Here is a 57,671-nt window from a genome sequence, read left to right as displayed (position 1 = left end):
CGGGGATGAAAGACCCCGACAACCCGCCCACCATCGAGCAAGCCATCAGCCCGCCCTTCTTCACGGCGTCATTGAGCAGGAATAGGGCGGCGGTGGTGCCCGGCGCGCCTACCGCACAGACGCCCATTTCTTCCAGAATCGCCGCCACGGAATCGCCGACTTCCGCCGTAGGAGCCAGCGACAAATCCACGATTCCAAAAGGCACGGACAGGCGTTGCGCCACGGTTTGCCCCACCAGCTGACCCATTCGGGTGATCTTAAATGCAGATTTCTTGATGGCTTCGGCACATTCTTCAAAAGGGCGCCCCCGCACCGTCTGCAGGGCGCGCTGCACCACTCCCGGCCCGGAAATCCCTACTGAAATGACCGCATCTGGCTGGCTGACCCCGTGGAACGCCCCGGCCATGAACGGATTGTCGCCCACCGCATTGGCGAACACGACCAACTTTGCCGCCCCAATCCCGTCAGCCGCGGCGGTCGCTTGTGCCGTATCCACGACCACCTGACCCATGCGTCGCGCGGCCGACATATTAATCCCCGTGCGGGTAGAACCGATATTGACCGACGAACACACGATATCCGTGCTGGCCAGGGCCTCGGGGATGGAATCAATCAAGGCCAGGTCGCTGTGGGTGGCCCCCGCCTCGACCAACGCGGAATATCCGCCCACAAAGTCGACCCCGACGGCTTTGCCGGCACGATCCAACGCTTGGGCAAAAGGCAGCGGGTTCGAAGTGCGGCAAGCGGCCGCTACCAGGGAAATCGGCGTGACCGAAATCCGCTTGTTGATAATCGGCACCCCGAACTCTCGCGACACCTCACCGGCGGTCGCCACCAGGCGCGACGCGGCCTTGACGATGCGATCCTCGATGCGAGCGCAGGCGCGCGGCACGTCAGAATCGGCACAATCCAGCAGCGACAGTCCCATCGTGACGGTGCGCACGTCCAGTTTGTCCTCGGAAATCATCTGGATGGTTTCCATGATTTGTCGCTCGGTGTCTAAGCTCATTGTTTTGCTCCAATAGGGGATTCAGAAGGGTTCCCGGTCATCTTCCGGGGCGGATACGGGGTTCGTGGTGGGGATAGTGGGCGATTACAGGGTGTGCATGACGTTGAAAATGGCTTCGGATTGCACCCGGATTTCCAGGTTCTGGGATTGTTCCACCTCAGTCATGGCCTCCTGCAAGTTCGTCAGGGAGGTGGGGGTGTCGTCCAGTTCCAGCTGCATAATCATCGTGAAGTACGAACCCATCAGGGTCTGGGAAACGTTGGTGATATTGGCTTTCTGGGTGGCGCAGGCATTGGCTACCGCCGCAATAATCCCGGTGTGGTCAATCCCGGTTACAGTCATGATTGCTTTCATGACTCAATTATGCCCTCCCCGCGCCGCTTGGGGCAGCGAGTGAGCCTGAACCCGATGCGAGGGGGGGGGACACCCTTGCGAAAATATCGAGTTTTTGACCGTTTTGCGGGGATGCTCAATGTTAAAATTATTGCAAAAAGGTGTTCAAATCACTCTCACGAACCTTAATCTTCCGGTAGGGTGAACATATCCGATACCCTTCGGTGGACGATTCTCAAAGGAGAGGACGATAAATGCGTTCATTAAAACTGTGGGCTAAAGCATCTGCGGTAGCAGCTGCCGCAGCTCTGGCTCTTAGTGCATGTGGCGGCTCTGGTGCAGACTCCGGCAGTAAAGGTGGTGCTACGGGGGACGGCCCTAGCGGCACCCTCAACGTCGCGGCTGCCTACGCAACCACTGACTTCAACCCTGCAAACAACAGCTCCGGCTTCGGTGTTGGTTCCAACTGGCAGGTCGTGGAGGGTCTGTGGCAGTTCGATATGACTAACTTCAAGATTTACCCGGCCCTGGCTGCTGGTGATCCGGAAAAGGTCTCTGATACCGAATACAATGTGAAACTGCGCGATGGAGCCAAATTCAGCGATGGCACGGACGTGAAGGCTGCTGACGTAGTGAAGGCTTACGAGCGTGCTGTGGCTATTGACCCCGATTATGAAGGCAACCTTTACAAGGACTTCCTGGCTTTCGTTGACTCGGTCAGCGCTGCCGACGATACGACGGTGAACATCAAGCTTAAGTACCCCTTCCCGAAGTGGAAGGAACGCTTCATCAACGTTAAGGTCGTTCCGGCTAGTGCTACCAAGGACGATTTGACCAACTGCCCGATTGGCACCGGTCCGTACATGTACGATTGTGCATCCAAGACCGACACCTCCATCTCGGCTGTGGTCAACCCCAACTACAACGGCCCCAAGCCCGCCAAGGTTGAAAAGATTAACTGGACTGAGCAAACCGATGCCGCTCCGCGTCTGACTGCGGCTCTCTCTGGCGAAATCTCCATCATGGAGGACGTGCAGCCGGATGCTGTGGGACAGCTCGAGGGTAAGGGCTGGAAGGTTGAACCCGCCAAGGGCTTCGCCACCGGCTTCATCCTGTTCAACACCCAAAAGGCTCCTTTCGATAAGAAGGAAGTTCGTCAGGCTTTCTTGAACGCCATCGATTACGCTTCTTTGGTTAAGAATGAACTGGCTGGTAACGCTACCGTGGCGACCTCGTTCCTGCCCGAGACCAACCCGGATTACAGCAAGGCTGCGACCCAGTACTCTTTCAATCCTGAAAAGGCCAAGACCATGCTGGCTGATGCCGGTGCTTCCAATCTGAAGGTGCACCTGGTCGTGGTTGACAACTGGATTAAGAACCTGGCTCCGGCTATTGCCGAAAACCTGAAGGCCGCTGGTATTACCGCCAACGTGGACATCCAGGCTAGCAAGGCGGTGTACTCCAAGGACTTCGTGGATGGCGGCAACTTTGATGTGTTGCTGGCTCCCGGCGATCCCTCCGTGTTTGGTAACGACCCGGCTCTGTTGATGAACTGGTGGTATGCCGACAATGTGTGGACCCAAGCCCGCAATGGCTGGGCTGTCTCATCTCCGGATCAGTTCCAGAAGTTGCAGCAAATCATCACTGAGGGTTCGCAGCTGGATGGTGACGAAGCTAAAGCAAAGTGGAAGGAAGCTCAGGACTTCATCGCTGATGAGGTTCCGATGTACCTGATGTTCCACCGTACCGTGCTCACCGGCTACAATCCCGCAGAAGTTGACGGCGTTACCCCGGTGTCCATGACTGGTCTGCAGCTCGTTGACGTGTCCGTAAAGTGACGCTGAACCGCTAAGACCGCTTGAATCATCGCTGGTTGGTGGCCCCTGGGGCCGAACAAATCTACCTCAGGGGCCACCCAACTGGCGTTTCTAGTGGCTGAGGAGCTATGCATTGAATAACTTATTAAGGCTGATAGGACGGCGTTTAGTCGCATTCCCCGTTATGGTGCTAGGCGTCACGTTCCTGGTGTTCTTCCTCATGTCGCTGTCTCCGATTAGCCCCGAAGCGGGTCTGGTATCGGTTGATGCCACTCCGGAGATGCGCGAAAAAGTCCGGCAAGAATACGGGTTCGATGATCCCTTTTTCGTCCAGTTTGGACGTTATCTGTGGAATCTTTGTCATGGCGACTTGGGGGTTTACGCTCCCGACAAGCGCCCCGTCATCGATGCTATTGGGGCGGCCCTGCCCATCACGTTGCAACTGACGTTCTTGGGCTTGCTTATCGCTTTGGTCGTCTCATTCCCCCTAGGTGTGCTGGCTGCAATCTACCGTGACCGCTGGCCTGACCAGGTTATTCGTGTGATTTCCGTCATCTGCATCGGCACCCCGTCCTTCTGGCTGGCCGTGCTTTTGGTGATGGGATTCATGGACAGCTCCTTCTTCAAAGTGTCCATAGGTAAACAACTACCTGGGATGTTTGAGAACTTTCAGCTGTGGTTCGCCTGTATGTTCCTACCGGCAGTTACCTTGGCCATCCCCGTTATCGGTCAGATGACCCGTGTGGTGCGAACCTCGGTGGTCGAGGAACTCGATCGTGATTACGTGCGTACCGCGCTCGGTGCGGGCATTCCGAAACCAATAGTTATCGGCCGTAACGTGTTGCGTAACGCTCTGATTACTCCGGTAACGGTTTTGGGTCTGCGCGTGGGTTACCTGATGGGTGGTGCAGTCGTTATCGAGATTATTTTCAACATCAACGCCATGGGCAAGCTTTTGATTTCCGGTGTGAACAACTCTTACACGGCTTTGGTGCAAGGCTGTGCCTTGGTCGTAGCCCTAGCCTTCATCATCGTGAACATTGTGGTGGACATCCTCTACTTGCTCATCAATCCCAGGATTAGGTCGGTGTGATATGGGTGCAATGAAGAAAACTATTGAAGCGGTTGAATCCGGAAAAAAGGTTCGTTTTAACCGCTGGAAGCACATGAGTGTGGGTGCTCGCATCTCGGTCATTGTCATTGCCATCGTGGTGCTGATTGCCATCGTGGCACCGCTGATTGCCCCCTACACCGAAAAGGATCTTTTCACTAAGTTCACCGCGCCAGAAAACGCGCATCCCTTCGGTACCGACCACCTCGGCCGTGATGTCCTCTCACGCTTGCTGTATGGCTCGCGTTTCTCGCTGTTCATCGGTTTGAGCGCAACCCTGATTGCCCTGATTGTCGGGGCCATCATAGGTTCGGTCGCAGCCGTGGTTCGCAAGTGGATTTCCGAAGTTATCATGCGCATTATGGACGTGATTATGGCTATCCCGGGCATTGTTATGGCTGCCATTACGGTTCTTTCCTTCAGCCGCGCCCTTGATCCCGGTAACAAGGTTGGCGTCACCTTCGTGGTGGTGCTTTCCATCGCCTTCGTTTATTCCCCGCAGTTGGCTCGTATCGTCCGGGCCAATGTGATGGCGGCTTATGGTGAGGATTATGTCCGTGCGGTCATTGTTTCCGGTGCTCGCGCCCCCTGGATTTTGTTCAAGCACGTGGTGCGCAACACCGCTGCTCCGGTCTTGGTGTTCGCCACCGTTTTGGTCGCTGACGCCATCATCCTGGAAGCTTCGCTGAGCTTCATCGGGGCTGGCCTGCAATCGGCCACGGTGGCGACCTGGGGCAACGTCCTGGCTGACGCATCCGCTAACGGCTCCCTGATTTTTGGGGCCTGGTGGACCGCGTTCTTCCCCGGCGTCCTGATTATGATCACCGTGCTGTGCCTGAACATCCTGTCCGAAGGTATCACCGACGCAATGGTGGCCGCTCCGGCTTCGGCCCCGGTCAAGGTGGAACAAAATACTGCTGACCGTGAAGCCGATGCCCTGCTGCTCGATCCGCGTCGCGCCTACAAGGAACAGGCTGAATCCCTTCAAGCCCGCTTGACGGCCTTGAAGGAAGTTGAATCCAAGCGTAGTGACCGCATGAGTGACGACTTCGAAGGTGAACCGCTGCTGGAAGTGAAAGACTTGTGCATCAAGTTCCCGCGTCACGGGGACGTAAACGTGGTTGACCACGTGAGCTTCTCGGTGCGACGGGGTGAAACCATGGGCCTGGTCGGGGAATCCGGTTGTGGTAAATCCATTACCGCGCTGACCATCATGGGCTTGATTGATCCCAAGGCTGAAATCACCGGCGAAGTCTTTTATCAGGGCCGAGATCTCTTGACGATGAACATAAAGGAACGTCACGCCCTGCTGGGTCACGAAATGGCCATGATTTACCAAGATGCCTTGTCCTCCTTGAACCCGGCCATGTTGATTCGTTCCCAGATGAAGCAGCTGACCAAGCGCGGCGGTACCCGCACCGCCGAGGAATTGTTGGAGCTGGTAGGCCTTGATCCCAAGCGCACGCTGGAATCGTACCCGCACGAACTCTCCGGTGGTCAGCGTCAGCGCGTCCTTATAGCTATGGCTTTGACGCGCGACCCCCAGTTGGTCATCGCGGACGAACCGACCACCGCTTTGGACGTGACCGTCCAAAAGCAGGTCATCGACCTGTTGAACGAACTGCGCAACAAGCTCGGTTTCGCCATGGTTTTTGTGTCCCACGACCTGGCCTTGGTCGCCGAAGTCGCACACAAGATCACCGTCATGTACGCCGGTCAGGTGGTGGAACAGGCCCCGACCGTCGAGCTGCTGGAGAATCCGACCCACGAATACACCCGCGGCCTGCTGGGCGCGGTGCTGTCCATCGAAGCCGGTTCCGGACGTTTGCACCAGGTACCTGGCACGGTGCCTTCGCCCAAGGACTTCCCGGTGGGCGACCGTTTCGCGCCGCGTTCCTCGCACCCCGACTATGGCATGGACATTCCGTTGGAATTCCTGCTGGTCGGTCCCGAGCACGTTTACGCCGCCTTGCCCGACAAGGAAGGGGTCTATAAGCGTGCACCCGAATACGCTGCGAGTGGAAAGGAGGGCCAAGCATGAGCGAGACAACCGCAAACGCAAGCGTTATCGAAAACGAAACGCCAAGTACTATTGACCCCGAAACCCCCATCATCGAATTGCAGGAAGTGGAGGTCACATTCAAAGCGCGTACCGGTTCGATTTTCAAGCCGAACCACGTGCGGGCCGTGCGGGGTGTCGACATGAAAATCATGCCCGGCAAAGTCCTTGGTATCGTGGGCGAATCCGGCTGTGGCAAGTCCACAACCGCGAACGTCATGTGCGGGCTCCAAGTCGCTACGAAGGGCAAAGTGTTCTTCATGGGCAAGGACGTCACGAAGCGCAACGCGGCGGACCGACGCCACATCGGCTCGGTTGTGTCCGTGGTTTTCCAAGACCCGGCCACCGCGCTGAACCCGCGCATGAGCGTCCATGACCAGCTGGCTGACCCGTTGCGGGTCCACAAGATTGGTAACGAGGCGTCGCGCGATAAGCGGGTCCGTGAGCTGTTGAGCCTGGTGGGCCTGCCGCTGTCGGCGTTGAACGCGCTGCCGGGGCAACTGTCCGGTGGGCAACGTCAACGTGTCGCCATTGCGCGGGCCTTGTCGCTGAACCCGAAGGCCATCATCGCTGACGAGCCGACTTCGGCACTGGACGTGTCCGTGCGTGCCCAAATCCTGAACCTGCTTTCAGACCTGAAAAAGGAACTGGGGTTGGCGATGGTGTTCATTTCCCACGACATTCAAACTGTGCGCTACATTTCCGACCGTATTGCGGTGATGAACGCTGGTGTGGTTATCGAAGAAGGCCCGGCTGACGAATTGTTGGCCAACCCGAAGGATCCCTATACCCGTAAGCTTCTTGGTGCGGCTCCGTCGTTGTTGCACCCGAACTTGGGGCAACCTGAGGATGCCAACGTAGATGAAGGAGAATAAAACATGGCAGCAAAAATTAGCGGCATCGTCCCGCCCCTGACTATCCCGCTAAAGAACGGCGAACTCGATGTGCCTTCGCTGGAGAAGCACATTAATCGCTTGATTACGGCCGGTATCGATGGCTTGTTTGTGTTGGGTTCCTCGGGAGAGGTGGCGTTTTCTACCGATGAACGCCGCGGGCAAATCCTTGCCGAATCCAAGCGTATCGTGGCTGGTAGAGTCCCTATTATGGCGGGGGTTATCAGCACGGAGACGGACCGGGTTGTGGAACACATTCGCCAGGCCGAAGACATCGAAGTCGATGCTGTGGTGGCGACCGCCCCGTTCTATGCCCTGCAAGGGGTGCGGGAGATTCGGCGGCACTTCGAAATCTTGCGAGAATGCACGGACCTGCCCATTTGGGCTTATGACATTCCCGCATGCGTACACTGGAAGCTGCCTAATGACCTGGTGATGGACCTCGGGAAAGCCGGGGTCCTCAATGGGGTAAAGGATTCTTCCGGTGACGATGTCGGTTTCCGTTTCCTGTCTCGGTTGAACGCCGAGGCGGGACACCCGCTGCAGTTGTTTACCGGTCACGAGGTCGTGGTGGACGGGGCGTATCTGTCCGGTGCGGACGGCTGCGTGCCCGGCTTGGGCAACGTCGATCCCGACGGCTACGTGCGTCAGTGGAAAGCCGCCCTCGCCAAGGACTGGGAGACTGTCCGCAAGGAACAGGACCGGCTGGCAGATTTGATGACGATTGTCCAGGTCAAAGACATACAGGGATTCGGTGCCGGCATCGGTGCGTTTAAGACGGCGCTGCAGCTGCTGGGGGTGTTCGAGTCTAACGAAATGCCTCGTCCCGTGGCGGCTTTGAGTGGAGAAAACGTAGAGCACGTGCGCAGCGTCTTGCAAAAAGTCGGATTGTTGTAGGAATCCGGCTATGACCTCAGATTACGTCATCGCTATAGACCTCGGTGGCACGAAAATTGCTGCCGCCCTGGCGGATCGGGACGGCAATCTGAGTCTGCCTTGTCGGACGGATACGCCCGCTCACGAGGGCGGTGCGGCCGTGGTCGGGGCGATTAACGCCCTGGTGGGTCAGGTTCGCGCGCAGGCTCACAAGGACGGTATAGACCGGATTGTGGGTGTGGGGATTGGATCAGCCGGGGTAGTAGACCTGGCGGGCCAGCGGATTATTGCCTCCACCGATGCTATTCGGGGCTGGGCCGGTACCGAGGTCGTATCGCTGGTGGAATCAGCGGTGAATCTGCCTGTGACTTTGGAAAACGATGTTAACGCGCATTTGCGTGGAGAAGCCTGGAAAGGCGCGGGAGCCGGGAGAAACTACGTCGCCATGATGGCGTTGGGAACCGGTATCGGTGGAGCTCTCATGATTAACGGGGAGATCCTGGTGGGTCCGCACGGAACCGCCGGTGATTTCGGGCACCTGCCAACCTTGCTTCCTACCAAACGGGCCTGTACGTGCGGACGCGACGTGCCGCATCTGGAAACCGTGGCGTCGGGACCGGGGTTATACGCCTGGTACTTGGAAAACGGCGGGGACCCGTCCGTCGGCGGCACTCGCGAATTGGAAAAACGGGCTCTGTCGGGAGATGAGCTGGCTGCGCGCATCTATACGGAAGTGGCCGCGGAAACCGGGCGCGCTCTGGGATCTATCGTCAATACGGTTGACCCGGAAGTCATGATTGTCGGGGGAGGCTTGGCTAACAGCACGGACATTTGGTGGAAACCCCTCCGGGTGGCTTATCAGGAACAGTTGGTGAATATCCTTCATGATGTGCCGCTGGTGAAAGCGACTTTGGGTAATGCGGCTGCCCTGGTGGGGGCCGCGAAAAAGATTTGGAACCGGGTGGAGGGTTGAACGAACCTGGCGCGAGACTGCGCGCTAACTAAGGAAGGGGAAATGAATGAATGTGCAACGTCAAGCGGTGATTGACGCCATTAAGGGACGGCTTATCGTCAGCTGTCAAGCATATCCGGGAGAGCCGATGCGGCGGTCTGACATCACTGCCGCGGTGGCGCAGTCGGTCGTGGCAGGGGGAGCTGCCGCGGTGCGCGTCCAGGGGATTGCGGACATTGTGGCGTGCCGTCAGGCAGTGGAAGTGCCCCTAATTGGACTCATTAAGTTTGGTCACGAGGGAGTTTACATTACGCCCTCGATTGCTCACGCGCGTGCCTGTGCCTTGAGCGGCGCGGACGTTATCGCTATCGATGCCACTTTGCGCGAACGGGGGGAGGGTGAGACGTTCGCGGATGCGGTAAGCGCGATGCACAAGGAATTTCCTGGGGTGGCTATCATGGCTGACTGCGCGTCCCTTGAAGATGCGAAAGCCGCTGAACAGGCCGGAGCGGACTTCATCGGCACCACTTTGTCCGGTTATACCCCCGGGTATCAGTATGCTCGCACCGCGACTACAGGACCCGATTTCGATTTCATTGCCGCGGTGTGCCAGGCAGTTCACGCCCCAATCGTGGTGGAAGGCCGGATTCACAGCCCCCAAGACCTCGCTGAGGTTTACCAATATCCGATTCACGCGGCTTGTGTAGGCACCGCCATCACTCACCCGTGGCGCCTCACCGAATGGTATGTAGACAAACTGCCGAAAGCCTAGCTGCCTAGGGCGCTGCCTGTCTCCATTCACGGGTAAGGCAGCTGGTGAGGGAGCACACGGCTCACAATACTTGCAGAGAAACTGAGAGGAAACCGGAACAACATGACGATTTATCGCGCAGACACGTTATTTGACGGCAACCAGGTGTTGGGACCCGGCGCGGTGCGGGTAGAAAACGACCGTATCGCCGAGGTTCTCAGCGGAACGGCGGCCGCACAAGTCCGGGCGGACGTGGATTTCGGGACGACTATCCTCGCTCCCGGATTCGTGGATATACATTCTCACGGCGGTGGGGGAGAGGCTTTCACCAACGGGGTTGAATCAGCCCGCACCGTCATCGCCACCCACCGTCACGAGGGGACAACTTCTATCATGGCTAGCCTGGTCACGGATACGTTGGACCACTTGGAATCCCAGATTCGAGATTTGACGCCACTCTATGAGGCCGGCGAAATTTTGGGCGTCCACTTGGAGGGTCCGTGGATGGCAGAGGAATTCAAGGGGGCGCATGACCCCGAGCTGCTGCGCGACCCGGCTCTGGACGAGGTGCAACGCTTGTGCCAAGCTGGTCCGGTTAAAATGGTGACCCTCGCCATAGAGCGTCGTGGAGGACTGGAGGCTGTGCGCTGGCTGGTGTCACGGGGAATCATCGCCGCTCCGGGACATATGAACGCCGACTACGATACGATGAAAGCCGCACTGGCCAATGGGGCGCAAAATGTCACTCACCTGTTCAACGCGATGAAACCGATTCATCACCGCCAACCCGGCCCGATTGTGGCCGCCTTGGAAACGCCGGGATTACCGGTAGAACTCATTGCTGACGGCGTGCATTCACACCCGGCCACGGTAAAGTTCGTGTTTGACGCCAAAGGCCGCGACACGGTTTTAGTTACCGATGCGATGGCGGCCGCGGGCTCGCCAGACGGGGATTATCTGTTAGGGCCCCTCGAGGTCGAAGTTCGCGACGCGGTGGCTCGGCTGAAATCTAACGGAGCCATCGCCGGCTCCACCCTGACCCTGTCCCGGGCGATACGCTTTGCAACTTATACCGCAGGAGTGGATATTTGGTTAGCACTTCATGCCGCTACCGCTAGACCCGCGGCTTTGCTGGGCAGAACAGACATTGGAGTGTTGGTACCGGGGGCCTACGCTGACTTGGTAGTCGAGTCGAGCGCCCTGCAGGTTCAACACGTGTTTCGTCGTGGTCAGCAGGTGCGTTGAAGTGAAAACCTGAGCTTAGCCGGAAAATTGAAAACAACGGAAGGTAATCATTATGGAAATCATTATTAAACCAACGGAACAAGATTTAGCAGTCGTTGCTGCGGAGGCCATCTGCGAGGTTTACGCGGACAAACCCAATGCCGTGCTGGGGGTGGCGACAGGTTCCAGTCCGCTGCCAATTTATCAAGAACTTTCACGTCGGGTTAAGGAGGGGAGCCTGTCTCTGCGCCGCGCCCAGGCTTTCCAGCTCGATGAATACGTGGGGCTGCCCCAGGATCACCCCGAGGCGTACCATAACTTTATTCGCCGGGAGTTTGCCGATATCACGGATATAGACCATAACTCGGTATATGGAGAAGACGGCCTAGCCACGGACCTATTAGCGGAATGTCAACGTTATGAACAGGCTATTGTTGGTGTAGGCGGAATTGATATACAGATTTTAGGTATCGGAGCGGATGGGCATATTGCGTTCAATGAGCCCGGCACGTCCTTAAAGTCCTTGACGCACCCCGCGGTGTTGACCGCCCAAACTCGCCGCGACAACGCCCGATTCTTTGACGGAGACATTGATAAGGTGCCTAGGCACGCGCTCACGCAAGGGGTGGGCACCATTTTACGGGCGCGAAAAATCCTGCTCATCGCCACCGGCTCTAACAAAGCTGACGCGGTTCGTGACATGGTGGAGGGTCCGGTTTCTATCTCTTGCACCGGTTCGGCTTTGCAGCTGCACAACACTGTTAAGGTGCTGCTGGACGAGGCAGCCGCCGCGAAGTTGGAGCGCCAGGATTTCTATCGCGAGATTTATGCCAACCGCCCCCAAGGGGCCTGGCTGGGGTTATAGCCCAAGTATTTGCTGATGCGGTCTCCCCGTGGAGCTGGTCAGGAATTCCAATTAGACTAAAATGCGTGGAATTTTCTGAACTGTTGCAGGCTCGCTACAGTGTGCGGGCCTATCTGGATAAGCCCGTTGAACCAGAGGTTTTACAAGCTGTCTTGGACGACGCGCGCCACTGTGCCTCGTGGTCCAATACGCGCGGATACGTGCTGGCAGTAGCCACGGGGGAACGCCTGGAACGAATCCGAGCGGACTATGCCAGCCATGCCGAAACTGCGTCCGGTATGCTGCGCGGGCGGCCCGGCGCTTTCCTGCGGGCGCTGCGAGAGGGAAAACTGCCCAAAGCCGACTTTAAAACCTGGGGCAAATACCCTCCTGAACTGCGCAAACGTCAGGTTGAAAACGGAAAACGCTACTATGCGCACCTGGGGATTGAGCGCGGGGACGAATCCGGGCGAGCCCAGCAGGTGCGTCAAAATCTCGAAATGTTTCAGGCCCCGGTAGGGATTTTCGTGTTCGTCCATCGTGCGCTGCTGCCCTTTTCCGCCCAGGATAGTGGGCTAATGCTCGCCACCCTCATGCTGGCGGCCGCTAATCGGGGGCTGGGAACTGTGGCCATCGGAACGCTAGCGACCTGGCGGACTCCTGTGGAAACGGAGTTTCGTATTCCCAAAGACTACGGGCTGATTACCGGGTTGGCACTGGGCTACCCCGACCCGGATGCCCAGATAAACGAGTATCGGGCCGAACACCCGCCGCTTACCCTCGCCGAGCCGCGCGACGGATGATGAAGTCAAGCTGCCACACGATTCCACTATCAGTTGGCGCCATCGATTCGTTTGCCCTTTTTCAATTTTTATGGCATCGTCCAGCGGCAGAAACATTTGCTTCCGCATCTCTGCGGATAAAAGAGGTGCTGGTAGTGGTTTGCGCTGGGGACACAAAGCTGGCCGGATAAACGTGCGCCGCCTAGAGCCATCCGGCGAGGATGAGCACCCCGAGCAGGATAAGCACACTCGGAAAGAGCACCGCCTCGAATCGTTCCAGAACCTCCGCGAGCCCTAGACGTCCGGTAATGAACCACGCCAGAGCCAACAGTGCACCCGCCAGCACCAGAAACACCGCGCAGAATATAGCGACTTGCCACCAGGCCGACAAGGCAAAAACCGGCAGATAAACACCGATTTCGTCGCCTCCGTTCGCGATGGTGACCAGGGCGACCGCGCCAACACTAACGGGTTTGCCTTCCAGCTTTGATTCGACTGACTGTGCGTCCCTGGAATCGTTCGACTCCCGGCGTTCCAAAATTTCCCCAATGCCAGCTTTCACTCCCAGAATCAGCGGTATCAGACCCAACAGATGCAACTGAGCTTCGGGAATGACGAAACCGGAAATCAGATTCAGGATCACGGTGGCTGCCAAAATAGCGCTGAAACCGAGGTATTGACCTGCGCAGATACGCAACGTTGTGCCGGGGCGCTGGTGACCGTGGACAAACCATAAGGTCAGCAGCATCAAGTGGTCGATGTTAGTGACCGCAAAGAGCACCAACGCTTGGGCGAGAGTGGAAAGAATCAGGGAAACGTTCACGTGTCAATTATCACCGAAAGGTGTTCAACCGATAAAGTCAACATCACCCCGCAGTAACCTACCGGCGACCGGCCGCACCGAACTTGTGCATCGGCCGAAGACGCCGAACCGCTCAATCGAGCCTGAGAGAGACGCTAACGGTAGCGGAACTTCGAATTTTACTAACTTTTTTGCACCTTTCGCCCCAGAGCCCTAGACTGGAGAGCAATATAAGCATGACGGAGGCGCAGCCGACATCACTAGCTTCCATGAGGGCGGGGAAATCCTTTAGGGGATGCCCGGAAGCGAAAGGGGAGGCTGCCGAGGACGCGAACCATTCCCAAGGGGAAACGTCCGGGCGGGCGGACAATATCCGTTCGACTGTCGCTATTGCGGAGAGCTGTCATGACGCATACGCGCAAGGTATGGGGTCATGGAGCATGACCCCTTTTTGGTGCCATGTTCGAGCTTTCGAAAGTTGTTTGCAACGATTGAAAGGACTAATGATGAACAAGATACTGAGTGGTGCGGCTCTGCTGGCTGCTGCTTTTTCCCTCGCCGCGTGCGGCGCAGGTCCCGCGGCTGATAACGCAGCTGGTAAAGGCGGGGCCATTCCCGGCCTGGAGGACGGTGTTTTCACCGTCGGTATGGAAGCTGCCTACGCTCCCTACAACTGGGCGCAGCCCGATAAATCTAACGACGCGGTGCCCATCAAAGATTCCGCCTTGTACGCCAATGGCTACGATGTGATGACGGCGAAGGAAATCGCGAAGGCGAACGGCTGGAAACTCGAAATCAAGCAGCTGGAGTGGGATTCCCTGATTCCGGCGGTGCAATCCGGGGAAATCGATGCCGCCATTGCGGGCCAGTCCATGACCAAGGAACGCGAGGAAACCGTGGACTTTGCCGGGCCGTACCTGTACGCTCGTATCATCGTGCTGACCAAGGCTGATTCTAAGTTCGCCAATGCGAAAGGCTTGGCTGACCTGGCGGGAGGCCGGACCACGAGCCAAACCGGTACCGTTTGGTATGACACCTTGATTCCACAAATTAAGGGTGCCCAACGGCAGGCTCCCGCCGAATCCGCTCCGGCGATGCTGGTGGCTTTGGAAACCGGCAAGGTTGATTACGTGGTTACCGATATGCCCACCGGTCAAGGGGCTATGGTTGCTTACCCGGACATGAAGATTTTGGACTTCCCCGATGACGGCGACGACTTCCAAGTTTCGGACGAGGACATTAACATCGGCGTGTCCGTTAAGAAAGGCAACACCGCTCTGAAGAACGCCATCAACAAGGCCCTGTCCGGCAAGACCGCCAAAGACTTCGATGCCATGATGGCGGATGCGGTAAAGATTCAGCCCCAAGAGGATTAATCCGCCCATCACACTGGAACACGTCAGGAGAGAAAAATGCTGTGGACACTGTGGCAGGACATCGTAACGCTGCTGAATAAGTACGGTGGTGTGTATTTGACAGGTATCGTCAACACGGTGGTCCTCGCCACGGTTGCCACCTTGCTGGGCTGCGTGATCGGTTTTGCCTGCGGAATCTTGAACACAATTCCCCATCCTCCAACCGATCCCCTGCCCAAGCGGATCATTCTGGCGATTATCCGAGCCATCATCCGGATCTATGTGGAAGTTTTCCGCGGCACTCCGATGATTTTGCAGGCCGTATTCATTTATTACGGTCTGCCCTACTTCACGAATAATGCGTTGCAGTTCCAGTCCATGTGGGGAGTGTCGATTTTCGTTGTCTCCATCAACACCGGTGCCTACATCGCGGAATCCGTGCGCGGGGGCATCATTAGTGTGGATCCGGGGCAAACCGAAGGGGCCAGGGCGATTGGCATGACTCACTTCCAGACCATGCTCTATGTCATCTTGCCTCAGGCTTTGCGCAACCTGCTGCCGCAAATCGGTAACAACTTCATCATCAACATCAAAGACACTTCGGTCATGTTCATCATCGGTTTTTCGGAGTTCTTCTCAGTTCACAAGATGGTGTCGGGTGCTGTTTTCAAGTACTTCCCCTCCGCTACCATCGAGATGGTGGGCTATTTGACTCTGACTCTGCTGTCCTCTTTCCTGTTGCGGAAACTGGAAAAGAAGATTGACGGAGACGATGCCTACGAACTGTTGCCCGGTGCGGCGGGCGAGGAACAGAGCGATTACGAGTTGATGAATGAAGATCAACTTGTGATGGCCGCCGGAAACTACACTTTCCGTAAACCCGCCAAACGTTCGGTGCGAAAGGGAAAGCCCGCCGGGAAACCGGCTCTAGAAAAACCGGCACGCACCGAGGGAGGACAAAACTCATGAGCGAACCGAACACTACGGCGAGCACCAGCGACGAAATCATCACGGTACGTCACCTCTCGAAGTCTTTCGGCACTCACGAGGTGCTGAAAGACATCGATTTTTCGGTGCGGCCGGGGGACGTGGCGTCCATTATCGGGGCGTCTGGCTCCGGGAAATCGACCTTGCTGCGTTGCATCAATTTGCTGGAAACCCCTACCTCGGGTGAAATCCTCTACCACGGGACAAATATCCTGGACCATTCCATGAAAAAGGCGAAATATCGGTCCAAAGTGGGGATGGTGTTTCAATCGTTCAACCTGTTCAACAATATGACCGTGCTGAAGAACTGCATGATTGGCCAGATGAAAGTCCTGGGTCGGTCTCGCGAGGAATCTCGGGAAAAGGCCTTGGAGTATCTGGATAAAGTCGGGATGAGTCCCTTCCTGAACGCGAAACCGCGACAGTTGTCCGGTGGGCAAAAGCAGCGGGTGGCGATTTCGCGTGCTCTGGCGATGGACCCGGAAGTCCTGTTGTTCGATGAACCGACCTCGGCGTTGGATCCGGAAATGGTCGGGGAAGTCATCGAAGTCATTAAGAAACTGGCTCAGGAAGGCATGACGATGCTGGTGGTGACCCACGAGATGGCTTTCGCCCGCACAGTCAGTAAGAACATGGTGTTTATGGCAGATGGGGTCATTGCGGAGCAAGGGCCGCCCGAGCAGCTGTTCGGGAACCCGCAGCGGGAACGGACCCGCGATTTCCTGGCGCGTTATCTCTGACTGCCGCACCACGTCACGGGTAATTGTCCAGCAAAACTATTCCCTTATATACACTTCTGGCATATAATTTTGTCATGGAACAGAAATTTATGGCGTTACGTGATTTGCGGCCCGGTGCATTTTTGCGTCTGCGGCGCGGCGTGCTGGGGTTGACCCAGGCGGAACTGGCAGCGATGACTGGAGTTCCTCAGTCCCACATCAGTGCTTTTGAAAACCACAAGCGGCGCATTTCTGTAGCCGAAGAAACCGCCTTGGCGAAAGCGCTGAGCGTACCGGCACACACTCTGATGAGTATGAAGCGCCACGTGGTGCGCGGGATTTTTTCGCGGCACGGCTACGATGAGATTTTTTTGTTCGGGCCCGCTTCTACCGGTCAAGATGATGCGTTTACCCCGATAGATTTCCTGGTCAGTACCACAAATCCGCTGGGAATGTTGGATTTGATTGACTTGCAAAATGAACTCGAAAATGCGCTGAGCACCACGGTCTACGTGTCCGTGGACACGGGGTGGGGCAACGCCAAAGTCGATCGTTTCCCCCGCGAAGTCACCAAGTCTGACAAAAAGTCGCCGTTCCAGCCCTTGCTGGTGGATTTATACCGATTCGGGAATGTTTTTTCACCGCGTGAGATTGAAGAGTATCCCTATTTCCAAAAGTGGGGATTCCCTAAGTCCTTTTACCCCTACGATGTTTCCGCCTCCCGGTGGCGGGTGGAAGATATGGCCCGGGTTTTGGACGTGGGCAGTGGCATCGCCTCCGGTGATCCACAGGCATTCTTGGAAAAGACCCCGGCGGGGATTCAGTCCCGTTTCGCCGCTTACCACGCCATAGCAGTGCTGGTTGAATCAGCGGCGAAAGTCCATTCCGACGTCAAGGAAGCCAACCCGGCAATTCCTTGGGCGGCCTTGTGGGGGCTGCATTGCCGGCTCCAACAGACCGCCGATGAGATAGACGCAATCGTGGCTTGGTCCTCTTTGCGTGAGGATTTCCCCAAAATCCTCGATGCTCTGAGCTCGATTACTTTCCCTGGCAGCGGCACCGAGGCGACTGCGTAAGTGGAAGATAATGCCCGCGCGCGTGTTTTTCTACAGCGTCGCGCTGCCGAAGAACACGTCGCGCTGCCGCCCCTGCTGAGGACCCCGCGCACTTGGCGCTGGCCGCTGCGTAGCCCCCAGGGCGAGCCTGACGTTTACCCCGCTGACCCCCACCACTATGCCCGAAAACTTGTTGGTTCTATGTTTGGCGTGCTTGCGCTTGGTTCCCTGGTGACGGGGCTGAACTATGCGGTGTCGGTCAGCGTGCCCTGGGCGCTGGGAATGGTGCTGGACGCGGGGTTAGAACACGGTTTGACCAGGGAAATCTGGATTCGGTTGGCGGTTCTGACCCTGGTTATCCTGGGTGTGGCGCTGACCCAAATGGCGGGACAACTCACTGAGATTGCGGTCCAGATGAACGCGGTGGCGACCCCCGCGCGGGTGGCCGGTAGAAAGTTAGCTTTCGATGGGCGCGCGGTGAATCGGGAACTGGAATCCGGGGACGTCGTTACTTCGATGCTGACAGATGTGGATCGGATTGGCCGAGCGGCGCTGTGGATTCCCGAAATGGTGGGCGCTATTCTCTCTACCGTGATGATTCTGGTCATCATGTTTCGCACCTCGCCACCTTTGGCCTGGACGGTACTCATCGGGTTGCCCATCGTCACGCTGCTGATAGGTCTGTTGGGTAAACCGCTGCAGCGGCGCCAAACCGAGAACCGCGATGAACAGGGCAAACTGACGGAAATCTCGGCTGATGCGGTGGCGGGGCTGCGAGTCTTGCGTGGCATCGGTGGCGAGGACGTGTTCGGGCTTCACTATCAGCAGCAGTCGGCTTGCGTGCGTGATGCCGGGATTCGAGTCGCCCTACCCGCGGCGTTGCTGGGCGTGCTGCGTTCGGTCATACCCATGCTGTTCACCGCCCTGGTGGTGGGCATCGGGGCGATTTTGTATTTTCACAATGAACTGTCAGTAGGCAGTTTGGTTGCCTTCTTTGGGTTTTCACAATTTTTGCGCAACCCCATCGTGGTCGCCACCCGGTCGTTGGAAGAATTCACCAGAGCTTGGGTCGGGATTCGTAAACTCGCGCGGATTCAAGGCGTGACTTCCCTGGTGAGCGAGGATATGGCAGAAGTCTCCGGGGACGCGCCGCGTCAAAATGCCTCATCGCAAGCGCGGTGGCAGGAAAGGGATTTTGGTCTGGCCCAGCTCACCGACACGGTCAGTGAGGTGACAGTGAAACCGGGCTTGATTACCGGCCTGGTCTGCGCCAATCCTGACGTCAGCGCCGCGGTGGTCCGGCGGCTGGCCCGTCAAGAGGACAGCGCGCAACCGACCCTTCTGATTGATGGAACCGACGCGAGAACCTTGCCCCTCGACCTGGTGCGTCGCGCCATCATACTGTCAGACACGGACCCGCAGCTTTTTGCCGGCACCTTGCGAGACCAGGTGCGCGGGGCCAATTCGCCGGTGCCTCGCGAACGGGGGGTGCGCGAACTCGTGTGGCGCGACGTCATCGAGAACGCGACCCGGCAGGAGGACTCGCTCATCGTTCCCGAAGTCGATGAGCGCGATTCGCAATGGTTAGCCGCGCTGCACGTGGCAGATGCCGATGACGTGGTGGAATCCGTCAATGGCGGCCTAGACGGGGCGGTGGCAGAAAAAGGGCGCACTCTCTCGGGCGGGCAGCGCCAGCGTGTCGCCCTAGCTCGCGCGGTAGCTGCCGATCCGGCGGCGCTGGTCACTATTGAGCCGACTTCCGCGGTCGATTCACACACGGAATCGCGGGTCGCCCAGCGTTTGACACAAGCGCGACACGGGAAAACCACCGTCATCGTTTCGGCGTCAGTGCTGGTGTTGGAGCATTGTGATGAAGTCATAGTGCTCGACGATGCGGGGCGGGAAATCATCCGCGGCTCGCACCGGGAGCTTCGGGAAAAAGCCCAGTCGGGGGAACCCGCAGCCACGCCGTACCTGGCTATTATCAACCGCTCGGTGCAAGGCGGGGGTGGACCGGCATGAAACTGCCTCTGGCCAGCGGAAAACTGGTGGTGCGAGGGGTCAAAGACCTGATTCACGACTATCGCGGTGTTATTGGTGCCGTGGTGGGGCTGCAGCTGGTGTCATCCCTGGCAGGAGTGACCCTCCCGTGGCTGCTGGGTCGCGTTATCGACCGGATTCAAGTCGGTGCCGCCAGCCGCGACTGGGTCGGTCAACAGATAGTAATTGCCCTGGTAGTGGTCGCGGTGGCGGCGGTATTTTCGTTCCTGGCGGAATATCGCGCTCGGGTGATGGGCGAGCGGATTTTTGCCCACCTGCGTGACGGCTTGGTCGACTCTGTCATCCACCTGCCTCTGTCGACTGTGGAAAGTGCCGGCACCGGCGACCTGGTGGGACGCACCACGCGTGACATTGAACGCCTGCAATTCATGATTCGCCAGGGAATTGCCGCGATACTGATGATTACCACGACGTTGGTGGTGACGTTCGTGGCGGCGTTTCTGACTTCCCCACTGTTGGCATTCGTACTGCTCATCGGGCCGTTGGGGGTGTGGCCGCTGATGGCGTGGTATTTGCCGCGGACGGTTCCCGCCTATCGGTCTTCAGCTCGGTCTTGGGCAGATCTGTCCGGTTCGGTAGCGGAAACTTTGGATCAGGCGGACACGGTTGACGCTCTGGGGCTGGCAGGAAAACGGATTGCCCAGCTCGATGTCATTATTCGCGAAATCTGGCGTCAGGAGCGCTACAGTGCCTGGATGCGTTCCTGGTTGTTCCTGGGAATTGTGTGCGCCACCCTGTCTCCCCTGATAGTTATCGTGTTGCTGGGTGCTTGGCTGGTACCCAGCGGAGCCTTGACTATCGGGGCTGTTTCCACGATTGCGCTCTATGCCTATCAAGTGCGTGGGCCGGTCTGGGAAGCGACTTTCTGGGTAGATGTTTCGATGGAGGCCTACACTTCACTGGCCCGGATTTTTGGGGTCGCACAAGTCGAGCCGGACCGGGAAGCCCGCGCCCACGCGCCCGCCGGTGCGCCCGCGATAGTGGCTCGGGACGTTTGCTACGCCTACCACGCGGGACAAAATGTGCTGCACGAGGTGTCTCTGGAACTTCGCGGGGGCGAAACGTTGGCCATTGTCGGACCATCGGGTGCCGGTAAGTCCACTTTTGGGCGAATGCTGGCGGGCATTCACCCGCCCACCAGCGGGTCCGTGACGGTCGGGGGAGTGCGGCTGGTGGACTTGCCCGAAAGTGAACTGCACCAGCAAGTCGCTTTGGTCACACAAGAACAGCACGTGTTTACCGGAACGATTGCCTCCAACCTGCGTCTGGCGCGGCCCGACGCGAGTGATGAGGAACTGTGGGCGGTACTCGACGCGGTGGGAGTGGACTGGGTTCGCGGCTTGGGACGAACCGAAACCCAGGCCGCTACCGCTCAATCTGCCCCAGAGGGGAAACCGCGGTCAGCAACGGAAAACACCGGGCTGTATGCGTGGGTCGGCGGCGCGGGAATGAAGCTGAACCCGGCGCAGGTCCAGCAGCTCGCCCTGGCGCGAATCGTGTTGTTGAACCCCCACACTTTGGTGCTGGATGAGGCAACTTCGCTGATGGATCCCTCTGCGGCTCGGTCGCTGGAACAGTCGCTGTCGCGAGTGTTGGCGGGACGCAGCGTCGTCGCCATCGCCCACCGGCTCTATACCGCCCACGATGCTGACCGGGTGGCAGTCATGATGGACGGGAGAATCGTGGAATTGGGGACGCACGATGAACTTGTCGCGGCCGGTGGCGAATATGCCTCACTGTGGGCGTCTTGGCAGCAAGACTAAAGCCGAAACTATCCCAGGAAACGGGTTTCGAGGCGTTCCTCTACAACTTCGCCTTGGTCTTTGGTCACAATCCAAGCCGACTTGCCCGGCACTTCGCTGACCGCTTCGGCCAGTTCGGTGCCGCGGTAAACCAAACCCACGTTGTTATCCGTGCAATAGGTTGTGCCCAAAGTTCCCGCGGCGACCAGGCGATGCACCGTGGGGCGGCGGCGTTTTTCGACATCGTAGTGTACGCCGTTATCGTAGGGAATCAGCCCCAGACCGTTGGTGACGGCGCGAAGTTCGGGCCCGAAAGAATCCGTGGTGCCACCTCGGTGCCAACAGATAGAACCGGCAGAAACACCGGCCAGGACGACGCCGGCTTCCCAGACTCGGCGAAAAATTTCGTCAAGACCGTGGACCCGCCACACTGCCAGCAGGTTTGCCACCGAACCCCCGTCAACCCAGACCGCGTCTTGTTCCATGAGGTAGCCTTCGATGTCGTCCACGTTGGGCATGACGAACAGTTGCAGCGGGTTCAGTTCCACCCCCGCCAGGCGGGCCGCTTCGTAGCGTTGAGCTAGCCGGTAATGCTGGTCGCCGGCCGCGGTATCCAGATAGCCCAGTTTCGGTTTGGAACGGGTGGTGCCGGACAGTTCGAGGGAATATTTCACCAGGTGGTTGAACTCTGTAAAGATGCGTTCTCCGTTTTTGTATCCGCCGGAGGTCGCCAAAATGGTTGGGGTTTTACTCATGATGACCATCCTAGCCGGGACAGCGGTGTGAATCATCCGGGGTTGGCGCTCGGTGTTTGGTCGGCATTACGGTCCGGTCTGGCATAGGATTAAGCCGGAAAGCGGTGGTAAAAGTGGTGCTGAAAAGCGGAATCTCCGGTTTGCGGTGCCATGATTACCGAATATAACTTATACCGAAAACTGGAATAAAAAATGAGTGATGCGAAAACCTTGAATATAGCGGTCAACGTGGCGGGCAGCGAGGTTGGCGGGGGTCTGGGGCGAGCCCGGACTATGGCGGTGGCAACCCTCAACGCCGCCGATGAAATCGTGGAGTGGCAAGAGTTCCCAGTCGGTTGGGACGTCTTGCACGAGCAAGGGCCGCACGGCAGCTTGCACGCTGTGATTGTGGGTTTTATGCGCGACCACGGCATTACGGCCGTGGTCAGCGGACACATGGGACCCCCGATGGTGAACACCTTGATGAAACTCGGCGTTTTGCCCCTCTCTGCGGCTGGTGAGGCGCGTAGCGCTGCCAGAGACGCCGCCAAACGCGTGCGATCAGTAGGTGACCTTGCTATCAACGCCTCGGACGAAGCTGGCTCCGGCGCGAACAAATGGATCCTTCCCGTGATTCCGTCCTAGTGTTGATTGCTTTGAAAATTACGACGACGAGGAAAAAGGCAAGTGGAAACTGTAAATAAAGACGTGGTGGACCTCATATTAGAGTTGCAGGCTATTGGTCAGGCCGGCGAGTTCTATGGTCATGATGACTATGACCGGGATCGAGCGACCCAGACTCGTGAACTGGCGGCGGAACTCTTGGCACGCCTCACGGGCAACAATCCCGAACAGGTACGCGACGTGCTGCTGGAGGACTATGGGTACCGCACACCGAAAGTTGATTCGCGTGCCGTTATTTTTGGCGACGGCTCGGGGCGTCCGGGAGTAGACGGAGACAAGATTCTGCTGGTGCATGAAGGCTCGGATGGGCGTTGGTCCATGCCGGGAGGCTGGATTGACGAGGGGCTGAGTGTGGGGGAAAACACCATTAAAGAGGCTTACGAGGAATCCGGAATGCAGGTGAAAACCGACAGGCTGCTCGCGTTAATCGATAAGCGCAAACATAATCCCAGCAGAGGTATATTTCATGTTTACGCGTTTTTTGTGGAATGCACCTTGCTGGGCGGGGACTTTACGGAGAACCTCGAAACGACCGAGATTGGCTGGTTTGGGCTCGATGAGCTGCCAGAAATGTCGCTCGGCAAAACCACGCCCGAACAGGTCGCGATGTGCCTGAAAGCGCATCGCGACCCCAACTGGCAAGTCATTTTCGACTGAACCGCAGCCCAGAGTCCACCAGGTCACCCCGGCGCCGGGCCGGATTCGTGATTGAAACGCAGCTCAAACCGGGTGCCGGCGCAGACCAGCGCAAAAACGCGGTTAGAAAAAATCCGAGACGCCACCGCGCCCCGGATTTTGGCCCCCTCAACTGCTAGGCAGAGTCGGCTTGGCAATGAAGTTAAGTTGTAGCCTCATCCTAAGCGGCATTTGTAACGAAATAGGCAGGGGCGTGTTAAATCTGTGCAAGATTTATTGCGCGTGAAAAACTGTGGAAGTTCCGGCAGTTTCTCAAGAGTGTGCGAGCGGTTCCCGCAGGCATTGGGTGTTTTCCCGCCAAAGACGGCGCACAGGGATTAATCCCCCAGGCCGACTTCCACGCCCCGCGCGGCTTTCACCCACTCGTGGTCGGTAGGCACATATTTCACTTTGCCAGCGATGTCTTCCAGAGGCGCCAGTTCGGTTTCGCTGGCTCGCGTCGCCACCATGACTCCAGAAGCTCCGTCAGCGACCGCCGCAGCCCCCACGGCTCCCAGCCGGGTCGCCAGTACGCGGTCTGCCGCCACCGGGGTGCCGCCGCGTTGGACGTAGCCCAGAATGGTCACGCGCGTCTCTAAACCGGTAGCGGCTTCGAGTTGGCGAGCCAAAGTGAACGTGTGCTCGCGGTGAGAATCAACCAAGTGCATTTTGGAATTGCGGGCCATTTCCTTAGTCTCGGGGGAATCGGCGTCTTTAATGAGCTGATCCGCTACCCGCAGACGTGCGGCATATTCGGTGTCCATTGCACCCTCGGCTACCGCCACCACCGAGAAATGTTTACCGGCTTTCTTGCGGTGCTCAATAGTCTTGGTGATGCTCTCAATCGTGTAGGGGATTTCTGGAATCAAAATCACGTCGGCACCCCCGGCGATACCCGACCCCAAAGTCAGCCACCCGGCCTTGTGACCCATAATTTCCACCAAGATAATGCGGTGGTGGCTGTGCGCGGTGGAGTGCAATCGGTCAATCGCCTCAGTGGCGATTTCCAAAGCGGTAGCAAAGCCGAAAGAATCATCGGTGCCCCAGATATCGTTGTCAATAGTCTTGGGTAGGTGTACCACGTTCAGCCCCGCCTTTTGCAGGCGTAGGGCATTCTTGGCGGTCCCCCCACCGCCCAAAGTCACCAGGGCGTCCAATTTGTTTCGATCGTAAACCTTGGCGATTTCCCCGGTCATATCGCGTTCCCTACCGTCCAGATTCAGACGATGCACCTTGTCCCGAGAGGTGCCCAAAATGGTGCCTCCCACGGTCAAAATGCCGGAAAGCGAGTCAGAATTCAACTCGATGTGCTTGTCCAGGGCTAAACCCCGAAACCCGTTTTGAAACCCGATGAGTTTCATTCCATATTCGCCGATGGCGGTGCGTCCAAAACCCCGGATTGCCGCGTTTAAGCCGGGTGCGTCCCCGCCAGCGGTCAAAATCCCCACACGCTTATTACCCATCACTTAATCCTTTCTATGCCTTTGCAGGCTTCGTTCGTTTGGTATTTTCTCACGTTTCCAGCCCCGCAAAAACCCTGTTCTGCCCGCGGAACCGTCCGCGCCACCGGTGCGAAAGCGGAGACTAAACCGGGAGGGCTGTTGAATTTTAAAAATCGTGAGAAATCGGGCATAATGGAACGTTGTACTGGGCTTTGGTCGCCGCCCTCTCGTGGCCACGGCCCCGGATTTTGAGCAAAGCAAGGCTTTAGTGTTTCCCTACCTGGGGTTTTGTGCGCTCGCGACATGAATTACAAGGAGAGTCACAACAGTGGCAGTACGTATTCGTTTGAAGCGAATTGGCAAGATTCACCACCCCATTTACCGGGTGGTCGTGGTCGACAGCCGCAAGAAGCGCGACGGTCGTGTCATCGAGGAGGTCGGCAAGTACGACCCCAACCAGCAGCCGTCTTTGATTGAACTGAACTCGGAGCGCATCCAGTACTGGTTGAGCGTGGGAGCCCAGCCGTCCGACGCGGTACACCGTTTCTTGGTGTTGTCCGGCGATTGGGCGACGTTCAAGGGCGCCAAGGTCGTTGAGAACCGTATCCAGGTTAAGGACGCCGGAGCCGATGTGGAGGCCGCGGTGAAGGCTGCGGACGACGCCGCGGAAAAGGCGAAGGCAAAGAAGGCCGAAGCCGAAGCCAAGGCCAAGAAGGAAGCCGAAGAGGCCGCGAAGGCTGAGGAAGCTGAGGCCGCGAAGGCCGAGGAAGCCCCCGCTGAGGAGGCTCCCGCCGAAGAAAAGGCTGAGGAAGCCCCTGCTGAGGAAAAGACTGAGGAAACGGCGCAATAATGTCGATGCTTGCAGATTCTTTGGAACACTTGGTCAGCGGTATCGTCGACGAGCCAGAAGCCGTACGCGTGAGCGAAAAGTCTTTGCGCCGCGGCAAGCTCCTGGAAGTACACGTTGCCCCCTCGGATTTGGGTCGAGTTATTGGCCGTAATGGCCGCACCGCGAAAGCGCTGCGTTCGGTGGCTTCGGCACTGTCTACTCAGGGTAGCGTCCGCGTCGATGTCATCGACCAAGATCGGCACTAAATAGTCATTTGGTTTGATCCCCGCCGATAGCGGGGGTCAAACTTTTTAACGCACTTATCGTTTCGGGAAGGGGTCAGCGGTGAAACTCACGGTTGGGGTCATCGGGCGCGCCAGCGGGGTTCGCGGCGAAGTCCGGGTCGCCCTGCACACGGACGACCCGGGTTCTCGATTTGCCCCCGGTACAGTCCTGTTAACCAGCCGGAAAACCCCGGCTACGCTGACGGTAAACCGAGCGCGGATGAGCGGTAAACACTTCGTGGTGTCTTTCCAGGAAATCCCCGACCGCAACGGCGCCGAAACCCTCAGCGGGACGAAACTCTATATCGAAACCGATGCACCGGCCTTGTGCCCCGAGGCCATAGACTCACCCGAACCCGGCACCGCCGATACGCAAACCGCCGACTGCCACGAACAAAGTGAGAGTGACGAAGGATTTTACCGCCACGAACTGGTGGGGCTGCGAGCGGTGGACCTGGCGGGGGAAACGCTTGGCACCGTCAGCGACCTGTTGTTGGCGCCAGCCCAAGACCTGTTGGAAGTCACGACTGCGGGCGGGGAGACAATCCTGGTGCCTTTTGTTTATGAAATCGTCCCTGATGTCGATTTAGATAGTCAAGTGGTCACGATGGATCCGCCCGGAGGATTGTTTCCGCCGCACTAGGACGGTTCGACGTTTTCCGGTCAGGTTGTCGATAGACTTTCTGAATAAAGGTGAGGATGATGCGTTTTCAGATTCTGACGATTTTCCCCGAGTTCTTTGAGGTGCTCGGTTTGTCGCTGCTGGGCAAAGCGGCGCAAAACGGGGTGCTGAGCTGGGACGTCACGAATCTGCGCGACTTCACCGATGATCCACACCATTCCGTCGATGACACTCCCTACGGCGGGGGAGCCGGCATGGTGATGCGGGCCGATATTTGGGGCAAAGCCATCGATGCCGCACGGGGCGACCTGCCAGGCCGGCCTGCGGACAGCGCCCCGGAAAGCCGCCCGACCGGCCTGGTGAACCCGAAAACTATCCTGGCGATTCCTACGCCCTCCGGAGTGCCGCTGACCCAGGCAAAAGTCCGGCAGATAGCCACGAACGCGGACAATGTCATTATTGCGTGTGGACGTTACGAGGGCATCGATTCGCGAGTCGCCCAGCACTATGCTGACCAGCAACGTTACCCCGACCTGGAAGTGTTCGAATATTCCTTGGGGGATTACGTGCTCAACGGCGGGGAAATTGCCGCCGTGGCGCTGATTGAAGCCGTAGGACGGCTGCTCGATGGCATGGTGGGCAACCCGGAGTCTTTGGTGGAGGAGTCTTATGAGGGGACGGGGCTGTTGGAATACCCCTGCTATACCCGTCCCGAAGTGTGGCGTGACCTGGCCGTTCCCGAGGTGCTGAAAGGCGGAAACCATGCCGAAATTGAAGCCTGGCGCCGGGAACGAGCCATTGAAAAAACCTGCCTGCGTCGCCCGGATTTGCTGGCGGGATTGGATGCTGGGCTGCTGAGCAAGCGCGGGCGAGAAAAGCTGGCCTCGCTGGGGTGGCTTTACGTGACGCCCCAGGATTTGGAGGCTATCGGTCTGTCTCGGCTGGGCGAGGCAGGAGGGGCACGTGGGGCGCACGAGGTGGGTCAGGCAGGGGCGACGCACCAGGCGGGGTCGTCGGGCGATATGCTGCCGGCAAGCGGCGCACGGCCGGGAGATGCTGATTTGGTTGCGGTTCCCCTGCGGATTCGCCAGCCCGACCGAGGGGAGGCCCTAGCGCTGTCCGCTTTGGGGTCGGAGACGTTCCCTCTGGCTTGTCCGGCCTACATCAGCGCCGATGCGATTGCCCAGTTCGTAGCCGTTGAGTTCGACATCGAGGCGGTGAAAGCGCGTCTCGATAATCCGCAAGAACATCGCTACTGGGTGGCAGAAATGGGCGGTGAACTGGTGGGATATACCTATGCGAAGGTACATCTGGGGGAGGCAGAAGCTGCGCAGGCGGGAATTGTCGCCGGGGACGCTTACCTGTCGAAGTGCTATGTGCGCGAAGCCCTGCATTCCACAGGGCTGTCCGGGGCGCTGCTGGAAGCGGCATTGACAGACTTGGAGAGGGGCAGCCATGTCCCAGGGGTGTGCCTGGGGACCTCCATCTATAACAAACGGGCCCAAAAATTCTATAAACACCACGGATTCCGGCGCGTCGGAAAACGAACATTTACGGTAGGGGGCATGGAAAACCAAGACGTGGTGATGCGTCGGGTTTTCGACCGAGATAGTGCCTGATGGGTGTGTAATTTCGCGGGTGCGATGCCGTCCCGCGCGGTCCACGAATCACCGCTGGTTTGGTGTGACTGGGTGGATGAATTGAGCGCGTAACAGCAAAAGTGGCGTTCCGGCCCAAGTTTGTGGCAAAATGGTACGGCTTCGCGGGCAACCTGCCACAGGGGGACCCGAATACGGAGCGATAAACAATCGGCACAACGCTATGGCGTAGGGTGCCCGCAGTGAGACGTTTTTGACCTGTGGCAGGAGCGTCAAGGAGAAACAATGCAGAAGCCTCTGGTTGAGGAAATCGGCAAAGCCGTAATGCGTGAGGATGTTCCGGATTTTCGTCCGGGCGACACCGTAAAGGTGCACGTAAAGGTTATCGAGGGGAACCGTTCCCGTATTCAGATTTTCCAGGGCGTAGTTATCGCTCGTCACGGCGGCGGGGTAGGGGAAACCTTCACCGTGCGGAAGCTGTCTTTCGGCACCGGTGTGGAACGTACTTTCCCGCTGCATGCCCCGACTGTCGACAAGATTGAGGTAGTGACCCGCGGCGATGTGCGCCGTGCCAAGCTGTACTACCTGCGTGATCGCCACGGCAAGGCGGCTAAGGTTGTCGAAAAGCGCTAACTCGCAGCCATCGCGGCAGTCGCTGACCCCCAGCCGGAGAAAGCGAGAAAACCGGCTCTAGACAGTCAGAAAGTCAAGGCGGGATCTGCCGCAAAAATTCATCCTAAAGGAAGCTCAAACCGAAAATGTTTGGGCTTCTTTTAGCCTTTTAGGTTATTCTTTTTGTTATGACGATGCCCCAGCAGCCTGAGAATGACAACCGAGACGCGCAGTTCTCGGGTGCCTCTCCGGACGGCTTCGGCATGAATCCACAGTTTGCCGGGGCAGGAACCATGCCCGGCCCTTTCCCTGCCGGTTACGAAGGGTTCCCCGGTGGGCCGCTTCCCGGTGAAGAGGGGGCGTATGGGCCGGGAGGTGCAGGAATGCCTTTCCCGCCAGAGGCTTTCCTGGGAGGATACCCTCCGCAGTTGCCGCCACCGGATGGGGCAGAGTTTCCCGGGATGGATCCCAACGGGATGCCGTTAATGCCGGGGCCAGGGGGACTTCCGTCGGCGGGGATGGGGCCGTTTCCCGGGATGCCTTTCCCGCCCTATGGTGCGATGCCTTTTCCCGGTATGATGCCAGAAATCGAGGAATTGCCCGAGACTCCCGGAGAACAAAAATTCCTCAAAGAGGACGACGAAACTGACTTCCAACTCGACGATGCGGAAAACGGAACGAAACGGGGGCGTGGCAATAGGATTCCCAGACCGGTGGGTATGAACGCCCTCCCTCCCGGGGCTAGGCCCGGACCCGAGGGTACAGACCGCGCGCATATGGCGTTGGATTTGCCGTGGTACTTCGAGTTCATCGCGGTGGTGATTACGGCGCTAGCCATCAGTTCGCTGATTCGATTGTTTCTGCTGCAGCCCTTTTACATCCCGTCGCAGTCCATGGAAAAAACCCTGATGATTAACGACTCTGTGCTGGTAAACAAGTTTTCCGCCCGGCACGGAGACATCAACCGCGGCGACATCATCGTTTTTGAAGATGTGGAGGGGTGGAGCGAAAGCGCCGCCGAGCAGATGCGCCGACGCCCTCCTGACAACACTCCGTTCCAGATTGCCACCAAGATTAAGAGTTTCGGGATTTTCGTGGGCTTGCTGCCTGAAGACTCTCAAGGTTATCTGATCAAACGTGTGATTGGATTGCCTGGCGATGATGTGACTTGCTGTGACGATGACGGGCTGATGACCATCAACGGCAAGTCCATCGATGAGGACTACATCCCCCAGACCGGGGTCTCGTCTGACATCGAGTTTTCTGTGGTCGTGCCCAAGAAATCGCTGTGGGTGATGGGGGACAATCGGCCGCATTCCGCCGATTCCCGTTGGCACCAGGACAAGCCTTCCCACGGTTTTGTCTCTGAATCGAACGTGGTGGGGCGGGCTTTCGTCGTGATTTGGCCCATTGAACGCATGAAGTTCATCGCGCCCAGCTGCGCTTTTTACAACATTCCCAAGCCGGCCGCCCCGAGTGATGAATTCAGTTCGGAAGCAAACGAGACTCCACCCCGCGGGGGTTGAGGTGTGCTGAGTGGTTGATTTATCTTGGGAGACCGCGGCTTTGTCCGCTTTGGCGAAGCGCGATGGCAGCGGACAAGGGGGACGCTTCCCTCTGATTGGCGGAATGGACGAGGTCGGGCGTGGCGCGCTGGCGGGTCCGGTTTGCGTGGGGGTGACGGTGATAGACCAGCTCAGCTTGGAAAATCCTGATTTCCCCCAGGGTTTCCCCCCTGGATTGAACGATTCCAAGCAGTTGACGGAACGCCGCCGCTTGGCGTTGCAAGAACCCATCAGGGCCTGGGTTAGGGATTTTGCCATTGGTCAGGCTTCCAATACGGAAATCGACGAATTGGGGATTATGCCCGCACTGCGGCTGGCGGGGTGGCGCGCTCTGAACGAACTGGACGCTCGTGGACATCTGCCGCAAAAGCTGGGATTGGACGGAAACTTCGACTATCTCGCCCCACCGGCGCAGCCTGACCTGTTTGCCGGGGCGGGAAACCTAGTGAGCTCCCCGGAAGTCAGTGTGGAAACCCTGGTGAAGGGGGACGGGAAAGCCGCTCTAATTGCTGGTGCGTCCGTACTGGCGAAAGTGTATCGGGACGCGTTCATGCGGAGCTTGTGCGACCCCGGATACGGTTGGGCGAAAAATGTGGGCTACGGAACCGCCGCCCATCGAGCCGCTCTGGCTGAATTGGGTGCGAGTGTTTGGCACCGCAAAACTTGGAAGCTCCGGTAGGGTAGAGGGGTACGAAAGGTTGCGTGATGGTCAACAACGACGATATTGAGTCCTATGAAAACGGGCTGGAACTGGATTTATACCGAGAATATCGCGATGTGATTTCCCTGTTTAGCTATGTCGTGGAAACCGACCGGCGGTTTTATCTGGCGAACAAGGTTGACGTTACCACGCACAATAATGCCGGTGGGGACGTGTTCTTTGAGATTACGTTGGAGGACGCCTGGGTTTGGGATGTCTACCGTTCCTCGCGTTTCGTGCAAAACGTGCGGGTGTTGACCTTTAAAGACGTCAATGTGGAGGAACTGGCGAAGCCAGAAATTGAGATTCCCTAAGGCGTGCGCGGCTGGTTTAGCCCCAGTTTCGCTAGCCACATTCATTAACTCGGGTAGATTGGCGGATTTTCGCCTTTTTAGGGGTTGTGGATAAGTCGGTTTTCCACAGGTAAAGATTTTCGGGCTTGGTCGGTGGGTCCGAGCGCGCGAAGCTGAGTCCATGAGCTACGCGAATACCGTTGAAACCAGTCATAAAGCCAGTGCCGGACCGGACGCCCGTCGCCGTTGTAAAGCCGGTAGCACCGCGCTTCGGGCAGCGGGGCCTGATGCCTCAAAGCCGCGAAACCTGCACAATCGACAGCTGGGCATGGCTGGAGAGGAAGTCGCGGCCAAGTCTCTGAAAGCTGCGGGATACGTGATCGTGGACCGGAATTGGCGATGCCGAGCCGGGGAAGTCGACATCGTCGCCCTCAGCCCCGAGGGAGTCCTGGGGTTCGTGGAGGTTAAGACTCGTTCCAATCACCGGCATGGGATGCCTATTGAGGCCATCACTATGAAAAAGCTGGCGCGGATGCGCCGGGTCATGGGGTCTTGGCTGGCGCAGCGTGACATTGTCCCTGCGCATCGGGCGGTCAGCCTGGATTTGTGCAGCGTGGATTGGGACGGGCGCGGCGAACCCGTAGTGAAACATCTGCAGGGGTTGAAATGAGTTCGGGATTTGCTTGGTCGATTTGTTTGGTGGGAATGGAGGCGCGTCCGGTTCGGGTCGAAGCCCATATTTCCGACGGAATGACCGCCTACAGCCTGGTCGGACTGCCAGACACGGCGGTGCGGGAAGCCAAAGATCGGGTTCGCGCTGCGGTGACCAGTTGCCTGTATGAATGGCCGGGAACGCGTATTGTGTTGAATCTGTCCCCGGCATCGCTGCCGAAAACCGGCTCCGGTTACGACCTGGCGATGGCGGTCAGCGTTTTGGCCGCGATGGGGGTCATTTCACGCAGTCGAGCCGGGCAGTGCATCATGCTGGGAGAGCTGGGCTTGGACGGTCGTGTCATTGGAATCCGGGGCATTTTGCCCAGTGTCATCGGAGCCATGAAAACCGGAAAAACTAAGATTTTGGTGCCGCAAGCGAACTTTGCGGAGGCTTCCCTGGTGCCTGGGGTGGATGTGGTGGGGGTGCATCACCTGGGGCAAGTCATCGAGTTATTGGGGGGAGACTTGATGATGCCTCTGCCCCCGCCGGAGGAGTCGGCGGGGGCAGAGGACGGGGAAAGTACACCGGCACCTGCCTTTGGCCCAGGCGGGGATTTTTCTGACATTCGCGGTCAAGCCGCCGCCTGTCAAGCGATGGAGGTGGCGGCCGCGGGAGGCCACCACCTGCTGATGATAGGCACTCCCGGCTCGGGAAAAACCATGCTGGCCTCACGGCTGCCCGGAATCCTCCCACCCCTGGACGTGGAACAATCCGTAGAGGTCACAGCCCTGCATTCCCTAGCCGGAACGTTAGCGCCACAGGACGGACTAATCCGCCAACCTCCCTTCCAAGCACCGCATCATTCAGCAACGCTGGCGGCGATGGTGGGAGGTGGCTCAGGAGTGCCGCGTCCGGGCGCCGCCTCCTTGGCTCACCGAGGAGTATTGTTCCTGGACGAAGCTCCCGAGTTCGGGGCGCGGGTCTTGGATTCCCTTCGGGAACCGTTGGAAAACGGGGAAATCACCCTGCATCGGGCGGCGGGAGCAGCCCAATATCCGGCACGGTTCCAACTCATTATGGCGGCCAATCCCTGCCCTTGTGGCAATGCCGGCAGTCGGCGGGCCACCTGTACCTGCACGCCCTACTCCCGCAAACGATATCTGGAACGGTTGAGCGGGCCGCTGCTGGACCGGATGGACATCCAAATTCAGGTGGAATCACCGGGTCGCGGCTCTCTAGCGGGAGCGAAACCGGCTGACACCACCGAGGTGGTTGCGGAGAGAGTGCAACGCGCTCGTGACGTGCAGCGGGAGCGGTGGAAAGACCGAGGGTGGGATTTGAATCGGGAAATTCCCGGGCCGTTCTTACGTCAGCCCGAGGGCGGTTTCACTCCTGAGCTGATAGGACGGGTCGACACCGTGGTGGAACAGGGTCGCCTGTCCATGCGGGGAGCTCAACGCGTCTTGCGCCTGGCCTGGACCGTTGCCGATTTGAGCGGAAAAACCGTTCCGGGGTTGCCCGAGCTGGGAACCGCGATGACACTGCGGCGCCAAAACGAAGGATTCAGTCTGCACGAATGAAAGGAAACCCATGGAAACGTTGAGCCTGACAGAGGAATTGCCAACAGACACTGAAAAGGACATACCAGATGAAGTGCCGGAGGAACTGTCGAACCTGCCCAAAGGCGGCATAGAGTCGTCGGCGAATCCGCCCATATCTGGGCCGAGCCCGGAAGAGCGCCAGGCTCGGGCAATCTGGACCGCTATCGCCCAGCCGGGAGAGCCCGTCGTGGGCCAGGTCATCGGACATTTTGGGGTGATGGAAGCCTTGGAACGGGTGAAATTTTTGGCGGGCAGGCTGCCGGAAATCGATGACATGATGATTCGCACCGTGTTTCAACCCGTGAAACTTCCGGCATCGGTGGCGCAAATTGAGGGGTGGGCTATGCGGTTGCGGGAACTCAACTTAGAGATGGAATATCAGCTGCTGAGCCGAGACGGCGGGACGCTGGTGGTGCCCGGTGACGCGGCTTGGCCGACGATGGCAGACGACCTGGGAATGGTGGCGCCGTTGGCGCTGTGGGTGCGGGGCCATCCGCGGGCTTTGCAGGCGCTGGCATCAGAGGGGGCAGTAGCCCTGGTGGGGGCGCGTAGCGCGACCCACTACGGAACGGATATAGCCCAGGAAATCGCTTATGAACTGGGGGAGCGTGGTATCTGGGTCGTCAGTGGTGGAGCCTATGGGATTGACGCGGCCGCTCATCAAGGGGCGCTCGCCTCACGAGGCAAAACTATCAGTGTCCAGGCTGGTGGGTTGGGCGAGCTGTACCCGGCCATGAATGCGCGGCTGTTTTCCCAAATTCAGCAAACCGGGGCGATTGTCAGCGAAGCCCCGCCCTCCCAGCGTCCCGCTAAACACCTGTTCTTGACCAGGAACCGCATCATTTCGGCTCTGTCTCAAGTCGTAGTGGTCGTTGAAGCCGGTGAGCGTTCCGGGGCGATGTCTACCGCCAATCATGGTGCTGAGCAGGGACGTCAGGTCGCTGCGGTGCCCGGACCGGTCACCTCCACTGCTTCGGTAGGATGCCATCGGCTGATTCGTGAAGGCGCTGCCCTGGTGACGAATGCGGAGGAAATCATGGAACTCATGTTTCCGCTGAACGCTCAGGAGCAAAAGGTGTTCGGTGCCGGGGTGGCCCCAAACAAAGCCGATGCCGGGGCGGCAGCGTCTGCACCCCAGCGCAACTCCGCCGGACAAATCCCGGTGCCCTCGCTCTTTGCCGGATTGAGCAGTGACGGCGTGAAAGTTATTGATTCCCTGTCGAAAACGGCGTGGAAATCCTTAGAGCAGGTGGCTCGTGCTGCCGGTTTGGGCACTCGCGCGGTGCAAAGCGAGCTGGGATTGATGGAGTTGGACGGCAAGGTCGAAACCCGCAACGGGCGGTATCGCCTGGGGGCGACTGCTATGGCCAGATAGAATCATGGGGTGAGTGAAAATCATCCAGCCGCGGACTTCGCCTCGGAAATCACCGCCGATTTCGGGCAATGGCTGAGCGTAAACCGAGGGCTTTCCCCGCAAACCGTGCGGGCCTACCTCACGGATTTGCGAGAATTGATGACTTTCCTGGTGGACTCCGATTCCGGGGACGGCCCCGCGGCGCAACAACTGCGTGCGGATTTGGCTAATCCTGCCCGGATACGGGCGTGGCTGGGGTCGATGAGCCGCGCGGGGATGAGCCGCGCCACGCTGGCGCGCCGAGTCGCGTCATTCCGCACTTTTGCGTCGTGGGCGCAGGTCCGCGGCATAGTCCCGGGCGATGCTGGGCAAAACCTGCGGGCAACACGGCCGGATAATGCCCTGCCCACTGTCCTGTCTGCCGCTGATGCTGCACACCTCTTGGAAACGGCTCGAGCCGCTGCTTATCGGAAGGACTCTGCTGCTCCCGATCCGGTCAAACTGCGGGACTGGGCCGCATTGGAGCTGCTTTATGCCACCGGCATTCGGGTCAGCGAGCTGACCGGGCTGGAGCTAGCTAACATCAACAAAAGCCAGCGCACTATCCGGGTGACGGGAAAAGGCGACAAACAGCGGGTCGTGCCCTACGGCATTCCCGCGGGCCTGGCGGTGCAAGAGTACTTGGAAAAGGGCCGTCCCGCCCTGGTGAATCCGGAAAAACCGGCGCTGAACCGGGTATTTCTGGGGGCAAAAGGCGGGGTGTGGGATACGCGGATAGTCCGCGGTATGCTGCATCGCCTGACCGCGCAGGCGGGAGTACCGGACTTGGGACCGCACGGGCTGCGCCACACCGCCGCCACCCACCTGTTGGACGGCGGCGCGGATCTGCGCAGTGTCCAGGAAATCCTGGGGCACGCCAGCCTAGCCACGACCCAGCGCTATACGCACCTGTCGATGGACAAGCTCCGCGGGGTGTATTTGCAGGCGCATCCCCGGGCCTAAAGTCCCAATTTAAAAAAATCCCCAATAATTTTCTAAAATATCGAAAAATCGAGCCTTTGAACTGGACGGATAGTTTTCTGGGAATGTCTTGACAAAACTGGGAAAAGGCTGGATTGATTCTATGAATTTCCTACAATAACACATACAATGTTTTAAGAACGTGTAGAGTATGGTGCCTCGAAAGGAGCGTCATGGTCCGGAAACTGCGGATTTTACAAGCATCGCTGGTGATGCTGTGCTCTGCTGCGGTCTTGACGGGATGCGGTACTGCGGTTGGTGCTTCTGGCTCTGAGAGGACTGCCCGGGAAATGATGACCGCGGATATTCCTCTGGTCGAACCCGCCGCCCCTGAAACAACCCAAGATCCGATTCCCGGAGCGCCGGCGCCGCGCTATACCGCGGCCACCGAAGGTAAACCTTCCCCCGCTGACCTGCAGACCATTCCCAAGGATCAGCTGATGAAAGTGGCGCCGTTCGATGAGCCGAAGTTTTTCCATGAGTTTTCCGTGGACGGCGCAGCCACCGTGGTGAAGTACTTTACCTACGCGATGTACTACAGTTTTGCGTCGAAAGACACCCATTTCGCTGATCAGGTTTACACCGACGTCTGCGCGAAGTGCCAGGATATGGCCCAGTGGTCCAGGGATTTCACCAAGCAGTATTCCCATGTGGAAACCGGGGTGCCGCGCACGGAAATCCTCGATGTTTCTGTCGGAAAGACCAAACAGAACCAGTCGGTTTTTTGGGTCGTGGCTCGCAACGAGGAGCCTCCGATTATTGCCCTCTCCGAGAAGGGCGAGGTTCTGAAATACGACGCACCTTCCAACACCGTATCCCAGTACCGGGTGGAGTACATTCACGGCAGCAACTTGATTACCGGCATCTATAAAGCCCCGGCTCAGTATTCCGCTGTTCCGACTGAGAAGTAAACGTTCGGATCCACCCGGTGTCTGCGACTCGTTTAGTGTACCGGGAACAGACGAATCCTACCCCCCAGCAAACGCAGGGGATCTACGTAACTGTCCGGACCGTCCTTGACCCCGAAATGCAGGCAGTCCCCACCGGAACAGTGTCCTCCCAGTGCTGTCCCGATAGCTTGGCCCCGAGTCACTTCATCCCCGACCGCGACCGAAGGTTCTACCGGTTCGTAGGTGTAGCGCCGTCCGGTGGTGTCCTCGAGGGAAATCACCGGACGACCCGCCAAGTTACCGGCATAGAGCACCGTCGCGTCAGTCGCGGCAAAAACGGTTTGACCGGGGCTGACCCGCAGGTCGATACCGCGGTGTCCGGCCAGCCATTTTTGGGCGGGTGGGTCGAATTTGCGGGGAACGGCCGTAGGGTGACCCGTAGGCCAGTAAAGAAAGTCCCGCAGACCCGACGTTTTCCCTGGTGAAAAGGCTGTTGGAGCCGCTGAACTGGCAACTGCGGGTAAGCCTCGGTCGGCGGCGATGCCGGCGGCAGGTGAAGCGGACCCTCCGGTCAGACTCAAGGTCAGGCAACAGCAGATGGTGATGAAAACTTTTCTCATGAATGCAGTGTGTCGCGAAGAGAGCGTCCACACCAGAGAAAAAATGTTTACCTGTGGAAAACCCCGATTCTGCCCCTCTTGTGGATAAACCCCAAAACCGCGCCAGGTCGCGCCGAATTGGCTTTTTCATAGGAAGTTTTGGTAAAGTTAACCCTCGCAGCTGCCCATGCAGCTGACTTCGCGTGTTCGCAATCGCGGCGCTGCCGGTTTTCCGCCAGCACAGCTGTGATGAGCGCAATCCTCCAGGTCCCTGCGGGGTGGGGAAAGCGAGCGGACACCAGGCATTAACCGAAATTGGACGTAGACGTCCCCGGAGCGCTCGCGCGCCGGGGTAGCTGTGTCCCATAACTGAAAGAAGGACGCCACATGGCAGTCGTTACCATGCGCCAGCTTTTGGAAAGCGGCGTACATTTCGGGCATCAGACCCGTCGCTGGAACCCCAAGATGAAGCGGTTTATTTTGACCGACCGTTCCGGCATTTACATTCTCGATTTGCAGCAAACCATCGCTGACATCGATATTGCTTACGAATTCGTTAAGGAAACCGTGGCTCACGGCGGCACGTTGCTGTTCGTTGGCACCAAGAAACAGGCTCAGGAGTCCATTCAGGAACAGGCTACCCGCGTGGGGATGCCTTACGTCAACGAACGTTGGCTGGGTGGAATGCTGACCAACTTCTCTACGGTACACAAGCGGTTGCAGCGTTTGAAGGAACTGGAACAGTACGACTTTGAGGACACTTCCGCTTCGGGGTTGACGAAGAAGGAACTGTTGATGATGCGCCGTGAAAAGGACAAGCTGGCCAAGACTTTGGGCGGCATCCGCGACATGGCAAAGACCCCTTCGGCCATCTGGGTGGTTGACACCAAGAAAGAACACCTGGCGATTGCCGAAGCCCAAAAGCTCGGGATTCCGGTCGTGGCCATCCTGGACACGAACTGTGACCCTGACGAGGTCGATTACGGCATTCCCGGCAACGACGACGCGATTCGCGCGGTCGATTTGCTGACCAAGGTGATTGCGGACGCTTGTGCGGAGGGCCTGGTGGCCCGTTCCAAGAAGCAGCTGGGAGAGAACCCGGAAAGCGCCGAACCGATGGCTGAGTGGGAACGCGAACTGCTGGCCGGTGACGACGCGAAAGCTCCCGCCGCGGAACAGCCCGCCGAAACCGCTCCTGCGGAGGAAAAGCTGGCTGAGGAAACGCCGGCTGAACCCGCCGCCGCGAGCGAAGAAACCGACGAAAAGGCCGAGTAATCGGCTGCACGAGGGCGGGAAAAGAACAATTCAACGCTCTGCCCTAAGAATATTCGGGAATATCATTCCCGGTTCATGAAACTTGCTCTGAAACTGGAGGAAAAATTGGCTAAATACAGTATGCAAGACCTAAAGGACCTGCGCGAAGAAACCGGTGCGGGCTTGGCTGACGTTAAGAAAGCCCTGGAAGAGGCGAACGGCGACCGCGAGGAAGCCTTGAAAATCATTCGTGTCAAGGGTCTGAAGTCCCTTTCGAAGCGGGAAGGCCGCTCCGCGGGGGCCGGCTTGATTGCCGCGAAAGTTACCGACACCGAGGGTGGCCAGCGCGGCACCATGGTCGAGGTCAACGCGGAAACCGACTTCGTGGTGAAGACTGACAAATTCATCGATATGGCAGATAAGATTCTGGACGCCGCCGCAGCATCTGGCGCGGCTACCGTAGAGGAACTCTTGGCCACCAAGTCCGCTGACGGCACCGTCAAGGACACCGTGGACGCGGTCGCGGCGATTATCGGTGAGAAACTGGAAGTCGGCAACGTGCGTCAGGTCGAGGGCGAAGCCGTCGATGTCTACCTGCACCGTTCTTCCCAGGATCTGCCTCCGACCGTTGGCGTGCTGGTGGCTACCGACAAGGCGGGTGCTGAAGTCGCTCATGACGTGGCGATGCACATCGCGGCCTACAGCCCGGAGTACCTCAGCTGCGAGGACGTTCCCGCTGCGGAAGTCGAAAAGGAACGCGCCACGCTGACCGAAACGACCAAGGCTGAAGGTAAGCCGGAAGCTGCTGTTGCCAAGATTGTGGAAGGCCGGATGAAGGGCTTTTACAAGGACTGCGTGCTGCTCGAACAGCCCTTTGCTAAGGATCCCAAGACCACGGTCGGCAAGATTGTGGAAGCCTCCAAAGGCAAGGTCACCGCTTTTGCGCGTTTGCAGGCTGGAGAATAAACCCCAAAAGGGTTTAGTAACCATTTGAACTAGGCAAATGCCCCAGGGTCAATGAAGGCTTTGGGGCATTTGCGTATAATGTCTAAGGATGTAGGTCTTTCAAGGGAGAAGATAGATGAGCGATGACGGCTCAGTAGCCCCCGGTAAACGCCGGGTTTTGATGAAACTATCCGGTGAAGTCTTTGGCGGCGGTCAAGTGGGGCTCGACCCCGATGTCGTTTCCAATATCGCTCAGCAGGTCGCCGCGGCGGTGACGCAGGGCGTGCAGGTTGCCATCGTGGTTGGCGGCGGGAACTTCTTTCGCGGTGCAGAGCTGAGCCAGCGCGGCTTGGACCGCGCTCGGGCAGACTATATGGGGATGCTGGGCACCGTCATGAATGCCTTGGCTCTGCAGGATTTCTTGGAACAGGCCGGAGTGCGCACCCGGGTGCAGTCCGCCATCACGATGACCCAGGTCGCCGAGCCTTATGTGCCCTTGCGAGCCATCCGTCACCTCGAAAAAGGACGTGTGGTCGTGTTCGGGGCTGGCGCGGGGATGCCGTATTTCTCGACCGACACCGTCAGTGCGCAACGCGCCCTGGAGACGCACTGCCAAGAACTTCTGGTGGGCAAGAACGGGGTAGACGGGGTGTACACCGATGATCCGCGCCGGAACCCCCAGGCTGAAAAACTCGATCAGGTCAGCTATGAGAAAGCGTTGCGCGATGGGCTGAAAGTCGTGGATGCGGCCGCTTTTTCCCTGTGTTCGGAAAACGAACTGAGAATGCGCGTGTTCGGTATGACGCAGCCGGGTAACGTCACCAGGGCGTTGCTGGGCGAAAACATCGGCACTGTGCTTTATAGCGAAAAGTAATTGAAATAACGAAACCCCACCGGGGAACCTGTGGAGAAAACTAAGGAACAAAGGAGAAACCCGTGATTGAAGACACCCTCAAATCCGCCAAGAGCATGATGGAAAAGGCCTTGAGCGCCACCCAAGACGAATTTGCCGCTATTCGGACCGGTCGGGCCAATACCGCCATGTTTGACGGCATTATGGTCGACTATTATGGCGCCCCCACCCCGTTAAAGCAGCTCGCTTCCTTTAACATTCCCGAGGCGCGCACCGTCATCGTCCAGCCTTTTGACAAGTCTGCCTCGCAAGACATTATTCGTGCCATTGCGGAGGCTGACTTGGGCGTGAACCCTACTGATGACGGCAAAACGATTCGTATCGTCCTGCCCGCCCTGACGGAGGAACGCCGCAAAGAATACGTTAAGATGGCGAAGACCAAAGCCGAGGAGGGCCGCCAGTCCGTGCGTTCGCTGCGTCGCAAAGCCAAGGACGAATTCGAATCCATGTTAAAGAACAAGCAACTCGGCGAGGACGAAATCAAACGCGGCGAAAAGGAACTCGATTCCATCACAAAAAAGTTCACCGATGAGATTGACAAGCTGCTGGCTGCTAAAGAATCAGAGTTGATGACTATCTAGGCGCCGCCAACCCGTTATTACCCGTCATTATCTGGGTTTTAGAGCATGGTCGATACCGAGAATTTCCAGCCACCGCAATCTTCCGAGGCAGCGGTCGCTCCGGTGACCCCGGAAACTGGGGTGCATCCGGTGACCCGTCCCAGCCGCCGGGAAAACCGTGCTGCCAAACAGGGCCGGAAACCGGGTCGGGGCGTTGCTGTGGCGAAAGGCCAGTCCGAACCAACAGAATCCTCGCCAAACCAACCTCGGAAGGCCGGACGCAACCTGGCGGCAGCCACCGGGGTCGGAGCGGGACTGCTGGCGGCTTACGGATTGACCCTATTCCTGGTGAAACCCCTGTTCGCAGCCTTGTGCGCGGCAACGATTGTGGCTTGCCTCATCGAGTTTCGCCATGCCATCCGGTCTACAGACCGGCATTTGGGGATGCCTATCGTCGTCATCGGGGGGATTGGGATTTTCATCTGTGCCTGGCAGGTCGGGTTGGAAGCCATGCTGACTGCGACTTACCTGACGGTGGCGGCCGCCCTGCTGTGGCAGTTGGCGGGTCCCTACCGTGGCGAAGATGCGCTCAAGAACGTTACGGTCAGTACCCTGACCGTGGCTTATATTCCGTTCTTGGGGTCTTTCCTGGCTTTGTTGGCGGTGGAGTGCGGAGCCCCCGCCACCGCAGTTTTCGTTTTGTCCGTCACACTGGGTTCAGACACCGGGGGCTATTTCTGCGGGCGTTTCCTGGGACGCCACCACATGGCACCGTCTATTTCCCCGCGCAAGACCTGGGAAGGGTTTGCCGGTTCGGTCCTGTTCGCCGTCATCGTGTCCGTGGCGGGCACATTCTGGATTGGGATTCCGTGGTTTTACGGAATCATTCTGGGTGTTTTGATGGCTGGGGTGGGAACTCTGGGCGATTTGAGCGAATCGTTGTTGAAACGGGAACTCGGCATTAAAGATATGGGTCACCTCTTGCCGGGACACGGCGGGCTGCTGGACCGGATGGATTCCATCCTGATGACGGCGCCGGTGGCCTATATCGTGTTGAAGTTCGCTATCTTTTCCCAACAAGTCCCGTTGCTGTCCTAGACCCCGCTCGGGAAATTCTGGGAAAAACCGTTAAACTGAAACCTATGGAAAGACAGGTTCTGCCCCACGAACAACCGCCGGTGGGGGCCACGCACGCGGGGGCTGCGGCAGAACTCAACTTTCGGGCTCAGGCTCGGGGTAAACCGCCGCGGCATTTCGCCGACTTAGACCCGCAGAAGCGCCGTGAGGCGGTGGCCGCGGCGGGGATGCGGCCGTTTCGTGCCGACCAGGTGGCGCGCCACTATTTTGGGCGCCTGGAAGCCGATCCCTCCCAGATGACAGACCTGGGCCAAGCCGACCAGGAACGGGCTCGTGACCTGCTACCTGAGCTGATTACCCCGGTCGTGACCCAGGTCGCTGATCGGGGTTGGACCCGAAAAACCCTGTGGCGACTCTTCGACGGCGCCCAAGTGGAATCTGTCCTGATGCGCTACCCGAAGCGCGTCACCTTGTGCGTATCCTCCCAGGTCGGCTGCGGTATGGGCTGTCCGTTTTGCGCGACCGGCCAACTGGGGTTGACTCGAAACCTCTCGGCGGCGGAAATTTTGGAACAGGTCCGGCTCGCCGCCCGGGCCGCCCAAGACGGGGAACTCGGCAGCCCGGCACGGCTGTCTAACCTGGTGTTTATGGGGATGGGCGAGCCGCTGGCCAACTACAAATCCCTGCTGCACACGATTCGAACCCTCACCGCCGCAGCCCCGCAAGGCTTCGGGATTTCGGCCCGCAACCTGGTCGTTTCCACCGTCGGGCTGGTGCCGGGAATTCGCAAGCTGACCCAAGAAGGGCTGCCGGTCACTTTGGCGGTGTCCCTGCATGCTCCGGACGACGAACTGCGCAACGAACTGATACCCATGAACCGGCGCTACCAGGTCGATGAACTGTTGGACACCGCTTATGCATATTTCCAAGCTACCGGGCGGCGCGTTTCTATTGAATACGCCCTGATTAGGGACATGAACGACCACCCGTGGCGAGCCCAGCTGCTAGCGGATAAACTCAATGAACGGGGCAAAACCTGGGCGCATGTGAACCCGATTCCGCTCAATCCCACGCCAGGGAGTATCTGGGATGCCTCCCTGCCGCGTGTCATGGACGAATTCATGGAGATTTTGCGGCAAGCTGGAATTAGCACTACGCTGCGGGATACGCGCGGCTCCGATATTGACGGGGCCTGCGGGCAACTCGCGGCGAAAGCGAAGCAGTCTCCCGCGGCATAGAGGAAACTCGGAAAGCGCGCGGAAAACTGTTGAGAACATAGAGAGACAAGGAAAGGGCCGGACGTGAGCGACACGACGTTTCGCACCGCTAAACTCCTGGGGAAGGGCTACGACCGCAACCAGGTCGACAAGTTCTTAGCGAAGGCACGTTCGGCATACGAAGGCAACGGTGGACCGGCGAATTTCGGGGCGGCGCAGGTGCGGGCCCAGGGGTTCAACGTGGTGCGCGGGGGATACAACTTTATCGAAGTTGATGCGGCGATGGACCGGCTGGAATCGGCTTTTGTGGCGCGGGCGCGGGCCGACCATATTGCGGTGAACGGGCAAAAGGCTTGGATGTCGCTGGTGGCGGAACAGGCCACAACTCTCTATCCGCGGCTGTTGCGTCCGGCAGGGAAACGATTTGCCCACCCTCAAGGGCGCCAGCGTGGCTACCGGATTGAGGACGTGGACGCGCTGCTGGATCGCCTGGTGGCATATTTTGACGAAAACAAGCCTCTGACCAGCAAAGAAATCCGCGACGCGGTGTTTGCGGAAGCGAAAGGAGCCCGGGCATACTTGGAAGGCCCGGTTGACGCTTACCTGGCTCGTGCGGTCGAAGTGCTGCTGGCTGTTGAGTGATTTTGCTTTTCACAAGGGGGTTGGCGGGGTTTTATCCGTCTCCTTGCGGGGTTGCTGGTCGCTGTGAATGAGCGAAACCTAAACTTGCCGTTAGAATGAACGGGTGCAAGATATTGTAATTTTGGGTTCTACCGGCTCGATTGGAACCCAGGCTTTGGACATTGTTCGCTCCCACCCCGGACACTTTCGGGTGCAGGGCTTGGCTGCCTCCGGGCGGCACTTGGATGTGTTGGCACGTCAAGCCGTCGAATTTGAAGTGCCGATGGTGGCCGTGGCGAACGGCTCCGTGGCGGAGCTGGACGAGGCAATCCGCGAGGCAGAGATACAGCTGGGCCAGCCGCGAGCCAGCCATAACCTGTTGACCGGCCTGGCCGGAGTCGAAGCGGCCGCCGGATTCGTGCCCCAAGGCATCGTTTTGAACGCCATCGCGGGGATTTCCGGCCTGCACGCGACGCTGCGGGCGTTGGACTCCGGGGCGCGCCTGGCTCTGGCTAACAAAGAATCCCTGGTCATCGGCGGTTCCCTGGTGCGCGAAACTTTGCGGCGACCGGGCCAGATCGTGCCGGTCGATTCCGAACACAGCGCTATCTGGCAGGCGCTGCGCTCGGGCAAACACGAACGCGGCTTGTGCTCTCCGACCGTCACCGGCTACAGCGAGGTGGAACGCCTGATTCTGACCGCTAGCGGCGGTCCGTTCCGTTCAAAAACCCGCGTGGAACTGGAAAACGTGACGGTTGAGCAAGCCCTGAACCACCCGACTTGGGACATGGGGCCGCTGGTGACCGTCAATTCGGCCACCATGTTTAATAAGGGGCTGGAAGTTATCGAGGCTTCGCTGCTGTTCGATATTGAACCGAAAAACATCGACGTCGTGGTGCACCCCGGATCGATTGTGCATTCCATGGTGCAGTTCCGGGACGGCGCGACCCTACTGCAGGCCTCCCCGCCCGATATGCGCATTCCGATTGCCCTGGGACTGTCCGCCCCCGCCCGGCTACGCGAGGTAGCCCCCGCTTGTGACTGGAGCAGTGCCGCAACCTGGCAGTTCGAGCCGCTCAACGAGGCGATTTTCCCGGCGGTGAGCCTGGCTCGTCACGCCATTTCCGCCTCCGACACCCATCCTGCGGTCCTGGCCAGCGCGGACGAAATCGCCGTCAATGCTTTCTTGGACGGACGTCTGCCTTTCCTCGGTATCTATGACGTGGTGCAGCAGGTTGTCAGCGAACACCACGGCGTGTCCGACCCGGACCTGTCCGCGCTGGAACGCATTTTGGAATGGGCTAAACAGCGAGCCACCGAGCTCATCGAGAACCGCTAAACACCGTACCGGGACCGTCTTGCCATGGATTATTTCACTGGAATCATCGCCCTTGTGGTGGGGTTGATGGTGTCGATTGCCCTGCATGAACTGGGACACCTGATACCCGCAAAACGCTTCGACATCCTCTGTACCCAGTATTTCATCGGGTTTGGACCAAAGATTTTTTCGCGCCAAATCGGGGAAACCGAAGTTGGAATGAAGTGGGTGCTGCTGGGCGGCTACGTGAAGATGGTCGGGATGTATGCGCCGGGACATCCGGGGCGACGCACGAAAAATCGGAAAGGCGAGCTGACCGCTGCTGAGGAGGCTCGGATTGCCTCCAACGATGAAATCCCGCCCGGCCAGGAACACCGCGCGTTTTACGCCAAACCCATTTGGCAGCGCCTGATCGTGATGGTCAGCGGCACTTTGGTGAATCTGGCGTTGAGTTTCCTGTGCGTGCTGGTGGGGTTGAGCGCGATTGGCTACGAGCTGCCGACCCGCGAAGTCGCCACGGTTTCGCCGAATTCTCCCGCGGCCGCGGCGGGAGTGGCGCCCGGCGATGTTATCACCGCCTGGAACGGCAAAACCATGAAGACCTGGGACGAAGTCATCAGTAAAGTGGCGGTGAGCCAGCCGGGGAAACCGGCCACTCTCACGGTCCGGCGTGAGGGCGAAACCAAGACTATCCAGGTGACACCCCAAACTATGGAAGGGGAAAAGCGCTCGGTCATCGGTGTCATCGCCGTTACCGAACGCCACCACGCCAGCTGGGGGGAAGTCGCTAACTACCAGTGGGAGACCGGTAAAGGTACCGCGAAAATCCTGTTGGCTCTGCCGGTGAAACTGTGGCACACCACCATCGGGCTGTTCCAGCCGAATCAGCCGCGCGACCCGAACTCGGTGATGGGAATCGTCGGAATGGGCCAGGTCGCGGGCTCTATCGCCGCCAGCGACTCTGTCGGTTACGGTTTTATGGAGAAGCTGCGGTCGTTCCTACTGCTGTTCGGGTCGCTGAACATGACCCTGTTCATGTTTAACCTCATTCCGCTGATGCCCCTCGATGGCGGGCAAGCCGCGGGCGCGATTTATGAGGGGATTCGTAAGCGGGTGCGCCGCGCGCGGGGTCTCGATGACGGTGGTCCGGTCGATTTGGCGGCAATGCTGCCGGTGACGGCCACGGTGGTCATCGCTTTCATCGCCATGACGGTGCTGCTGATTGTGGCCGATATTTTGAAACCGGTGCTGTGAACATGGAACCGGAGGACCCCATGCCAGCTGAGAACCGACCTTATGAACCGGAAAACCAACCTGTTGAATCGGAGAATGCGACTGTTGAACCGGAGAACCAGCCCCTGAATCGGCGGATTTTGTCGCTCGCTGTGCCCTCCCTGGGGTCGCTGCTGGCTGAACCGCTCATGGTGATGGCGGATTCGGCCATGATTGGGCACGTGGGAACCACTGAGCTGGCCGGCTTGACCCTCGGTTCATCGGTCAACGTGTTCTTGGTGGGGATTTGTATTTTCCTGGTCTACACCACCACCGCGGTGGCCTCACGCCAGCTGGGTGCGGGGGACCGGCACGCCGCGGTCAAGACCGGGGTGGATGGTGCCTGGCTGGGGCTGCTGGTCGGAACGGTGTTGGCAGTAGTCCTGTGGGTCGGGGCGCTGCCGATTGTTTCGTTGTTCGGGGCCTCCGCGGCGGTCAATGTCCAAGGGGCAGCGTATCTGCGAGCGGCGGCGCCCTCCATGCTGGGGATGATGCTGGTCTTGGCGGGAACCGGAGCCATGCGCGGCGTGCTGGACGCCAAGACCCCACTGGTGATTTCGGTCACCGGCGCTATCGCAAACGTAGCTTTCAACGCCGTGTTTATCTACGGTTTCAATCTGGGGGTAACCGGGGCGGGTATCGGCACTTCCATCGCGGGTATCGGCATGGGGACAGCATTTGCGCTGAAAATTATGGCTGGAGCCCGGCGCGCCAAGGTCGCGCTCCATCCTGAGTTCCGGGCGATTTTCGCGGCTCTGGCCGGAGGCTTGCCCCTGATGATTCGTACCCTCACCATGCAGATTGTTATTCTCGGCACCCTGTGGGTGGCGGCCTCACAAGGGGAAGTCGCCATCGCCGGGCGTCAGATTGCGGCGAACACCTGGACCCTCGGGGCAAACCTGCACGATTCTCTGGCTATCGCGGTGCAGGCACTCATTGGTTTCGAGTTGGGGCGAGCCGACCGTCAGGCGGTGCGCGACCTGATTCGCCGAGTGTCGCTGTGGGGGCTGGGACTGGGAGTCGTGCTGGGGCTGAGCATTGCGGTCTTGGCTCCGCTGTGGCCGCGCATCTTTTCCAGCGACCCCGAAGTGCTGGCTGCGGCCGCTCTGGCACTGCTGGTGTCGGCGTTCTTTCAACCGCTGGCCGGGGTAGTTTTCGTGTTCGACGGGGTCTTGATTGGCGCCAACGACACGTGGTATCTGGCTCTCGCGGGACTGATTAACCTGGTTGTTTATATCCCGGCTCTGGTGCTGGTGTGGCGTTTCGCGCCCGGCGGAATCCTGGGACTCGCCTGGTTGTGGGGATGTTATTGCGGGGTGTTCTTCCTGGCGCGCCTGGCCACGTTGGGCTGGCGCATCCGCCAAGACCAGTGGATGAAACTTGATTTTGCAAAAACAGGTGAAATCCGGTAATTTAGAACTTCGGTGCTTCTTGCGGTTAGCGAGGGCACAGTTGGACGAAAAACATTCAGAAAAGTGAGTTTCGACGTGGTATATGCAATCGTTAAGGCCGGCGGTCGACAGGAGAAAGTCTCTGTCGGCGAAGAGCTGCTGGTAGAAAAAGTTGACAAGGCAGTGGGGGAAACGATTGAGCTGCCTGCGATTCTGTTGGTTGACGGCGCCAAGGTAACGTCCCAGGCTGCTGACGTAGCTAAGGTAAAGGTCAGCGCGGAGGTGCTGGGCGCAGCCAAGGGTCCCAAGATTTCCATTGTCAAGTATAAGAACAAGACTGGTTATCGGAAGCGTCAAGGTCACCGTCAACCGCTGACCCGCATTAAGATAACTTCCATTAAGTAAGGGGTGTAACAATGGCACATAAGAAAGGTCTCGGTTCTTCCCACAACGGTCGCGATTCGAACGCGCAGCGCCTGGGAGTAAAGCGTTTCGGTGGTCAGCTGGTCAACGCTGGTGAAATTTTGGTACGCCAGCGCGGCACCCACTACCACCCCGGCTTCAACGTGGGCATCGGCAAGGACGACACCCTGTTCGCCCTGAAGACCGGCGAAGTTGAATTCGGCCGTCATCGCGATCGCCGCATCGTGAGCATTAAGGAAGTCGCCAACGCCTAAATGTTGGCAGTGACTACTTTCGTGAGGGGGCTCGTTCGAGCCCTCTTGCTGTTTAACGTAACGATGGCTCTGTGAGAGAGCCAGAGGAGGTCAGCAGCCCAGATGGTCAGCTTTGTGGATTACGTAAAAATTTTTGCCCAAGCCGGAGCTGGCGGTAACGGCTGCGCGTCCATCCGCCGCGAAAAATACAAGCCGTTGGCGGGGCCTGACGGCGGGGCTGGCGGACACGGCGGGTCGGTCATTCTGCGCGTCAATCCGCAGGAGACGACCCTGTTGCCGTTCCATCATCGCCCGCACGTGAAAGCGGAAAGCGGTCAAGCGGGGATGGGGGACTACCGCGATGGACGCCGCGGCGAGGATCTATTCCTGGATGTTCCCCAAGGCACGGTCGTCACCAGCGAGGACGGCGAGTTCCTGGCGGATCTAGACTCCCCGGAGGCCCAACTGGTCATCGCCCGCGGCGGGGTGGGAGGAATGGGCAACTACGGCCTAGCCTCCGCAAAACGCAAGGCACCGGGCTTTGCCCTGTTGGGAGAACCTGGTGAAGAACGCACCGTCATTTTGGAACTCAAGTCGATGGCCGACGTGGCACTGGTGGGATACCCTTCGGCGGGCAAATCTTCGCTGGTAGCGGCCATGAGCGCAGCGCGTCCCAAGATTGCGGACTATCCTTTCACGACCCTGGTGCCGAACCTGGCGGTGGTGGATAATCCGGTGGCGCGCTACACCGTGGCGGACGTGCCCGGATTGATTCCCGGCGCGGCCGCGGGCAAAGGTCTGGGGCTGGATTTCTTGCGTCATATCGAACGTTGCTGCGTGATTGCCCACGTGGTGGACTTGGCGGCGTGGGATCCGGAACGTGAACCGCTGGCCGATATTAAGACTTTGGAACGCGAACTCGCCCACTACGCGAAGTCCCTGGATCGCTACCGTCCCGGGAGGGACTTCCTGCCGCCTCTGATGGAACGCCAACGCGCCATTATCCTCAACAAAATCGATGTCCCAGACGGGCGAGACATGGCCGCCCTGATGGAAACGGAGATTGCGAAACTTGGTTGGCCGGTTTTTGAAGTTTCCGCGACCACTCACGAAGGCTTGAAAGAACTGGCGTTTGGGTTGGCCGAAATGGTCCAGGAGTACCGTTCCCACCTACCCGAGGACAACAACGAGCGTCCCGTGCTGCGTCCGCAGCCGAAACCAGCGCGCTCCACCAAGACCTACACTATCGAGGCAACCACTATCGAGGGCACGCCGGGATTCTCTATCCGCGGCGAGCAAGTCGAGCGCTGGGTAAAACAAACCGACTTCACTAACGACGAAGCGGTCGGTTATCTGGCAGACCGCCTGGCAAACCTGGGAGTGGAGGACGACCTGCTGAAGGCCGGAGCGCACGCGGGGGATACGGTCGTGATTGGCGACCCCGAGACGGGTATCGTTTTTGACTGGGAACCGACCCTGCAAGCCGGAGCGGAACTTCTGGGCGCGCGTGGCACAGACTCGAGGCTTTACGAAAATACCCGCCGCACCAACCAGCAGCGCCGTATCGACTATCATGCCTGGATGGACGCCAAGAAACGCGCTCGTGAAGAACTGGACGCGGAACGCGAATCCGGCTTGTGGAACGACCCCGGGGAAACCGAGTAGAACCGGGAATGTGACCTCCCGTCCGGTTACAGATTTCCTTGCCATTTTCAGGAATCACTCAGGCCTGGGCAGGTATAATTCCACAAAAGGATGTTTTGTGTGCTCATAATGGGCGGCAAAGGGATAGGAAAGGCTGTCATGGAGTCTCGCTCGCACAGATGCGTTTGGGCGTTGGATTCCGACAATTCGGCAAAGCCCAACCAGCGTCGGCGCCGTATCGGGGTGATGGGCGGCACTTTTGACCCGATTCATCACGGTCACCTGGTGGCGGCTTCGGAAGTTCAGGCGGTCTTCGGCCTTGACGAAGTTATTTTTGTGCCTACTTTCATGCAGCCGTTTAAGCTGGGACGCCCGGTCACCGAGGCTGAACACCGCTACCTCATGGCGGTTATCGCGACCGCTTCCAATCCGCGGTTTTCGGTGTCCCGAGTCGATATTGACCGGGCCAGGACGACTTATACGATTGACACTCTGACCGACCTGAAAGTCGCTTTAGGCGACGTGCAACTATTCTTTATCACCGGGGCTGACGCGATTTCTGACATTATGCGCTGGAAAGACATCGACCAGCTGTTTGAACTGGCACACTTCGTGGGGGTGACCCGGCCCGGGCATTCCTTTAATCCCGCTAACCTCCCGGCACAGCACGTCTCTCTGGTCGAGGTTCCGGCCATGGCAATCAGCTCAACCGACTGTCGGAATCGGGTAAAATCGCACCAGCCGGTGTGGTATTTGGTACCCGACGGCGTTGTTCAATATATTGCTAAATACGGACTCTATACTGACGACACGCGACTGCAGTCGGATTCGCGAGAGGCGTCATACGCCGTTCCCAAGGCGGCTTTGACGGCGGCCGCGGTGAATGACGTGGCGCAGCCAGAAAGTTCAACGATGACTTTGTCGAGAGGGGGATTGTGAGCGAGGGCAAGCCAAGGCCGCGGCCCGTGCCGGTGCAGGCGGTCAATCTTCCGGGCTTGGGAGCTAGTGCCCCTCGGCCTGGGCAAGTGCTGTCCGCTGCCGGTTCGACCGGTCCCGCTCTGCAGGTTCCCAATACTGCCCAAGCGGTGCGCGCTGTTGACAAGGACGGGGCTCTGACCGGCATGATTCCGGTCGCTGGCAAGGCTCAGGCCGTGAGCGCTGCCGGGCCACAAGTCGCCGGTGTCCAGCGTCCCCTCGTGCGCGGCACCACTCCGGTGGTGCCCGAAAAGCCCGCAGTTCCAGTCGGGAATCGTCCCGCGGACACGGCGGTTCGTCAGTTGCCGACGCCGGGAACTCCGGTGCCCCCTTCCACCACGGGAATGATTCCCACGGTAGCGCCGAACTCGACAGGTTCCGCCCCGGTCAGCAGGCCGGGGGCGAATCCTCCTGTTCCGGGTAGCCCGTCTCGACCGTTGCCGTCCGTTCCGGCCGGTTCTGCTCCGGCTGGTTCTGCTCAGGTCAGCAGGCCGGGGGCGAACCCTCCCGTTCCGGATAGTGCGTCTCGGCCGTTGCCGTCCGTTTCGGCTGGTTCCGCCCCGACTGGTTCCGCCCCGGCTAGGCCAGCGATGCCGCCGAATTCTCGGACAAACTCTCCCGGGCTGCGACCCAGCCAGGCGGAAGCCTCTCGGGCGCAGCAGCCCGCCTCGCCAGGAACAACGTCGGGAACTGCGCAGGTGCAGTTAGGGACGCCCGGTGCGCGCCCAGCGAAGCCCGCGGCTCCAGGAACAGCGCCGGGCGCTGCGGCTCGTCCGCCCTTGTCAGCTGGGCAACCGGGACAGCCTAACCAACCTGGGCAACCAGTACAGCTGCCCAGTCAGATGCCCGGACAACCCGGCCAACCTCATCAACACGGACAGCCGGGGCAGCACGGTCAAGTGGCCAGCCAGCCCGGACAAGTGCCCGGTCGGCCGGGACAACCGGGACAGCCGGTACAGATGCAGGGACAGCCGGTACAGATGCCTGGTCAAGTCAACCAGCCCGGACAACCTAACCAGTCCGGACAACCTGGACAGATGCTGGTTCAGGCTCCGGGAGCTCCGTCCGGTGATCCCCGAATGGCAGGCCAACCGGGACAGATACCCGGACAGGCCGCAACGCACGGGTGTCTGGGCATGCCGGGACACCCGGGAATGCCCGGTCAGATGCCCGGGCAACCGGGTCAAATGCCTGGTCAGCCCGGCGCTCCCTACGGAATGTGGGGGCGTCCGAATCCTTATGGCCGTCCCGGAATGCCTGGCCAGCCCGGAATGCCAGGAATGCCTGGTTACGGGATGCCCGGAATGCCTTATGGCCGTCCCGGAATGCCAGGAATGCCAGGGATGCCAGGGATGCCTGGTTACGGGATGCCCGGAATGCCTTATGGTCGCCCCGGAATGCCAGGGATGCCTTACGGTCGACCCGGAATGCCGCCCTTGTGGAATCCGCAAGAATCCCGCTCGACACGCCGCGAAAGCCTGGAAGAGGCCGAGGCTCGACAACTTCAAGAGCTCAAAGAAGCCGAACAGAAGTTTCATGAGGCCGATGTTGAGGTTTTGCGTAAGGAACTCGGCGAAGATATCACCGATGAAGAACTGGAAAACATCGACTGGGAAGACTTTGAGTTCGAGGAGTCCTTCACCGAACGTTTGATTCGCAAGTCCGGGCGTTGGGGCGAAACTTTGCTGATGCTGGGTCAGGCGGCCCGCTGGGCGTTGGTCGTGCTGGTGACCGTCGTGGTCGTGGGTATGCTCATCTTCGCTCTGGACAAGAACGCCGCGGTGACGACCGCCTCTGGAACAACGCTAGAGACAGGAGTCACGCTGAGCGCAGCTGCTGACCCTCCAGCCGCCACGTCAGGGGAGGCCATTTTGCCCGATTCCACAACCGAAATGGGGATTTTTTCTGTATGAGTGCTGACGCCAAGTCCATCGAACTCGCCATAGCAGCAGGTCAAGCAGCAAAATCAAAGAAAGCCACGGAGGTCATCGCCCTGGACGTCTCCGAACGCTTGGTGCTGACCGATATGTTTGTGCTGGCTACGGGCAATAGTGACCGTCAGGTGCGCGCCATTGTTGATGCTGTTGATGAGGCGATGACGAAAGCTGGCCTAAAGCTGCTGCGTCGCGAGGGGTTGGCTCAGGCTCATTGGGTCTTGCTCGATTACGGGTTGCTGGTGGTGCATGTCCAGCAAGAGGACGACCGGCAGTTTTACGCGCTGGAACGTTTGTGGGCCGATGCGCCCCTGGTCGAGGTGCCCGATCCAGAGGAACCGGCCGCTCAGACTGACAGCCCCGCTCCGTCCAACCCCGCTGCGCAGGCTCCTGACCCCGTCTCTCCGCTGGACCTCATCGGCGAAGACGATTCATAGAGCCGACAGGGACAGATTGCGGCGGACCGACCGGAAAGGAGCACAGGACTATGAAAACCTTGGTGATGTGGCGGCATGGACAAACCGATTACAACAAGCAGCACCGGATTCAGGGACAGATTGACATTCCCCTCAACGAGACGGGGATTGCGCAGGCCAAAGACGCCGCAGCCGGGTTGGTTCGTTTCCCCTTCACAAGGGTGGTTTCCTCACCTTTAGGCCGCGCCCTCGACACCGCCCACGCGTTGGTCGACCGGCTCGGCTTGCCCGTCGAAGTCGACGAACGCCTGATGGAACGCGCTTTTGGGACTTGGGAAGGGCTCAACGCCACGGAAATCAAGGCGGACTGGCCCGACGATTTCACCACGTGGCGCGATTTCGGCGACCCCGACCCGGAAACCACGAAAGTGGAGCCGCGCCGCGAGGTCGGACTGCGAGTGTCTCAGGCTTACCGCGACTGGGCTGACAAAATTGCTGATGGCGAAACCATCTTGTTTGTCTCCCACGGGTCTGCCACCACGCAGGGTATCGTGACTTTGTTGGGACATGACCCAGCTCAGTGGTACGGGCTGCGCGGTTTGGACAACTGTCATTGGGCGGTGGTTCAGTCCGAGCATCGCGAGCCGTACTGGCGGATTGATTCTTATAACGTGGGCGTGTCCGATACCGCGGTTAATGCCTAATGGCGCGGCTATAGTGTGTTTTAATCTGGCGTGATTAAATCTGGCATAGGTTCGATTAAAATGAAATGGTGGATAAAACACTACACAGCGATGTTGAGAAAATGCCGGTACCAATTAGAGTGAACAACTTTGACTCTTATCTGCAGGCGAATTTGTGGCGCGGGATGGGAGCCGAGAAAGCCTGCAAACACATGACAGCGGCGTTGCGTTTGGCTTTGTTGCTGGGGGATACGGTGCTGTTGGATCGCAATGAGGTGCTGGACGGGATTTACTTCTTGACGATGGGTCCGGAACGGATTGCCGCTGAGTTGGGCCTCGACTCTAGTGAGAAACTCCCATTTACATGGATGTGGCAGCCAGGACGCATTAAACATGGCAGCATCAGTGAAGTGCAAAGCGCAGAGAACCAGGATTTAACTAGTTTGGTTGACCCAGATTTGATTCCTCCCAACACAAAGTATGTTTTCGACAAAGGAAACGCGGGGGAAACGAGCTCTCTGTTTCCAGAGGAAAAACGTGTTTCAATTTCGACTCAAGAAGCTGGATTGAACCGCGAGGATTTTTGGAAGTTTTCCTCCAGCTTGGCTGGCATTTGGGACAGCGTTGCTTCTCAGGTTGAGTCCGGAACTACCTGGGTATACGTGCCGCCAAACCAAAATGTGTGGTACCCCGGTGCAGGACTGACCGACCGCTTTCACCCCATCAGTTCTGAAGAGGAGGCGCGTCAACTCATTCAAAAAGCCAGACAGAAGTGGTATGAATGGGCAATTCATGACCGTATTAAGGTGCAGCCGTGGAAACAGATTAAATTAGAAAATCGCGAGAAAGCCTTTGCTGCTCACTACGGAGAGATTTGTAAACTTACGGGTGAGGAAAACCTGGATTCTCTAGCGCGCGAGGTTGCGCACATTACTAGTTCTAGCCGCCGGGTTGAGGTTCCGGAACAAATAGCTGCCATAGCCGATGAAGATGCGGTGTACAAGCCAATACCTGGAGCAGAGTCGCTCGCAAACAATCGAGATCGGCGCAACCGATTGGCTTTTCAGTTTTGGTCCAGGCTATACAACTTTGCAAACGCTTCGCTTAACAATGCCATGTTCCTTTCGCTGAGCTTTCCCAATCCAGAGGTACATGGAAGAGGGGATGAACTGAATCTGATTTCTTTTGGTTTACGTACCCCAGCCCCTAAGCGGCAGCGTGGCATCATGTGGGAATACATATCCAGCAAGTTTGCCCGCACCACCTCAAAGAATAAAGCCGATGAAAGGGCTAATTCAAAAACCTTATGGCAGGTGAATGGGGAGTTGCTCGACGACATCCTTTACATTAGTCCAGCTGCCTATAAAGAGCTCTTGCAGGACCTGAAAGAAAAAATTAGCAACGACCTTAATAGCGGGAAACGCGGCGCTCTGTTCAACTTGGCAATTTCAGCGCGAAATCAGGTACACAAGGCAGAAAATTATGCTCAGAAGTTCAAATCCACTTTTGCAAGGGCGACGCTGATTTCTTTGATAGTTGTGCTTATAACCGGTTTAAGTTTATTGAATGAAGTGGTGCATTTTTCCGGTCCGGTTGGTTTTGCCATAGTACTGGTAGTAGCATTTTTATCTTTTATCAGCTCCTTGCCGTGGGGTGACATCAAGACTGTGGCTGAGATGCGTCCCAGTCAGATGAGTGCGACCCTGTCAATGCGATAAAGCCGTGCTCGCAGTACAGTTGAAATCGGGAAGGCTATTGAAGTGTATGAGTCTAGGGAGCATATAAGGGCAAAATGAACGATAGAACTGGCAACTTGATTCCGTCTGGTAAGGATTGGGTCCTGAGACCCCAAACACTCGCCGAATGTCCCAAATGGCAGACTATTTGGGAAAATCGGGAGTATCAGCTACGCCTGGAACAGACTATGGTCGGGACTGGGCCGGAGGCGCATCCCTTGCATCGATACTTGGCGGGAATGAGCCCAGACAGAAGATTAGAAGGAGCAGTTTGTGTCTGTCGTGTGTCGCAGGACGACGACAGACTGATTTTTGTGCGCAGTCGTAGGTTGGGGCCGGAGGTTGAACTAACGGAGCTACCTCGGGGGGCTTGGGCGCCGGGAGACATTGACGCAAAGGCCACGGCTTTGCGTGAGCTTCGTGAAGAGACCGGTTTGGAGGGGGCGGAAGCCCGTGAAATCGGTGTAATTTTTCCAGATTCGGGGGCTTTGGGAAGCCGTGCATCCGTAGTTCTAGCCGTGTTGGCTGACGCTCGCTGCATCGGTGCTAATTCAGCAGTTTGCAGTGACTTTGAAACTGACGGAGAAACGGAAGAAACATTGTGCCTGACATCGCCGCAGATTCAGCAGGGGATTGCCGCCGGACGTATCCGTGACGGAATCACGCTTTCGGCGCTGTACTTGGCGCAGACGTGGATACGGTCATCGGGAAATGGTTAGAAAAATGAAAATAGGCGCAAGTCAAGGATGTGGCGTGGGGTTGGTTTCCGTTATTTTTCGATGATAAGCCTGTCAGGAACACGAATCTCCGTCCTGGTTGGTGACTTTCGTGAGCTAGGACTGCAAGGGAATGGGGGCACTAACTCAGGCTAATCCTCATCTCAAGCCAGCTCGCTATAAGGGAAGACACCGCGGTTAAGGCGTAGTTGTCCGGGCGGCTAGCGCGTCTAGCATTTCTTCATAATAATCCTCGTCAAACACTGGTTCGAGTGCGAGGATTTCGTCAAGCAGTTCTGAGGGAATGGCATTTGGATCATTCTGTACCGCGGCGCTTATGCCTGCCAGTGCGCCAAGAGTCCCATCCTCATCGATGAGTGAATTCATATCCTTGAACTCTTGATCAGTAATGACCTTTTGCTGGTGCATATGCTGGAGAACCAAACGTATTTCTGTTTCGCCTTCATCCATGTCTATCCCTCCTTTCTTCAGAAACCGGTCACCCTTATTTTACTGCATTCCGGAAGCGTCCCAGGTTTTACGCAGCTTTGTTCAGTGGCTTTACTAGGTGTGGTTCATGCGACCGTACCGAATCACCCTGGGAAAGGCATATCGCCAGGAACCATACGAAACATCGAAAAATAGTTAGCCGGCTCTGGGGAAAGGATAGCTCTCACCCATTTATGGGATAATCGGTGAAAACGCTTCCGGGGGAGGACGCTTATGAAAAAGAAAAACGTGCGAACGCGCCACTGGCTACTGTTGGCAGCAGTTGGACTGTTGCTTGCGGCTCTCTGTTTTGCTGTTCTCGGAG

Annotated in this window: 57 protein-coding genes and 1 riboswitch (1 of these 58 running past the window's edge); of the genes, 50 read left to right on the top strand and 7 right to left on the bottom strand. The window is 58.3% G+C overall.

All coding sequences use genetic code 11. The annotated features are described in order from the left end of the window. Positions 1-1,009, bottom strand: the 5' portion of a protein-coding gene (locus tag Q0X47_RS05400) for a PFL family protein (RefSeq protein WP_297723676.1). It extends 356 nt beyond the left edge of the window; 1,009 of the gene's 1,365 nt are visible here — the first part of the coding sequence; the start codon lies at positions 1,007-1,009; the stop codon falls past the left edge of the window. Between the two features lie 84 nt (positions 1,010-1,093). Next, complete coding sequence (locus tag Q0X47_RS05395; RefSeq protein WP_297723674.1) at positions 1,094-1,363, bottom strand: ACT domain-containing protein; 270 nt, start codon at positions 1,361-1,363, stop codon at positions 1,094-1,096. A 233-nt stretch (positions 1,364-1,596) separates the two neighbouring features. On the opposite strand from Q0X47_RS05395, the gene Q0X47_RS05390 reads away from it, so the two are divergent. The 10 genes from Q0X47_RS05390 to Q0X47_RS05345 all read left to right on the top strand — a co-directional run bounded on the left by Q0X47_RS05390 (position 1,597) and on the right by Q0X47_RS05345 (position 12,672). Then, the gene (locus tag Q0X47_RS05390) at positions 1,597-3,180 is read left to right on the top strand and encodes an ABC transporter substrate-binding protein (protein WP_297723672.1); all 1,584 of its coding nucleotides are present in this window, start codon (positions 1,597-1,599) and stop codon (positions 3,178-3,180) included. 112 nt (positions 3,181-3,292) lie between these two features. Beyond that, on the top strand, positions 3,293-4,252 hold the full coding sequence (locus tag Q0X47_RS05385) for an ABC transporter permease (protein ID WP_297723670.1): 960 nt from the start codon (positions 3,293-3,295) through the stop codon (positions 4,250-4,252). A 1-nt stretch (position 4,253) separates the two neighbouring features. Next, complete coding sequence (locus Q0X47_RS05380) at positions 4,254-6,311, top strand: dipeptide/oligopeptide/nickel ABC transporter permease/ATP-binding protein (RefSeq protein WP_297723668.1); 2,058 nt, start codon at positions 4,254-4,256, stop codon at positions 6,309-6,311. After that, complete coding sequence (locus Q0X47_RS05375) at positions 6,308-7,204, top strand: ABC transporter ATP-binding protein (RefSeq protein ID WP_297723666.1); 897 nt, start codon at positions 6,308-6,310, stop codon at positions 7,202-7,204. Before Q0X47_RS05380 ends, Q0X47_RS05375 begins: the two co-directional genes overlap by 4 nt. Positions 7,205-7,207: 3 nt before the next feature. After that, positions 7,208-8,119 (top strand): dihydrodipicolinate synthase family protein, encoded by a 912-nt coding sequence (locus Q0X47_RS05370; RefSeq protein WP_297723664.1) that lies wholly within the window; start codon positions 7,208-7,210, stop codon positions 8,117-8,119. Between the two features lie 10 nt (positions 8,120-8,129). Further along, a complete protein-coding gene (locus Q0X47_RS05365) occupies positions 8,130-9,071 on the top strand; it encodes an ROK family protein (protein WP_297723662.1) in 942 nt (313 codons plus the stop codon). A 46-nt stretch (positions 9,072-9,117) separates the two neighbouring features. After that, positions 9,118-9,822 carry an N-acetylmannosamine-6-phosphate 2-epimerase gene (locus Q0X47_RS05360; RefSeq protein WP_297723661.1) on the top strand — a complete coding sequence of 235 codons (705 nt, stop codon included), beginning with the start codon at positions 9,118-9,120 and terminating at the stop codon, positions 9,820-9,822. A gap of 102 nt (positions 9,823-9,924) precedes the next feature. Next, on the top strand, positions 9,925-11,046 hold the full coding sequence (gene nagA / locus Q0X47_RS05355; RefSeq protein WP_297723659.1) for an N-acetylglucosamine-6-phosphate deacetylase: 1,122 nt from the start codon (positions 9,925-9,927) through the stop codon (positions 11,044-11,046). A 52-nt stretch (positions 11,047-11,098) separates the two neighbouring features. Further along, complete coding sequence (nagB, locus tag Q0X47_RS05350) at positions 11,099-11,890, top strand: glucosamine-6-phosphate deaminase (protein ID WP_297723657.1); 792 nt, start codon at positions 11,099-11,101, stop codon at positions 11,888-11,890. A gap of 65 nt (positions 11,891-11,955) precedes the next feature. Continuing rightward, positions 11,956-12,672, top strand: coding sequence for a nitroreductase (locus Q0X47_RS05345; protein WP_297723655.1), 717 nt, complete (start codon positions 11,956-11,958; stop codon positions 12,670-12,672). Between the two features lie 181 nt (positions 12,673-12,853). Here the strand turns inward: Q0X47_RS05345 and Q0X47_RS05340 are convergent, their stop codons facing one another. After that, on the bottom strand, positions 12,854-13,474 hold the full coding sequence (locus Q0X47_RS05340; RefSeq protein ID WP_297723653.1) for a cadmium resistance transporter: 621 nt from the start codon (positions 13,472-13,474) through the stop codon (positions 12,854-12,856). 211 nt (positions 13,475-13,685) lie between these two features. After that, positions 13,686-13,864: riboswitch (Lysine riboswitch) on the top strand. 95 nt (positions 13,865-13,959) lie between these two features. Between Q0X47_RS05340 and Q0X47_RS05335 the strand changes: the two genes are divergently transcribed. From Q0X47_RS05335 to Q0X47_RS05310, 6 genes are all read left to right on the top strand, one after another. Next, on the top strand, positions 13,960-14,829 hold the full coding sequence (locus Q0X47_RS05335; protein ID WP_297723651.1) for a transporter substrate-binding domain-containing protein: 870 nt from the start codon (positions 13,960-13,962) through the stop codon (positions 14,827-14,829). A 36-nt stretch (positions 14,830-14,865) separates the two neighbouring features. Further along, the gene (locus Q0X47_RS05330; protein WP_297723649.1) at positions 14,866-15,777 is read left to right on the top strand and encodes an amino acid ABC transporter permease; all 912 of its coding nucleotides are present in this window, start codon (positions 14,866-14,868) and stop codon (positions 15,775-15,777) included. Next, positions 15,774-16,535, top strand: coding sequence for an amino acid ABC transporter ATP-binding protein (locus Q0X47_RS05325; protein ID WP_297723646.1), 762 nt, complete (start codon positions 15,774-15,776; stop codon positions 16,533-16,535). Before Q0X47_RS05330 ends, Q0X47_RS05325 begins: the two co-directional genes overlap by 4 nt. A 74-nt stretch (positions 16,536-16,609) precedes the next feature. After that, a complete protein-coding gene (locus Q0X47_RS05320) occupies positions 16,610-17,590 on the top strand; it encodes a helix-turn-helix domain-containing protein (RefSeq protein ID WP_297723644.1) in 981 nt (326 codons plus the stop codon). Continuing rightward, the gene (locus Q0X47_RS05315) at positions 17,591-19,591 is read left to right on the top strand and encodes an ABC transporter ATP-binding protein (RefSeq protein ID WP_297723642.1); all 2,001 of its coding nucleotides are present in this window, start codon (positions 17,591-17,593) and stop codon (positions 19,589-19,591) included. It begins immediately after the preceding gene. Then, on the top strand, positions 19,588-21,393 hold the full coding sequence (locus Q0X47_RS05310) for an ABC transporter ATP-binding protein (RefSeq protein WP_297723640.1): 1,806 nt from the start codon (positions 19,588-19,590) through the stop codon (positions 21,391-21,393). Before Q0X47_RS05315 ends, Q0X47_RS05310 begins: the two co-directional genes overlap by 4 nt. Before the next feature lie 8 nt (positions 21,394-21,401). Here Q0X47_RS05310 and Q0X47_RS05305 read toward each other — a convergent pair whose 3' ends face one another. Then, positions 21,402-22,127 (bottom strand): peptidase E, encoded by a 726-nt coding sequence (locus Q0X47_RS05305; protein ID WP_297723638.1) that lies wholly within the window; start codon positions 22,125-22,127, stop codon positions 21,402-21,404. 192 nt (positions 22,128-22,319) lie between these two features. Here Q0X47_RS05305 and Q0X47_RS05300 point away from each other — a divergent pair, with 192 nt between their 5' ends. Both Q0X47_RS05300 and Q0X47_RS05295 read left to right on the top strand, forming a co-directional pair. After that, the gene (locus tag Q0X47_RS05300; protein WP_297723636.1) at positions 22,320-22,751 is read left to right on the top strand and encodes a NifB/NifX family molybdenum-iron cluster-binding protein; all 432 of its coding nucleotides are present in this window, start codon (positions 22,320-22,322) and stop codon (positions 22,749-22,751) included. A gap of 42 nt (positions 22,752-22,793) precedes the next feature. Beyond that, positions 22,794-23,447 (top strand): NUDIX hydrolase N-terminal domain-containing protein, encoded by a 654-nt coding sequence (locus Q0X47_RS05295; protein WP_297723634.1) that lies wholly within the window; start codon positions 22,794-22,796, stop codon positions 23,445-23,447. A gap of 356 nt (positions 23,448-23,803) precedes the next feature. Here Q0X47_RS05295 and Q0X47_RS05290 read toward each other — a convergent pair whose 3' ends face one another. Continuing rightward, entirely contained in the window at positions 23,804-24,928 is a 1,125-nt protein-coding gene (locus tag Q0X47_RS05290; protein WP_297723632.1) for a 6-phosphofructokinase, read from the bottom strand. Between the two features lie 307 nt (positions 24,929-25,235). On the opposite strand from Q0X47_RS05290, the gene rpsP reads away from it, so the two are divergent. The 13 genes from rpsP to Q0X47_RS05225 all read left to right on the top strand — a co-directional run bounded on the left by rpsP (position 25,236) and on the right by Q0X47_RS05225 (position 36,951). Continuing rightward, on the top strand, positions 25,236-25,757 hold the full coding sequence (rpsP, locus tag Q0X47_RS05285) for a 30S ribosomal protein S16 (protein WP_297723630.1): 522 nt from the start codon (positions 25,236-25,238) through the stop codon (positions 25,755-25,757). A gap of 5 nt (positions 25,758-25,762) precedes the next feature. Continuing rightward, a complete protein-coding gene (locus tag Q0X47_RS05280) occupies positions 25,763-26,002 on the top strand; it encodes an RNA-binding protein (RefSeq protein ID WP_297723713.1) in 240 nt (79 codons plus the stop codon). Between the two features lie 79 nt (positions 26,003-26,081). Beyond that, positions 26,082-26,663, top strand: coding sequence for a ribosome maturation factor RimM (locus tag Q0X47_RS05275; RefSeq protein WP_297723628.1), 582 nt, complete (start codon positions 26,082-26,084; stop codon positions 26,661-26,663). A gap of 59 nt (positions 26,664-26,722) precedes the next feature. After that, positions 26,723-28,261 carry a tRNA (guanosine(37)-N1)-methyltransferase TrmD gene (gene trmD / locus Q0X47_RS05270; RefSeq protein ID WP_297723626.1) on the top strand — a complete coding sequence of 513 codons (1,539 nt, stop codon included), beginning with the start codon at positions 26,723-26,725 and terminating at the stop codon, positions 28,259-28,261. A 264-nt stretch (positions 28,262-28,525) separates the two neighbouring features. Next, entirely contained in the window at positions 28,526-28,873 is a 348-nt protein-coding gene (gene rplS / locus Q0X47_RS05265) for a 50S ribosomal protein L19 (RefSeq protein WP_282921277.1), read from the top strand. Positions 28,874-29,040: 167 nt separating this feature from the next. Then, a complete protein-coding gene (lepB, locus tag Q0X47_RS05260; protein ID WP_297723623.1) occupies positions 29,041-30,378 on the top strand; it encodes a signal peptidase I in 1,338 nt (445 codons plus the stop codon). Between the two features lie 10 nt (positions 30,379-30,388). Then, positions 30,389-31,096, top strand: coding sequence for a ribonuclease HII (locus Q0X47_RS05255; protein ID WP_297723621.1), 708 nt, complete (start codon positions 30,389-30,391; stop codon positions 31,094-31,096). Between the two features lie 26 nt (positions 31,097-31,122). Beyond that, the gene (locus Q0X47_RS05250) at positions 31,123-31,431 is read left to right on the top strand and encodes a DUF2469 domain-containing protein (RefSeq protein ID WP_282921280.1); all 309 of its coding nucleotides are present in this window, start codon (positions 31,123-31,125) and stop codon (positions 31,429-31,431) included. Positions 31,432-31,591: 160 nt separating this feature from the next. Beyond that, a complete protein-coding gene (locus Q0X47_RS05245; RefSeq protein WP_297723619.1) occupies positions 31,592-32,080 on the top strand; it encodes a YraN family protein in 489 nt (162 codons plus the stop codon). Beyond that, positions 32,077-33,645, top strand: a complete 1,569-nt coding sequence (locus tag Q0X47_RS05240) for a YifB family Mg chelatase-like AAA ATPase (RefSeq protein WP_297723617.1) — start codon at positions 32,077-32,079, stop codon at positions 33,643-33,645. Before Q0X47_RS05245 ends, Q0X47_RS05240 begins: the two co-directional genes overlap by 4 nt. A 10-nt stretch (positions 33,646-33,655) precedes the next feature. Further along, positions 33,656-35,041, top strand: a complete 1,386-nt coding sequence (gene dprA / locus Q0X47_RS05235; protein WP_297723615.1) for a DNA-processing protein DprA — start codon at positions 33,656-33,658, stop codon at positions 35,039-35,041. 9 nt (positions 35,042-35,050) lie between these two features. Further along, positions 35,051-36,022: a tyrosine recombinase XerC gene (locus Q0X47_RS05230; protein ID WP_297723613.1), complete on the top strand. Its 972-nt coding sequence runs from the start codon at positions 35,051-35,053 to the stop codon at positions 36,020-36,022. Positions 36,023-36,213: 191 nt separating this feature from the next. Further along, positions 36,214-36,951, top strand: coding sequence for a DUF6318 family protein (locus Q0X47_RS05225; protein ID WP_297723610.1), 738 nt, complete (start codon positions 36,214-36,216; stop codon positions 36,949-36,951). Between the two features lie 32 nt (positions 36,952-36,983). On the opposite strand, the gene Q0X47_RS05220 is transcribed toward Q0X47_RS05225, so the two are convergent. Beyond that, entirely contained in the window at positions 36,984-37,550 is a 567-nt protein-coding gene (locus tag Q0X47_RS05220; protein ID WP_297723608.1) for a M23 family metallopeptidase, read from the bottom strand. 366 nt (positions 37,551-37,916) lie between these two features. Between Q0X47_RS05220 and rpsB the strand changes: the two genes are divergently transcribed. From rpsB to Q0X47_RS05125, 19 genes are all read left to right on the top strand, one after another. Continuing rightward, the gene (gene rpsB / locus Q0X47_RS05215) at positions 37,917-38,804 is read left to right on the top strand and encodes a 30S ribosomal protein S2 (RefSeq protein ID WP_297723606.1); all 888 of its coding nucleotides are present in this window, start codon (positions 37,917-37,919) and stop codon (positions 38,802-38,804) included. Positions 38,805-38,879: 75 nt separating this feature from the next. After that, positions 38,880-39,749: a translation elongation factor Ts gene (gene tsf / locus Q0X47_RS05210; protein ID WP_297723604.1), complete on the top strand. Its 870-nt coding sequence runs from the start codon at positions 38,880-38,882 to the stop codon at positions 39,747-39,749. 115 nt (positions 39,750-39,864) lie between these two features. Further along, a complete protein-coding gene (pyrH, locus tag Q0X47_RS05205; RefSeq protein WP_297723602.1) occupies positions 39,865-40,602 on the top strand; it encodes a UMP kinase in 738 nt (245 codons plus the stop codon). 62 nt (positions 40,603-40,664) lie between these two features. After that, on the top strand, positions 40,665-41,222 hold the full coding sequence (frr, locus tag Q0X47_RS05200) for a ribosome recycling factor (protein WP_297723600.1): 558 nt from the start codon (positions 40,665-40,667) through the stop codon (positions 41,220-41,222). Positions 41,223-41,267: 45 nt separating this feature from the next. Continuing rightward, positions 41,268-42,299, top strand: a complete 1,032-nt coding sequence (locus tag Q0X47_RS05195) for a phosphatidate cytidylyltransferase (RefSeq protein WP_297723598.1) — start codon at positions 41,268-41,270, stop codon at positions 42,297-42,299. Positions 42,300-42,343: 44 nt separating this feature from the next. Next, the gene (rlmN, locus tag Q0X47_RS05190; protein WP_297723596.1) at positions 42,344-43,516 is read left to right on the top strand and encodes a 23S rRNA (adenine(2503)-C(2))-methyltransferase RlmN; all 1,173 of its coding nucleotides are present in this window, start codon (positions 42,344-42,346) and stop codon (positions 43,514-43,516) included. Between the two features lie 63 nt (positions 43,517-43,579). Next, complete coding sequence (locus Q0X47_RS05185; RefSeq protein WP_297723594.1) at positions 43,580-44,137, top strand: DivIVA domain-containing protein; 558 nt, start codon at positions 43,580-43,582, stop codon at positions 44,135-44,137. Between the two features lie 103 nt (positions 44,138-44,240). Further along, positions 44,241-45,455, top strand: coding sequence for a 1-deoxy-D-xylulose-5-phosphate reductoisomerase (gene dxr / locus Q0X47_RS05180; RefSeq protein ID WP_297723592.1), 1,215 nt, complete (start codon positions 44,241-44,243; stop codon positions 45,453-45,455). Positions 45,456-45,479: 24 nt separating this feature from the next. Next, positions 45,480-46,688: an RIP metalloprotease gene (locus Q0X47_RS05175; RefSeq protein ID WP_297723590.1), complete on the top strand. Its 1,209-nt coding sequence runs from the start codon at positions 45,480-45,482 to the stop codon at positions 46,686-46,688. A gap of 2 nt (positions 46,689-46,690) precedes the next feature. Continuing rightward, entirely contained in the window at positions 46,691-48,118 is a 1,428-nt protein-coding gene (locus Q0X47_RS05170) for an MATE family efflux transporter (protein WP_297723711.1), read from the top strand. A 63-nt stretch (positions 48,119-48,181) separates the two neighbouring features. Then, a complete protein-coding gene (gene rplU / locus Q0X47_RS05165) occupies positions 48,182-48,502 on the top strand; it encodes a 50S ribosomal protein L21 (RefSeq protein WP_297723588.1) in 321 nt (106 codons plus the stop codon). A gap of 11 nt (positions 48,503-48,513) precedes the next feature. Then, positions 48,514-48,774, top strand: a complete 261-nt coding sequence (gene rpmA / locus Q0X47_RS05160) for a 50S ribosomal protein L27 (RefSeq protein ID WP_004007117.1) — start codon at positions 48,514-48,516, stop codon at positions 48,772-48,774. A 102-nt stretch (positions 48,775-48,876) separates the two neighbouring features. Beyond that, positions 48,877-50,418, top strand: a complete 1,542-nt coding sequence (gene obgE, locus Q0X47_RS05155; protein ID WP_297723586.1) for a GTPase ObgE — start codon at positions 48,877-48,879, stop codon at positions 50,416-50,418. A gap of 171 nt (positions 50,419-50,589) precedes the next feature. Next, complete coding sequence (nadD, locus tag Q0X47_RS05150; RefSeq protein ID WP_297723709.1) at positions 50,590-51,336, top strand: nicotinate-nucleotide adenylyltransferase; 747 nt, start codon at positions 50,590-50,592, stop codon at positions 51,334-51,336. Then, positions 51,333-53,285, top strand: coding sequence for a hypothetical protein (locus Q0X47_RS05145; protein ID WP_297723584.1), 1,953 nt, complete (start codon positions 51,333-51,335; stop codon positions 53,283-53,285). The genes nadD and Q0X47_RS05145 overlap by 4 nt, the downstream gene beginning before the upstream one ends. Then, positions 53,282-53,743: a ribosome silencing factor gene (gene rsfS, locus Q0X47_RS05140; RefSeq protein ID WP_297723582.1), complete on the top strand. Its 462-nt coding sequence runs from the start codon at positions 53,282-53,284 to the stop codon at positions 53,741-53,743. The genes Q0X47_RS05145 and rsfS overlap by 4 nt, the downstream gene beginning before the upstream one ends. 50 nt (positions 53,744-53,793) lie before the next feature. Further along, a complete protein-coding gene (locus tag Q0X47_RS05135; RefSeq protein ID WP_297723580.1) occupies positions 53,794-54,426 on the top strand; it encodes a histidine phosphatase family protein in 633 nt (210 codons plus the stop codon). A 65-nt stretch (positions 54,427-54,491) separates the two neighbouring features. Next, positions 54,492-56,123, top strand: a complete 1,632-nt coding sequence (locus tag Q0X47_RS05130) for a hypothetical protein (protein ID WP_297723578.1) — start codon at positions 54,492-54,494, stop codon at positions 56,121-56,123. Between the two features lie 74 nt (positions 56,124-56,197). Then, complete coding sequence (locus Q0X47_RS05125) at positions 56,198-56,860, top strand: NUDIX hydrolase (RefSeq protein ID WP_367178284.1); 663 nt, start codon at positions 56,198-56,200, stop codon at positions 56,858-56,860. Between the two features lie 195 nt (positions 56,861-57,055). Here Q0X47_RS05125 and Q0X47_RS05120 read toward each other — a convergent pair whose 3' ends face one another. Then, positions 57,056-57,328 (bottom strand): hypothetical protein, encoded by a 273-nt coding sequence (locus Q0X47_RS05120; RefSeq protein ID WP_297723576.1) that lies wholly within the window; start codon positions 57,326-57,328, stop codon positions 57,056-57,058. Positions 57,329-57,671 lie beyond the last annotated feature (343 nt).

It is taken from the genome of uncultured Mobiluncus sp. (genome assembly GCF_947254095.1).
Lineage (GTDB): Bacteria > Actinomycetota > Actinomycetes > Actinomycetales > Actinomycetaceae > Mobiluncus.
Note: the sequence above shows the minus strand (reverse complement) of the source record. Positions and strands in the feature narration are given on the sequence as shown.

Coding starts and splice junctions, on each gene's coding strand:
- Q0X47_RS05335 (WP_297723651.1), top strand. CDS start 13,960: ATGAACAAGATACTGAGTGGTGCGGCTCTGCTGGCTGCTGCTTTTTCC.
- Q0X47_RS05375 (WP_297723666.1), top strand. CDS start 6,308: ATGAGCGAGACAACCGCAAACGCAAGCGTTATCGAAAACGAAACGCCA.
- rlmN (WP_297723596.1), top strand. CDS start 42,344: ATGGAAAGACAGGTTCTGCCCCACGAACAACCGCCGGTGGGGGCCACG.
- Q0X47_RS05250 (WP_282921280.1), top strand. CDS start 31,123: ATGGTCAACAACGACGATATTGAGTCCTATGAAAACGGGCTGGAACTG.
- Q0X47_RS05330 (WP_297723649.1), top strand. CDS start 14,866: ATGCTGTGGACACTGTGGCAGGACATCGTAACGCTGCTGAATAAGTAC.
- Q0X47_RS05290 (WP_297723632.1), bottom strand. CDS start 24,928: ATGGGTAATAAGCGTGTGGGGATTTTGACCGCTGGCGGGGACGCACCC.
- lepB (WP_297723623.1), top strand. CDS start 29,041: ATGACGATGCCCCAGCAGCCTGAGAATGACAACCGAGACGCGCAGTTC.
- Q0X47_RS05380 (WP_297723668.1), top strand. CDS start 4,254: ATGGGTGCAATGAAGAAAACTATTGAAGCGGTTGAATCCGGAAAAAAG.
- obgE (WP_297723586.1), top strand. CDS start 48,877: ATGGTCAGCTTTGTGGATTACGTAAAAATTTTTGCCCAAGCCGGAGCT.
- Q0X47_RS05305 (WP_297723638.1), bottom strand. CDS start 22,127: ATGAGTAAAACCCCAACCATTTTGGCGACCTCCGGCGGATACAAAAAC.
- rpmA (WP_004007117.1), top strand. CDS start 48,514: ATGGCACATAAGAAAGGTCTCGGTTCTTCCCACAACGGTCGCGATTCG.
- rsfS (WP_297723582.1), top strand. CDS start 53,282: ATGAGTGCTGACGCCAAGTCCATCGAACTCGCCATAGCAGCAGGTCAA.
- Q0X47_RS05135 (WP_297723580.1), top strand. CDS start 53,794: ATGAAAACCTTGGTGATGTGGCGGCATGGACAAACCGATTACAACAAG.
- nagA (WP_297723659.1), top strand. CDS start 9,925: ATGACGATTTATCGCGCAGACACGTTATTTGACGGCAACCAGGTGTTG.
- Q0X47_RS05390 (WP_297723672.1), top strand. CDS start 1,597: ATGCGTTCATTAAAACTGTGGGCTAAAGCATCTGCGGTAGCAGCTGCC.
- tsf (WP_297723604.1), top strand. CDS start 38,880: ATGAAACTTGCTCTGAAACTGGAGGAAAAATTGGCTAAATACAGTATG.
- Q0X47_RS05175 (WP_297723590.1), top strand. CDS start 45,480: ATGGATTATTTCACTGGAATCATCGCCCTTGTGGTGGGGTTGATGGTG.
- dprA (WP_297723615.1), top strand. CDS start 33,656: ATGGAAACGTTGAGCCTGACAGAGGAATTGCCAACAGACACTGAAAAG.
- Q0X47_RS05325 (WP_297723646.1), top strand. CDS start 15,774: ATGAGCGAACCGAACACTACGGCGAGCACCAGCGACGAAATCATCACG.
- Q0X47_RS05245 (WP_297723619.1), top strand. CDS start 31,592: ATGAGCTACGCGAATACCGTTGAAACCAGTCATAAAGCCAGTGCCGGA.
- Q0X47_RS05360 (WP_297723661.1), top strand. CDS start 9,118: ATGAATGTGCAACGTCAAGCGGTGATTGACGCCATTAAGGGACGGCTT.
- trmD (WP_297723626.1), top strand. CDS start 26,723: ATGCGTTTTCAGATTCTGACGATTTTCCCCGAGTTCTTTGAGGTGCTC.
- Q0X47_RS05120 (WP_297723576.1), bottom strand. CDS start 57,328: ATGGATGAAGGCGAAACAGAAATACGTTTGGTTCTCCAGCATATGCAC.
- nagB (WP_297723657.1), top strand. CDS start 11,099: ATGGAAATCATTATTAAACCAACGGAACAAGATTTAGCAGTCGTTGCT.
- Q0X47_RS05300 (WP_297723636.1), top strand. CDS start 22,320: ATGAGTGATGCGAAAACCTTGAATATAGCGGTCAACGTGGCGGGCAGC.
- Q0X47_RS05370 (WP_297723664.1), top strand. CDS start 7,208: ATGGCAGCAAAAATTAGCGGCATCGTCCCGCCCCTGACTATCCCGCTA.
- Q0X47_RS05310 (WP_297723640.1), top strand. CDS start 19,588: ATGAAACTGCCTCTGGCCAGCGGAAAACTGGTGGTGCGAGGGGTCAAA.
- Q0X47_RS05365 (WP_297723662.1), top strand. CDS start 8,130: ATGACCTCAGATTACGTCATCGCTATAGACCTCGGTGGCACGAAAATT.
- pyrH (WP_297723602.1), top strand. CDS start 39,865: ATGAGCGATGACGGCTCAGTAGCCCCCGGTAAACGCCGGGTTTTGATG.
- Q0X47_RS05225 (WP_297723610.1), top strand. CDS start 36,214: ATGGTCCGGAAACTGCGGATTTTACAAGCATCGCTGGTGATGCTGTGC.
- Q0X47_RS05220 (WP_297723608.1), bottom strand. CDS start 37,550: ATGAGAAAAGTTTTCATCACCATCTGCTGTTGCCTGACCTTGAGTCTG.
- rplS (WP_282921277.1), top strand. CDS start 28,526: ATGCAGAAGCCTCTGGTTGAGGAAATCGGCAAAGCCGTAATGCGTGAG.
- Q0X47_RS05170 (WP_297723711.1), top strand. CDS start 46,691: ATGGAACCGGAGGACCCCATGCCAGCTGAGAACCGACCTTATGAACCG.
- Q0X47_RS05125 (WP_367178284.1), top strand. CDS start 56,198: ATGAACGATAGAACTGGCAACTTGATTCCGTCTGGTAAGGATTGGGTC.
- Q0X47_RS05240 (WP_297723617.1), top strand. CDS start 32,077: ATGAGTTCGGGATTTGCTTGGTCGATTTGTTTGGTGGGAATGGAGGCG.
- Q0X47_RS05130 (WP_297723578.1), top strand. CDS start 54,492: ATGGTGGATAAAACACTACACAGCGATGTTGAGAAAATGCCGGTACCA.
- Q0X47_RS05395 (WP_297723674.1), bottom strand. CDS start 1,363: ATGAAAGCAATCATGACTGTAACCGGGATTGACCACACCGGGATTATT.
- Q0X47_RS05280 (WP_297723713.1), top strand. CDS start 25,763: ATGCTTGCAGATTCTTTGGAACACTTGGTCAGCGGTATCGTCGACGAG.
- rpsB (WP_297723606.1), top strand. CDS start 37,917: ATGGCAGTCGTTACCATGCGCCAGCTTTTGGAAAGCGGCGTACATTTC.
- Q0X47_RS05320 (WP_297723644.1), top strand. CDS start 16,610: ATGGAACAGAAATTTATGGCGTTACGTGATTTGCGGCCCGGTGCATTT.
- Q0X47_RS05195 (WP_297723598.1), top strand. CDS start 41,268: ATGGTCGATACCGAGAATTTCCAGCCACCGCAATCTTCCGAGGCAGCG.